The sequence below is a fragment of the Azospirillum ramasamyi genome (genome assembly GCF_003233655.1).
In the GTDB taxonomy this organism is placed as follows: Bacteria; Pseudomonadota; Alphaproteobacteria; order Azospirillales; family Azospirillaceae; genus Azospirillum; species Azospirillum ramasamyi.
On sequence record NZ_CP029832.1, the window covers coordinates 480001 to 537671 of the forward strand.

The following is a 57671-nucleotide window of genomic DNA, read 5'->3' on the forward strand; positions in this document are numbered from 1 at the left end:
ATTCCTTGTCGGGTAAGTTCCGACCTGCACGAATGGCGTAACGACTTCCCCGCTGTCTCCAACACCAACTCAGCGAAATTGAACTCTCCGTGAAGATGCGGAGTTCCCGCGGTCAGACGGAAAGACCCCGTGCACCTTTACTACAGCTTTGCAGTGGTGCTAGGGACTTCATGTGTAGGATAGGTGGGAGGCTTGGAAGCCCGGGCGCCAGCCCGGGTGGAGCCAACCTTGAAATACCACCCTTGAAGTCTCTGGCATCTAACCGTGGCCCGTGATCCGGGTCCGGGACCCTGCATGGCGGGTAGTTTGACTGGGGCGGTCGCCTCCCAAAGTGTAACGGAGGCGCGCGATGGTGGGCTCAGAGCGGTCGGAAATCGCTCGTCGAGTGCAATGGCATAAGCCCGCCTGACTGCAAGACTGACAAGTCGAGCAGAGACGAAAGTCGGCCATAGTGATCCGGTGGCTCCACGTGGACGGGCCATCGCTCAACGGATAAAAGGTACGCCGGGGATAACAGGCTGATGACTCCCAAGAGTCCATATCGACGGAGTCGTTTGGCACCTCGATGTCGGCTCATCACATCCTGGGGCTGGAGCAGGTCCCAAGGGTTCGGCTGTTCGCCGATTAAAGTGGTACGTGAGCTGGGTTTAGAACGTCGTGAGACAGTTCGGTCCCTATCTGCCGTGGGTGTCGGAGTTTTGCGAGGATCTGTCCCTAGTACGAGAGGACCGGGATGGACATACCTCTGGTGCACCGGTTGTCACGCCAGTGGCATGGCCGGGTAGCTAAGTATGGACGGGATAACCGCTGAAAGCATCTAAGCGGGAAACCCACCTCTAAACCAGAGCTCCCTTGAGAGCCGTGACAGACCATCACGTCGATAGGAGGCATGTGGACGGACAGCAATGTCTGAAGCTAAGCCTTACTAATCGCTCGATCGGCTTGATCTCACCCCACAAACCGCGCCATGCGCAGCAGCAAGCCTGCTTGACGCACGCACCGCAGTTCGATACATCCTCGCCCTCACTTGCACTGAACCCGCGATATGCTTTGGGAAAAGCGTCGGTCTTGAGCCTTGGTGACCTGGTGGTCATGGCGAGGTGTCAAACACCCGATCCCATCCCGAACTCGGCCGTGAAAAGCCTCCGCGCCAATGGTACTGCGTCTTAAGACGTGGGAGAGTAGGTCGCCGCCAGGTCACTCAGGCTCAAGAGACGCCATAACCAAAGCAAATCCGCAGGCATCGGCACGACATCCATCACCCCATATCGAGACATCCGCGGGGTGGAGCAGCCCGGTAGCTCGTCAGGCTCATAACCTGAAGGCCGCAGGTTCAAATCCTGCCCCCGCAACCAACGACAGTTGACAGCCCGCCTCCAACGAGGCGGGCTGTCGGCGTTCCGGGTCCGCCTCTGCGCACGCCTCCAGGATTGCCAGCAGGTCGCCATGAAGCTGCGCCTCCAGCCCGGCGCCCGAGGGGCAGGGGGACAGCACGACACGGTCGACCATGGACCGGATCATCTCCATCGCGGCCATCCCCTCGTCGCCGTCACCGAGCACGGACTCGAGCTCCGCGATCTTCCGCCGGTACAGCTCCGGCAGGGTACGCATCCGGTGAGTGCCGCAGTCAGATTGCCTTCCAGTTCCAGGGCAGCAGTTCGGGCAGGCGGTTCTGCGGCAGGTCGGCGATGCGGGCCAGCACGTCGGCCAGCCACGCCTGCGGGTCAACTTCGTTGAGCTTGGCGGTGGTGATCAGGCCGTACATGATCGCCGCCCGCTGCCCGCCGCGATCGGAGCCGCAGAACAGCCACGCCTTTCTGCCCAGGGCGATCCCGCGCAGGCCGCGTTCGGCGGCATTGTTGGTCAGGCACAGCCGGCCGTCGCCGAGGAAGCGCGTGAAGCCGTCCCAGCGCGTCAGCATGTAGTCCATCGCCTTGGCCACGGGGGCATGGCGGGAGAGCCGGGCGCGCTCCGTCCGCATCCAGTTCTCCAGCGTGGCCACCAGGGCGACGCCGTGCTCCTGGCGGGCCGCCAGCCGCTCGGCCGCGGGCTTGCCGTTCAGGGCGCGCTCGAGATCGAAGAGGGCGTCGATGTGGGTCACGGCCTCCAGCGCCAGCGGTGAGATCGGCGGGGCATCCTTGCCGCGTCTGGTGTTCGCGGCGATGTCGGCCAGCTTGAAGAAGCCGCGCCGGGCATGCGCCCAGCACAGTGCGGCGCTGATCGGCCCCGGTCGGCGCTCAGGTTCGTACAGCCGGTTATAGCCGGCGAACGCATCGGCCTGCAGCCAGCCCGTGAAGCCGGCCAGGTGCCGTTCGGGATGCTCGCCCTTGCGGTCTCGCGAATAGTGGAACAGCGCTGCCGGTGGGGCTTGGCCGGCAAACGGCCGGTCATCACGCACATACACCCACAGCCGCCCGGTGTCGGTCTTGCCTTTGGCCAGCACGGGCACGGGCGTGTCGTCTCCATGCAGCCGATCCGCCGCCATCACATGCGAAGCGATCAGGTCGTGCAGCGGCTTCAGCACCGCGGCGGCGGCGCCCACCTGGTCGGCCAGGGTGGACAGGCTGAGCGGCACGCCCTCGCGCGCAAAGCGTTCGGCCTGCCGGTTCAGCGGCTGATGCTGGCCGAACTTCTCGAACAGGAGGGTGGCCAGCAGGTTGGGGCCGGCCCAGCCCCGTGGGGTGGCGTGGAACGGCGCCGGCGGCTGGCTGATCGTCTCGCAGGCCCGGCAGGAGAACCGTTCCCGCACCGTCTGGATCACCTTCCACTGGCGCGGGATCACCTCCAGCGTCTCGGTGATCGTCTCGCCCAGCTTGCACAGCTTGTCCGAGCCGCAGCACGGGCAGCTCGCCGGTGCCGGCACAACGACGCGCTCGCGCGGCAGGTGGTCGGGGAAGGGTTGGCGTGATGGCCGTTTGCGGGTAAAGGCCGCCACCGCGGTGGTTTTGGCAGCGGCCTGCTCGGCCGCCAGTTCGTCCTCGCTGGCCGTCGCTTCCAACTCTTCGAGCTGGAACTCCAACTGGTCCAGCAGACGCGCCTTGCGCTCGGAGCGCGTGCCGTAGAGCTCGCGCCGGAGTTTCTCGATTTCCAGCTTCAGGCCGGCGATCAGCGCCTCGGTGTTGGAGGCCATTGCCCTGGCCTGGGCCGCGTCGGCTTCCGCGGCGTCCGCCCGCGCCTCGGCCTGCGCCAAGGCAGCGCGCAAGTTGGCGACGTCGTCGGCCGAGGTGGAGGGGAGCGGGGCGGCGGTCATGGCGCCAGTTTACCTGGGAACGCGCCGTCGAGCCGCCGCAATCGCCCCTGAACCGGTGCGTCGATTCACCGTGTCGCAGTCACCCCGCGGCCTCGGGACGCCAGGTCTTCTGCGGGTTGCGCCAGTCGATGCCTTCGAGCAGATAACCCATCTGCCCAACCGAGATCGACACCGCGCCGTCCGCCGGCGTGGGCCAGATGAAGCGGCCCCGCTCCAGCCTCTTCATGAACAGGCAACTGCCCTGGCCGTCATACCAGATGATCTTCACCAGATCGCCGCGGCGCCCGCGGAAGATGAAGAGATGGCCGCTGTGCGGGTCTTGGGCGAAGCGTTCCTGCACCAGAAGCGCCAAGCTTGCCCAGCCCTTGCGCATGTCGGTGTGTCCGCTGGCCAGCCACACCCGCACGCCACTCGGCACCGGGATCATGCCAGGGCACCGACGACGGCCGCCGCCAGAGCCGGATCGACCGGCCCTTCCAGACGCAGGCGTGCCCCGCTGGGCAGGATGACCTCGAGGATCGCTGGGCTCGTGGCCAGCGTCGCTGGAGGCGGCAATGGTTCAGGGGGCTCCAAGACCGGCGGTTCTGTTACGGTCGGCTCCGGCGTGATGGTCACTGCGACGAAGCTGGACGGTTCGGCCACCGCGCTCCCGCTCGCCTGCATCAGCCCTCGCCAGCGGTATAGCAGACTTTCGTGCACGCCCAGCCGGCGGGCCGCTTCCGTCACCACCACGCCGGGGCGGAACGCCTCCTCGACCATTCGGACCTTCTCCGCCGGCGTGTAATTCCGCCGCCGCTCCGTTCCCGTCAGAACCTCGACCCGCTGGTAAGCCATGACGTTTGCAACTCGTTTGCGTCCGCGCAATGACGCGCCACGCAAATCTCAGACGTCGCCCCCTGCTTTGCCAAGGCGGCGCTCACCGGAGGCGTACGCTCGGCGTCTGGTCAGGTCGCTGTTCTGAGGGTGCGGGTCCTGGCCATATGTGTGCTCGCTCAAGGTCGTGTCCCGCGAGGTGGTGTAGGAGCGGCTGTGGGGAACCGGCCCGCCGCAGCGCCCTCCGATGGCTGGCGTAGGCGGGCCGGTTATGCACAGCGGGGCGGTCATCGCGGTTCTTCGATAGAGTCTGGTCACCACACCTCAACCCGACCGAAGGGTGACCACGATGACCGACGAGATGATGGCGCTTCGCGCGATGCTTGAGAAGGGCGCGGATGCCGATGTTCTGCGTGAGATGATCGGCTTTGCCGCTGAACGGCTGATGGAGTTGGAGGTGCAGGGCCTGACCGGCGCCGTCCACGGCGAACGCTCGGCCGAGCGGCTCGTTCAGCGCAATGGCTACCGGGATCGCGACTGGGAGACCCGCGCCGGTACCGTCGAGCTGCGCATTCCCAAACTGCGCAAGGGCTCCTACTTCCCCGGCTTTCTGGAGCCGCGGCGGATGGCCGAGAAGGCGCTGACGGCGGTGATCCAGGAGGCCTACATCCAGGGTATCTCGACGCGCTCGGTGGACGATCTGGTCCAGGCCATGGGAATGTCCGGCATCTCCAAGAGCCAGGTCAGCCGGTTGTGCGCCGAGATCGATGACCGGGTGAAGACCTTTCTCGGCCGCCCTATCGAGGGCGATTGGCCCTACCTGTGGCTCGACGCCACCTACGTGAAGGTGCGCCAGAACGGGCGCATCGTTTCGGTCGCCGTCACCATCGCGGTGGCGGTCAACACCGACGGCCGCCGCGAGGTCCTGGGGATGGACATCGGCCCGTCCGAGGCCGAGACCTTCTGGATCGAGTTCCTGCGCAAGCTGAAACGCCGGGGGCTGAACGGCGTCAAGCTGGTGATCTCCGATGCCCATGGCGGCATCAAGGCGGCGGTCACCCGCGTCTTCCAGGCGACGTGGCAAAGGTGCCGGGTGCATTTTTCCAGGACGGCGCTTGCCCATGCCGGCAAGAGCGGGCGCCGCGTCGTCGCCGCCTTCATCGCCACAGCCTTCGCGCAGGACGATGCGGCATCTGCACGCACGCAGTGGCGGCAAGTAGCCGATCAAGAGTGCGTAACAAAACCGGCCAGGAACGGTTGGTAGGGGCATGGCAGCCCCTCTTGTTTCCGACGCCTTGTGGGCGATCATCGAACCGCTGATCCCGCCGGAGCCGCCCAAGCCAAAAGGCGGACGGCCCCGGTTGGACGATCGTGCGGCGCTGACCGGCATCCTATTCGTGCTGCGCACGGGTATTCCTTGGGAGCTTCTGCCGGTGGAGATGGGCTGCGGCTCGGGGATGACCTGCTGGCGGCGTCTGCACGAGTGGCATCGGGCTGGCGTGTGGGAACGGCTGCATCGTGTGCTGCTCGACCGGCTCGGCTATGCCAACGCCATCAACTGGGATCGTGCAGCGGTGGACAGCGCCAGCGTCCCGGCAAAAAGGGGGGTGAGGAGACCGGCCCGAACCCGACGGATCGCGGCAAGCCGGGCTCCAAGCGCCACATCCTCGTCGATGCTAACGGCATCCCGCTCGCCCTGAGGATCTCGCCAGCCAACCGGCACGACAGCAAGCTGCTGGAGGCGCTGGTCGATGCCGTGCCGGCGATCCGCCAGTGTGCGGGCCGGCCCCGGCGCCGCCCGGCCAAGCTGCACGCCGACAAGGGCTACGACTTTGCACACTGCCGGCAGGCGCTGCGCCAACGAGCGATCATTCCGCGGATCGCCCGGCGTGGCGTCGAGAGCAGCGAGCGTCTTGGCCGACACCGATGGGTGGTCGAGCGTACGCTCGCTTGGTTTGCCCGCTTCCGCCGCATCGCCGTCCGCTACGAACGGCGCGCCGACATCTTCACTGCCTTTCACCATATCGCGGCCAGCCTCATCTGCTGGCGCTTCGTCCAGAGATGGTTCTGTTAGGCGCTCCAAGTCCGTCCAAAGCTGCCGAAGCTTGCCGCCCTGATGGACGAGGCGGAGGAAGACGTCCTGGCCTACATGACCTTTCCCAAGGAGCATCGGGCCAAGCTCCACTCAACAAACCCGATTGAACGTCTCAACGGAGAGATCAAGCGACGCACCGAGGTCGTGGGTATATTTCCCAACGAGGAAGCGATTATGAGGCTCATCGGTGCGATATTGCTGGAGCAAAACGATGAATGGGCCGTTCAGCGGGCGCGATACATGACGCTTGTATGGGAAATTCGTCGTCAAGCACTTTGCATCAAGAACTCCATTCCTTTGTTCGGCTGGGATGGACCATTCCTTCGTCCCGACCTGACACCCCGTCAGCAGCGCGCGCAGGGACGGTCAAGGAGGCCCGCAGGGCACCGCGCAGCGGCGCGCAGCGTCCTTGACCGTTCTGAGCACGCTGCTGTGCTCGATGGTCAGGCTGGGCGAGGCGGTCGGAGGAGGAACCGGCTTGCAGAGCGCACGAGGTGCGCTGCGACCTTGTATTCGGTGGGCGAAACGCCCGTACCATGATGCAGGCATCCGCATCGTCAGCCAAGCTCCGGTGCGGCGGTCCCTATCTGGAAAGCGGTACGAAGACCACGTCATGTACCGGGCTGCCGCCACCTCGGACCCGCCAGAACAGCCAAGTGGCTACTGCCAACCCGCCGTCCCGTCGAGAGCTACGCCGCCGCAGGATCAGGTCGGACGAGAGCGCCCTGGGGCACTTCGCCGGTCTTCACCATCCGCCACAATGCGATCAACAGCTTACGGGCGAGTGCGACGATCAACGCCATGCGGGTTCGCCCCCGGCCATCGGCCGTGCGTTCCCGATACCATTTCACCAACGCGCTCTCCTTCTGAAAGACAAGGAAGCGCCACGCGAGTTGGACCATGGCTTTTCGGACCCGCGCATTACCGGCGCGCGATAATCCGCGCTCGCGGCGGCGCGCACCGCTCTCATCAGGAGACCCGGTCAATCCGGCATAGCGGGCAACCGCCCGGCGATCCCGCAGATCGCGCAGCAGGATCTCTTGCACCAACAGGTCGGCCGTCTCCACGCCGACACCGACCACGCGCGACAGCATGCGGAGCATACCGTCGGCGCGGCTGCGCTGCGGAGCGGCCTGGGCAATGCGGTCCATACGCTCGCGCTCAATCTCGGCGATCTGTTCCTCAACCATCCGAAGCCGGGCTGTATCGCGGCGAAGTTCTGCCAGCGTGTTTGCGGGGATCATCCCACCCTCAGGGGTCCGTAGCTTGTCCAGTCGTTCGGCCGTCTTGCGCAGTGCCGGATTGACGTTGCGAATGCCGAGACGGGCGAAGGTCGCCTTCATCCGGTTCACGATCCGGGTGCGCTCGGCCACCAGGTTCTCACGCTCGCGCGTCGGGCGCTTGGCGTCTTCTTCATCGATCCCTGGCACGGCCACCATAGAGCAATGCCCAGCTTCGCCACGCAACCAGCCCAGCAGGACGCGCATGAGCAGCGTTGTATCGAGCCGGTCGGTCTTGGCGCGGCGACGGTCACGCGATACCGCTACGCTGCTGGCGTGGATGACCTGGGCTTCTATGCCTCGGGTTCGCAGCCAGCGTGCCAGCCAGAACCCATCCCGCCCGGACTCGTACGCAACCACGACACGTGTGATCGTTCGGCCGGCGGCTATCGCCTCGCAGCGCCAACCATCCAGGAGGAGCAGAAGGTCGTTCTCGTCGGGGCTGAGCTTCTTCAAGGGACGGCGGTCGACGCCAGGGACAAGCCCGGCAACAAGCCACGTGGACAGGCTCATCTCAATGACCGCAACCAGGGTTTCTTCGGGAACGAAGGTGGCCGTCGAGCGGCCGATCTCGGGCTGCTGCATGGGAGCGTCTCCATCGGTTCCAAATGCCTCAGCGTGCCGCAACATCACGCTGTCCCATAGCATCTGGAAACCATCGCCCCGCTCGGCGATGATCCCATCGTCAGCCTGCCCGCCGTGGCCGCCTGACAATCCCGGCCAGACCAGCCGGAGAACCTGATGAGAGACCCAGTTCCTACACCACGCTCAGGGGCACGATCTCCTGGAGGCGGGGGCCGACCATGACGACGGTTGCCGAAGCGATGGGTTGGAGCGGTGATCTTGACGCGCTGATGGAGCGCCTTTCTCCGCGGTTCAGCCGGGTGGAAGCGCGCCGACGGGCTCGCTCCTACGTGGCGGGGTTGCTGGCGCCGCTGGAGCGCAAGAACGGGTGGCAATTGGCCGAGGCGGCGGGGGACGCCAGTCCGGACAGCGTGCAGGACTTTCTGGCGCGGATGCGCTGGGATGCCGACGCGGTGCGCGACGACCTCCGCACCTACGTGATCGAACACCTGGCGGATCCGCAGGCCGTGCTGGTCCTCGACGAGACCGGCTTTGTGAAGAAAGGCGACCGCTCGGTCGGTGTGCAGCGCCAATATTCCGGCACCGCCGGGCGCATCGAGAACTGCCAGATCGGCGTGTTCCTCGGCTATGCCGGTCGGCACGGCCACGCGCTGCTCGACCGCACGCTCTACTTGCCGCAGGCGTGGGCTGGCGACGCGGAGCGCCGGCGCACCGCCTGCGTCCCGGAGCACGTTGCCTTCGCCACCAAGCCCAAGCTGGGGATAGCGCTGTTGGAGCGCGCGCTCGACGCCGGCGTGCCGTGCGCGTGGGTCGCCGCCGACAGTGTCTATGGAGCTGACAGCGTTTTGCGCCAAGCCTTGGTCCGGCGCCGGGTCGGGTACGTGCTGGCGGTGACGAGCGGGCAGCGGCTGTTTCCGGGCACTGTGTGCGACTGGGTGGAAGAGGTGCCAGCCGACGGCTGGCACCGGCTCAGCGCCGGGACGGGCAGTAAAGGGCCACGGCTGCACGACTGGGCTCACCTGCCGTTTCGCGGCGCGCCAGAGGGCTGGCAGAAAGGGCTGCTGATCCGACGCCGCTTGGGGGATGGCGACCTGACCTTTTACTTCACCTTCGCCCCGGGTGGGACCACGCTGGAGGAGCTGGTCCGGGTGGCCGGCACCCGCTGGACCATCGAGAGCGCCTTTGAGTTGGCCAAGGGCGAGGTCGGGCTCGACCAGTACGAGGTGCGCTCCTGGACCGGCTGGCACCGGCACATCACCCTGGCGATGCTCGCCCTGGCTTTCCTCACCGTCGTGCGCAAGACGGCCATCGGGGGGAGAGGACCCGGCCGACTTGGCCGCCGACCTTCTGCCCATGACCGTCCCGGAAGTCCGCCGCCTCCTCCACCGGCTCATCGCCCCGCCGCCGCCCGAGCCCGCCGCCGTTATCGACTGGTCACGTTGGAGACGACGCCATCAGCAGCGCGCCCGCCGCTCCCACTGGAAGCGCAGAACCCAAACCACTGAAACCCGGCTGTAGTACTAGTTGTTTGGTTGCGGAACGTTGTTGGGACGTGAGCTGTTGGGCGATCTGGGAATACGGCGCTTGGTTCGAGCGACGCCTTATGACGTCGTGCGACGGCGCGCCGGAACTCGGCGCAGACCTGTCCGTCGAAGCCATGATGAGCAACGCCGACCCGGCGTCCGTCCCGCCGTCAACCCCATGAGCCGCCGTAAGGCGGTGGCCCGCCAGGGCCAGGGTTGATGGCGGGGCGGCAACGGGTAACCTCTGCCATGGCAACGACGGCGGGTTTCTTCCCGGCCATGGAGAGCCGTCATGTACCAGATCCATCCCAATGCCCGCACCACCCCGGCCGTGCGCGCCGCCATCGCCTTGTCCGCCGAGCCCTCGGGCGTGCTGGCCAAACGCTATGGCGTGAGCACCGAAACCATCCGGAAATGGCGGCGGCGGGGCGTTGAGGATTGCCAGGACCATTCCGCCCGCCCCAAGCATCTGCGGTGGCGGGCTTCGGAGGAGGAGCGCGCCATCGTCTGCGAGTTGCGCCGGATGACCGGCTTTGCGTTGGACGATCTCACCTTCACCCTGCGCCACTTCCTGCCGCATCTGAACCGCGACGCCGTTTACCGCATTCTCAAAGCCGAAGGGCTGGGCCGACTGCCACCGCCTCCGTCGACCAAACCGGTGAAAGAGGTGAAGGAGTTCAAGGAGTATGACCTCGGCTTCCTCCACATCGACATCAAGCATTTGCCCAAGTTGCAGGTTATCGGCGGCTTACCGCGCAAGCGCTACCTTTACGTCGCCATCGACCGCGCCTCACGGCGGGTTCACCTGGCGGTCAAGGACGAAGAGACCGAGGCCTGCGCCACTGCCTTTCTGAAGGAGGCCGTCGCCGCCTTTCCCTTCACGATCACCCACGTCCTGACCGATCGCGGCAGCTGCTTCACCGCCGACGCGTTTGAGGCGGCCTGTCGTGCACTTGCCATCGAGCACCGGAAGACCAAGCCCTACACCCCCAAGACCAACGGCATGGTCGAGCGCTTCAACGGCCGTATCGGGCGGGAGGTGCTGGTGATGTGTATCGGCACCCATCAGACCTTGGAGTGCCTGCTGAAAGGCTACAATCTCGCATACAACGCTCGCCGCCAATGGGTCTTGGATGGCCGATCCCCCGACGAGGTTGTGAGCGAGCGCCTGAAAGCAAAGCCGGAGCTGACCAATCCAACCTATCGACCTCCCGATCCCTGCTCTCTGACCAAAACCAAAATCGCGGCGCAGCTGAAGGTTTTTAGCGCTAAGGAGGTGTCGCAACCTGACAACTAGAGCCGGTTTCCAGAATCCTCATCCGATGATCTCCCCTGGGGAAACCCGCTGATCTGCGGTCGGTTTCCTGTGCCTTTGGCACAGAGAGGCGGGCATCTAACCGGGCCGAACCCGACCGACCGCGGCAAACCCGGCAGCAAGTATCACGTGGTCGTCTCGACTGACGGCCTGCCGCTGGCGGTCATGCCGTCTGCCGCCAATGTCCATGACACCATGCTCTTCCCGGACTTGCTGCGCTTGGCCCAGGTCGTCTGCGCCGCCATCGGCAGGCTCTACGCCGACGCAGGCTACGACAGTGCCGACAATCGCTGGCTCTGCCTGCGCGACGGGGTTCAACCGCACATCCGCAAGTTCGGCGAGCCCCACGGCTCAGGGCTCGGCAAAGTCCGATGCGTTGTCGAGCACGGCTGCGCTTGGATGCTCGCGAACAAACGACTGGATCGACGGCAGGATAGGCTCGGACGGATCATCCTTGCCCTGCTCACCGCCGCCGCCATCTTCATCATCGCAAACCGCATCACTGCATTCTGAAAACCGCCCCTTACTCGTCTCTGAAGCATGCAATGTGAAATGAACGGCGCGCAGGCTTGCCGGCCACGTCATAGGTATGCACCTGCATCTGACTTGGATCATTTGTGAGGCCGACTGTAATAAAGCCAGGCTGGACATCCTCTTCCAAAGCGCTGCCGATCGTGCCTGCAAAGTTTGTCTTGGCCTCACCCTGCAACGGAATTTTCCAGGTGATCAGATATTCATTTTCTCCCTTCATCTCGCATTTGTCGATCATATAGCCACGGGCGATCGTGCCATCCGATTTGATCACACACGCCAACCGGTTTTCGAATTTTGCCATGCTGCTTTCTCCTGAGTTATCTGCGGGTTTTGCAGTAAGGGAAATATCGAACGAAGCGCCATCGTCTCATCGGTCATCGGGACCACACTTCGTATGGGTTGAAGTGCGATGACCAGACTCTACCGAAGAGCCTTGATGACTAAGAACCTCGATGCCCGCTCCGCTGTGGACAACCGGCCCGCCTACGCCAGCTTTGCAAGTGCTGCGGCAGGCCGGTTTCCCACAACTCCTAAACCACGCAATTCCTGCACCACGCAATGGGGCGCGACCAACCAGATCGAGCGCATGCCGTGATGGAGACGCTGACGGACCTGTTTGTGCTGCGCGGCCTGCCAACACACATCCGTTCCGACAATGGGCTGGAGTTCATTTGCCGACGCGGTGAAGGATCTGCTCATCGAACTCGAGTTCGCCCGCACCGTCACCGTGGTCACTGGATGCCCGGAAACAGCACGCTTTCAACATGTCCAACGAACAGCGCCAGCCCGATGCCAGACACGACGGCGCCCGCCAGGCGCACCTTCATTGGACGGGCAGCATCACTGGCGATCACCCAGCGCGTGACGAGACCGGCGATCACTGCCACGGCCAACTGGACCAGCGTAAAGCCGGCGAGATAGGCGATGAGCGGCGTCTGCTCCGCACCGAAAATCGACTCGCCGTAAGCCCACCCATGAAAGAGCCCCGCACCAGCGAAGAGAACGGCGAGCATGAGCGCGGGAAGCTCGCGATTTGTGGCGATGATGGCTCCGAGCAGGAGCACTGTAGCGGCGATGACCAATTCGGCTACGGGCAGCGTGACGCCGGCGAGATGGACGAGACATCCGGCAAGGGTTCCGGCTATGAACGAGAGGGTCAGCGCCGAGAGGCGGCCCGCAAGTGCAGCTGTAATGCCGACGGCGATGACGAAGACGAAGTGGTCGATACCGATTACAGGATGCCCGAAGCCGGAAAGCAGGCCCTGTCCGAAAGTCTGCGGAAGTTGACCGCCCATCGCGTGATGGGCAAATGCCGGGCAGGTGCTAGCCAGAACGAGAGGCACTGCGCATGCGACGCGTATAGCGTGAGAGCGATGGATCGTCATGATCTGGTCTACCTTTGTTGGCGCTGTTCCTAAACAGCTTCGAGGTTCCTACACAGCTTCAAGCCGGGCTCGGACAGTTCGTATTCGACGGGCGAGCTCTTCCTCAGTCACGAGCCCGCGGCTGAGCATGGTATGAGCGAGTGCCAGAAGCTGGCGTTCCGGATTCGGAATTGCGCTGTACACTGTCTCACTAAGCTCATCCTCGGCGTGCCGCCGCTCCAGTGTATCAAGAGCTCCGCCCGCTGATAGACAGTCGCAGGTTGCCTCGAGGCATACCTTCCATGGCGGTTCTGGGTTGGTAACGCCCCAACGCAGCGCAAGCTTGGCCCAGGTTTGATCCTCGTTTTGTATGGACTCGAGCAACGCGATGCGACGAAGGTCGACGTACTGCCCTTCGGTCTGCTCCTGAATACCGCCACTCTCCCCGCTCATGGCGCGGCCCCCGTCGGCCTGCCCCCGCTTTGGACCGGCCGGCTGGCCTTGTGGACCGGCCGAGGATCGTCTGATGTCCTGCCGGGCCGCGGCAGGGCAATGCCGATCATGCAGTCGCGAGTGACGATTGCTGCGAGTTGTTCCTCCGTCCAGCCCTCGGTGCCCGCGGGCCTCACGGGAAGGACCATAAAGCGGCTTTTTGCGTTGGAGTCCTCGACCCGCACCTCGACCTCGGGTGGGATAATCAAACCGAACTCCGCCAACACCTGACGCGGCCAGCGGACGATCCTGCGTCGGTAGTTGGGCGCACGGTACCAATAAGGCGAGTGGCCGAGCAACGGCCTGGGGTAACATGAGCAGAGAGTGCACACGATCACATAATGCAGCGTCGGCGTGCTTTCGAGCACGGTCAGGTGCATGTAGTCGCTTGTGGTCCCGAAGCCGCTTGGCTCGCTCCAGTCGACGCCGACCTCCTTGCTGGCAGCAAGGGGATCGGCAAATATCCGCTCCTTGTATGCCGGGTCAGTCCAGGCCTTTGCGACCATGCGCGAGCCTGCGGCCGGCGATCTCGCGTCGTTCCATTCGGAAAACACGCGGTGATCTTCGGCGGTGAAGAGGCCTTTTTCGATCGACAACTCGCGAACGGCAAGTTCGAGAATTTCGAAGTCGGAAATCTCATCGACCATTGGCGCCGCCGAATGGTCGTGGCCGCCATGTTGATGGTCGTGCCCGTCATTTTTCTGTTTCTTTGCCATGTTCTGCTCCTATGGCTATGGCCGTGCTTCTCTCAGTCCGCGGCTTCGAGCCAAAAGTCCGGATATTCGCTCTGAAGGGTATCGTTTTCGAACGGATACTCCGCCCAAAGCTCTTTCTGTTGAAACCGGACGATGTAATACTGGTCCTGCGGGGCGTCGTATCGCTCCCAGGCTTCGTCGGCAGGAAGGAGGTCCGGGTATGTCAGGGCAGCGATCGTCCCGGTCATATTCCGGGCGTACTTCTGGGTGCGGGTGTAGAAGATCGCCGGCAGATCTTTCACGCGAACGCGGTCGCCGACCTTGAAGCGGGCAGGCCGGATTTGACCAGTGCCTTCCCATGGAGCCTTGGGACCATAGTCGGGCCGGTTCCCGGTTCCGGTTTTACCACTTCCGGTGTTGGTGGTGAACTTGGTCTGAGCGCCTGCGCTGATGTTTGACGTAGCATGTCCTCGGCGTTCAGAGTTCACGCCCAATCGTTCCCTGATCTCCCCGATTTTCTCCTGAAGCTCAAGCAGCGAGACGTATCTTTTGTCGACAAGCATCTTCGCAGCGCCCCAGATCCAGCGCGCGTTGTAGGGGAAGCCGTAATAGAGCGTCAGACCGATATCGTTGGCGTAGATCCGCCGCCTTTCTTCGGCGTTCCACATGCCCCTGAAACCGAGGACCTCGCAGGTGATGTAGGTGTTGTTCTCCCACTCCTCGTCCTCTTTTTCTTCAAATATTTGCGGCGCGGAGGGCTGCCCTCCGACATCGTGTGGGGGCCATATAAGGGCCTCGTATCGGATATGCGGGACCTCGTAAGGCCAATCTTGAGCTTGATGGATCTCCGGCATCAATTGGGAGCCGGTTTCATAAATCTTGCGGGTTTCGCTCGGTGATGGCATCGTGCTTTCTCCAGTGTTTCGCTAGTCGAGGCAGGCGGCTCTGCAAAGGTCGCAAAAGTCGGCTTGAATGGCTGCAAGATGTGGCGTAGTCAGCCTGATCTCGCATGGCGCGACCTCACTTGCACCTTGGCCGTCACTTAGGTGCCGGTTTGGAAAGTCTGCCCAGTAAAACTCAACGCTTTCCCACCGGAATTCCCGCGAACGTGGGAAACCAGCCTTTCCGCGGTGTTCCTCAAAGATAAGCCTGGATCCCCACCTACGCTGGTATGAGGGTGGGAAGGCGTTGGACCATGAGAGACGTCTTCAAACAGGTTCTAACCGCCACGCTCTAGATCAGCAGCGACCTGCCGAAGTCGCACACGACCGCAACCTTCATCTTCGCCTTGAGAGTGGGAAGTCTCCACAGATCGTTTCGAGACTAAACCACCTGACTTGAGCGTTGTATCTTATGCGCTGATATTTCTTTCAGGCGCCGATATTCATCCGTCTCTTCAATCTTAAACCGCTGGAGATGGCATTCAATAGACAATGGGCGATAGAATCAGCGTGAATGGTATGTATGCTCCCCATTTCTTTCGTAGTGGGGCAGGACACGTAGTGACATTGGTGCAAAAAGGCCGGGCTTCTGGCTGTCTAAACCGCGCCGGGTTTGCCGGAGGCCATTTGGCTTGAGCCACGCCGTCACAAGCTCCCGCGCGCCGGTAACCGCGTTGAGAACTGGGTGGCCTACTACACCGTGTATCCATTCAGCTTTGCGGTTGTCGGTATGGCCGCACTGTTCGGCAGGATCCTGCTGACCCTTGAAATGGCCGCGAACGTCACGTTTCTGTTGACCACGCTGACGGCCTGTTTCACTGTCATGCTGATACCGGTCCTGCTGGTTGCGCGCCGGTTTCCCCTTTCCTGCGTGAACGCCCGCTCAGGCAGTCGGCCTCAGACATCACCACGCATGTGCTTGCCTTTAGGAAAAAGCAGAGGAACACCACGCCATGGATGACCTCCTGCTACGCATCATCATTTTCGCAGTGGTTGGTCTGATATCCGGCTTTGTCGCGGGCCTGTTCGGTATCGGCGGAGGCACCGTCCGCATGCCGATCTTCATCTATTTGTTCCCCTGGCTCGGCGTCGCCCATCCGGTGATGATGCATGTAGCAGCCGCGACCTCACTGGCACTCATCATACCGAGCGCAATCACGTCGACCCGCAAGCACTACAAGCTCGGCGATCTCGATATGAAGCTATTCAAAACGTGGGCTATCGGCCTTCTTATCGGCGTTGCCATTGGGTCGATCCTGCTGCCATTCAGTTCAACCGAAATTCTGCAAGCCCTGTTCTCGATCTATATCATTCTGGTAGGTTTATACATCGCGTTCAGTCATGGGCGCTTTTGCTTCGGTCAGGAACCGCCGAAGGGGGCAAAGATGGTTGGTATCTCCTCGGTTGTCGGCTTCATCGCTGCGATGACCGGCACCGCCGGCGGCACGCTAACAACACCGATCCTCTCGGCCTTCAACATGCGTCTGGAACGTGCGATAGCGATCTCGGCCGCGACCGGTCTGATCACCGGCACGGTGGGCGCAATCGGATATATCATCGGCGGCTGGAACGCCAAGGATCTGCCGTCTTACTCGCTCGGTTATGTCGATATTATCATCTTCCTTGTGATGATGCCGACAGTCTCGATTGCCGCGCCGATCGGCGTGAGCGTCAGTCACAAGATGAACGAGAAGACATTGCAGATCACCTACGCGATCCTGCTCATTGTCATTGGCGCTGATCTTTTGCGTCGTCTTTACGTCTGAGAAGATGTCCGGAAAAATCTTGAAGGGATTGGTCTCAAATCCATGGAAACAACGCGGTGGGGTCGCCGGTGTTGATCCGGCATCCCGATTGCTGCTGGTGGAGCCCTGCCATGCCATCGCCGCCCACCCCTTAGAGCCGGTTTCCAGAACCCTTATCCGATGATCTCCCCTGGGGAAACCCGCTGATCTGCTGTCGGTTTTCTGTGCCTTTAGGGTCCGGACTCATAACCAGTATGCGACGGTCGCCACGATGTGGACGGCGGCCATGAAGTTGGTTGCGGAGCGGTCGTAACGGGTGGCGATGCGCCGGAAGTCCTTGAGGCGTCCGAACATGCGCTCGATGACGTTGCGGTTCCGGTAGAGGTAGGGAGAGAAGCAGTTTTTCCAGCGCTTGTTGGCGCGTGGCGGGATGTTGGGCGCGGCTCCCGCCTCTTCGATCTTCCGGCGAACAGCGGCACTGTCGTAGCCCTTGTCGCCGTGCAGGAGATCGGTAGCAGGCATCCGGTCGAGCAGACGGTCGGCGGCGGTGCAGTCGGCAACCTGACCGCCGGTCAACAGGAAGGCGAGCGGCCGACCGCGTGGATCGCTCAGGGCGTGGAGTTTGGTGGTTCGTCCGCCACGGGACCGTCCGATGGCCTGGGCGCGCTCCCCCCTTTCCCGCCGCTCGCCGAACGATGGGCGCGGACCGCCGTGGAGTCGATCATCACCCGGGCCGGTGGGCCACCTGCCGCTGCCAACGCATGGAAGATGTCTTCCCACACGCCCTTGGCCGCCCAGCGGACGAAGCGGTTGTAGAGCGTCTTGCGGGGGCCGTAGACCGGTGGAGCATCCGTCCAGCGCCCACCCGACTTCAGCACATGGACGATTCCGCTGATCACACGACGATCATCCACGCGCGGCTTGCCGCGGGTGTTGCGCGGAAGGTGCGGCTCAAGCCGTCCGAACTGCTCCACCGTCAACCAGAACTGACCGTCGCTCATCGCATAGCCCCTTTCCACGGCGTTGAATCACAACGGCTCCCTGCCGGAAAGGCTCTTTATGGGTCCAGACCCTAGTTGTTTGGTTGCGGAACGTTGTTGGGACGTGAGCTGTTGGGCGATCTGGGAATACGGCGCTTGGTTCGAGCGACGCCTTATGACGTCGTGCGACGGCGCGCCGGAACTCGGCGCAGACCTGTCCGTCGAAGCCATGATGAGCAACGCCGACCCGGCGTCCGTCCCGCCGTCAACCCCATGAGCCGCCGTAAGGCGGTGGCCCGCCAGGGCCAGGGTTGATGGCGGGGCGGCAACGGGTAACCTCTGCCATGGCAACGACGGCGGGTTTCTTCCCGGCCATGGAGAGCCGTCATGTACCAGATCCATCCCAATGCCCGCACCACCCCGGCCGTGCGCGCCGCCATCGCCTTGTCCGCCGAGCCCTCGGGCGTGCTGGCCAAACGCTATGGCGTGAGCACCGAAACCATCCGGAAATGGCGGCGGCGGGGCGTTGAGGATTGCCAGGACCATTCCGCCCGCCCCCAAGCATCTGCGGTGGCGGGCTTCGGAGGAGGAGCGCGCCATCGTCTGCGAGTTGCGCCGGATGACCGGCTTTGCGTTGGACGATCTCACCTTCACCCTGCGCCACTTCCTGCCGCATCTGAACCGCGACGCCGTTTACCGCATTCTCAAAGCCGAAGGGCTGGGCCGACTGCCACCGCCTCCGTCGACCAAACCGGTGAAAGAGGTGAAGGAGTTCAAGGAGTATGACCTCGGCTTCCTCCACATCGACATCAAGCATTTGCCCAAGTTGCAGGTTATCGGCGGCTTACCGCGCAAGCGCTACCTTTACGTCGCCATCGACCGCGCCTCACGGCGGGTTCACCTGGCGGTCAAGGACGAAGAGACCGAGGCCTGCGCCACTGCCTTTCTGAAGGAGGCCGTCGCCGCCTTTCCCTTCACGATCACCCACGTCCTGACCGATCGCGGCAGCTGCTTCACCGCCGACGCGTTTGAGGCGGCCTGTCGTGCACTTGCCATCGAGCACCGGAAGACCAAGCCCTACACCCCCAAGACCAACGGCATGGTCGAGCGCTTCAACGGCCGTATCGGGCGGGAGGTGCTGGTGATGTGTATCGGCACCCATCAGACCTTGGAGTGCCTGCTGAAAGGCTACAATCTCGCATACAACGCTCGCCGCCAATGGGTCTTGGATGGCCGATCCCCCGACGAGGTTGTGAGCGAGCGCCTGAAAGCAAAGCCGGAGCTGACCAATCCAACCTATCGACCTCCCGATCCCTGCTCTCTGACCAAAACCAAAATCGCGGCGCAGCTGAAGGTTTTTAGCGCTAAGGAGGTGTCGCAACCTGACAACTAGGGCACTGCCGCGGGCATACTCGGTGGAACGGTCGCGGGCGATCACCGTGACCGTGTCACGGTCGTTGAGCCACTCCGTCAGCGTCTGGGCGGTGCGGTCGGGCAGCGTTCGGTGCACGGTTGGCAATGGCACGATAGACGGGCTCGCCGTCGTAGGCGCCGTCCGCCAGGACCGCGCCGATCGAGCACGTGATTTGGTCGAGCAACGGACCGACCAGCGAGACTTCCCCCTCCTCGCTGCCCGTCAACGCCGAGGCGAGGATCTCATCCGTGTCCGGATCGACCCCGAGGTGCAGTTTGCGCCAACCCCGGCGCGCTTGGCCGCCGTGCTTTTCCAGGTGCCACTCGCCCGTGCCAAACACCTTCAGTCCGGTGGAGTCGATGATCACCGTGACCGGCCCATCCGTCCGGGCCAGCGCTGACGCGACCTCCCGATCGGCGCTGCGCCGGGAGAAGGTCGTGTGATCCGGAACCGCCAGGTTCAGGCCGAGCAGGCGCATGAGCGAGCCCAGCAAACCCTCGGTCTGCCGCCATGGCCGGCCGAATGCCAGACGCAGCATCTGCCCGGTCTCAATGGCGACGTCGGAGTAGGGTCCCGGTCGGCCGCGTCGGCCCGTGGCGGGCGGCGTCCAGGCAGCGATCGCTTCCGGCGTCACCCTGCACCGCCAAGTCACCGCGCCGGCAAAGCGCCGCATCGTAGGCCGCCCAATTCTCCATACGATAGCGTCCTTCGGAATCGTGTGGCGGCAGGGCTCATTGGCCTTGTACGGCATCGGAGGCTCAGCTTCAGCGGGCCGCCTCTATAACCGCTTGCCCTCCCGAACACCACCGGCCCGGCCTTTTTGCACCGACGTCGCCGGAACCCGTCAGCTCTTGCCGGAAGTTCCGGCCTCAAGGATCGAGACGATTGAAAATAGGGTGAAGCAGACGGCTCCCAACCCGACCAGGATTCGTGCTGGAACGAAGAACGCGGAATCGCCGGTCGCCGCTTCCGCAAGAAAAGCGGAGAAGAACAGGCAGGCGAGGCAGGTCATAACCGGGATGAGCGGTATCCGGTTGGCCAGGGCGCATTCCCGCCGCCAGACCAACGCGAGAAGCCAAACCTTTGAGATGATGCTGTAGCATATCATGCCCAACCCGAGCAGGACGCAGCCGGGCGCGATCCGCTCCGGCCGATCGGAGCCGAACAGCACGAACAATCCCCACACGAATGCTGCCGTTCCCATCAGAAGGACCCAGAAGGTCCAGGCCCAACGCTCAGCCTCGTCGAACAGGTTGCGCACCTGCCGCACCACCGTTGAAACCAGCGCAATCAGGCTCGCGCAGATCGCCGCGAGGCCCATCAGGACATGGCCGGCAACGAAGTCGGGCGTCTCCGCCTCGCCCATCAACAGGATGATTGCCCAGACGGCGCTGATAGCCGCGGCCGCAACGGGAATGCAGATCAGCCCGCGACCGAACGCGGCGCTGTAGGAGCCGGCCGGAGGGCCGTCTTCGCGGCGGCCATGTGCGTTCTTCGGAATCAGGGTGAAGGTGCTCGACGCGGTGGCGACAGTGCTGACACAGGCGGCGATCAGGCCGACCCCGAACACGACGTGGCCCGCCACGAAGCTTGGCGCACCATCCTGACGAAGAACCAGCAAGCCCCAGATCACGGTCACAAGCGCAGCCGTGTAGCCAAGGATCGGCAGGGCGATCATCCAGCTTCGGCTGAACGTATGCGTGATCTGCCGGATGATCATGGCGGCAGTCGTGAAAAGCGCGATGCAGATCGACGTCAGCGACATGAGCACATGTCCCGCCACGAAATGGTCGGCATCGGCCCCGCCTGATCGAACATAAAGTCCCAAGGAAAGGCATATGGCGCCCATTGCGAGGGGAATGACGCGAAAGAGTATGCTGATCCAATAGTTCATGAATGGCCCCTCCGCCATTGGGAGTAATTACCAGCATATTTCCAGGATCATCAGCGCCGGTTGATATTGCGCAGCTGGATTTCCTTTAAATGATCAAATTTACTATCCATCACCGCTGCTGCTCCCCAGGCCTTTTGCTCCAGACATTTTGCCAGGGTCTATTGGCTTCGATCATCGGGTTGCGCTGGCTCGATCTGGCGGAGCCGGGTCATTCGACGCTTAGCCGCCGGGCCAAGACCGCTACCGTCCCGGCCTTGCTCCGTCGGCAAAATCCATGGAGCCGGTTCGTATGCTGGTCGATCGTACCGGCGTGAACATGCACAAGCATCCGTGCACGAGCACCGTGGGGCGCTGTGCGGAAAGGCAAAAGGCCGCTTCGGGCGCCAAAGCGGCCTTTTGGGCGGGTCAACCCGGCTTCTACGTCCAGTAAGGCCGGACACCGAACTGGTCGTAGAGTTTCTTCAGGTCGCCGATGCGGAGTTGGGCCGGAAGATCCTGTTTCGGAAGCCCCGGCATCTGCTTGAGTTGCTGCTCGTTGGCGTTCAGGACAAACCCCTCGTCAGCCGGCGACCAGGACAGAGCCTGGAGCGGCACCGGCAGCCACTTCTCCCCGAATCCGAGGAAACCGCCGTGTTCGATCAGCACGTAGGCCACCTGGCCGCGCCGGACATCGATCATGATGCGGTCGAGGTCCCCAACGTCCTGACCGGTGGTGGTCTGGACCGTGGAGCCGCGGATCTCGGACGGCGAAATCAGGAGCGGCGGAGCGAGAATCGTGACGAACTCCTCTCCCACCAGAACCATGGGTGGGTTCGAGGCCGATCCCGAAGCCTGGTTGGAGGTTCGGTTTTGCCCCTGCGGCTGGTTCTGCGTCTGCTGGCCCTGGCTGGTATTGCTTTGGCCGGCACTGCTCTGACCGGCAGTGCTGTTCTGGTTCGTCGCGCCGCTGCTGCCCGCCCCCTTCTGAGCCTGCTGTGCGTTCGTACTGCCAGCGGACTGGGGCTGCGACGCGTAGAGTTCATTGACCTGAGTGACGAGCACCGGCTCGGTCAGGTTCTGGAGATCCTCGCGAGAAAAGCTCTGTCCCTGGCGCAGCGTTGCAAGATCGGCGTTCAACGTCACGGTGCTATCTTCATCGCCCGGCGTGACGGTGAGGCTCGTCCAGGGCACCGGGGTCATTTTTTCGCCGATGTCGAACAGCCCGCCCGATCCGATCAGTGCGTACTGGACCTTTCCGGTTCGCGGGTCGATCAGCAGGTATTCAACTTCGCCGACCTCATCGCCCTGGCGGTTGTATACCGTCTGACCGGTGATTTCATTCGCCGGCGTCACCTCCACCCGGGTGGGGGCTTTCGCGGCGGCCTGACCGGAGGATTGGCTCCCGGAGGATTGGCTCCCGGAAGTTTGGCCACTGGACGATTGGCTGGGCTTTGCGGACGGCGACTGCTGGGCAAGGGCGACGGGAGTCACGAGTGCGGTGGCCAGCAGTATGGACGTAAAGAGGCTTCGCATGCGTTTTCCTCCTTATTCATGAAATTCGGTCGGCGGTTTCCAGCCAACGAGTTGCTTGCCGGTGGATTCATCGTCGGGAATGACGATGGCCGATCCCGCGCTGAAAGTTAGGCCGCTTGATCGTGGGCCGCGCTTTCAGCGACGTGTTCGGGGAGACTTCATTCGATGCGCGTAAATTCCCGTGGGTGCCTGTACGGCAAGCAGCGCCGTCATCCCATTCGCCGCCCCCGGTGGAAACCGGATCCGCAAGACGGGCAACGTGTGGAATGCGCCTTGGAACAGGTTCTGGGCCGCAATCCAGGGCGGCGGAGCTCTTCGCTGCGAAGCCTTCGATGAATCGGCGGGGAACCGGTAGAGTGCCGCCAATCGAACTGTCGGCATCATCCAATCCCTTGCGAGCGCTTCGTACCGGCTGGTGGCCTGCGGTACCGCATCGGCGCAGGACAGTTCGATCGCCTCCCGGCAATCCGGGGCCGGGCATTCCCATACCTGCCGGTTGACGCAGCAGCGCAACGGCGATTTGCGCCCCGGAATGTGGGGATGGCGGCCGGAATGCAGGGACATGTCGAAGGGCAGCGCCGCCTCCTTGCCGATGGCGGACGCGCTGGCGGCCAGCGCGCTTGGCACGACGCCGGAGCCTTCCCTGCGCGATCGCTGGGATTGCGAGCGCGGCTCCGCCCAGCCCGAGGCCGAGGGGCCTCAGGAAGTTGCGCCGTTTCATCGAAGTGGTTCCATTCTTCGGCACGCCGCGGGGCAAGGCGGCCCCGTTCGTGGTATCCCGTCGGGCGACCTACGGTTTGTCCGGCGCTGGGTGTTTCCTAGTCGTTGATCAAGCTAGGCCCGGCCACCGGGACCGTCCATTTGACTTTGGTTTATCGGTGCAACCGCATGACCAGACGCATCCTCGTCGCCGATGACCATCCGATGTTCCGGGACGCCATATGCTTGGTCATTGTCAGGATCTTCCCCGAGGCGAACATCGTCGAGGCTGGAACGCTCGCCGCGGCGACCGCGGAGCTGGAGAGGGAGGCGCGGACGGATCTCGTGCTGCTCGACCTCAACATGCCCGGCATGCAGGGCTTCGCCGGGCTGATCTATTTGTGCGCGCAGTTTCCCGGCGTGCCGATCGCGATCATCTCCGCAAACGAGGAGCCGCCGGTGATCCGCTGCGCCATCCGCGCCGGAGCCTCGGGTTACATCCCTAAGTCGGTGCCGTTGGAGGTTATGTGCGCCGCTCTTCACACCTTGCTGGATGGGAAGGTCTGGGTGCCGGCCGGGGTGAACACGGGCGCCCACGCCGCCCCCGACGACGAGGACGCGACGGCGCGCATCGCCAGGCTCACGCCGCAGCAGACGCGCGTTCTGATGATGCTGAGCGACGGGATGATCAACAAACAGATCGCTTATGAGCTGGGCGTTTCCGAGGGGACGGTGAAGGCCCACGTCTCGGCGATCCTGCAGAAGCTCGGCGTCATCAGCCGGACCCAGGCGGTCATCCTGGCGCGGCAACTGGCCGAGCAGGCCGACGCGCCGCAGGAGATGATCCGCCGGGCGATCAACGGGCCCTAAATAGCGCCGCGCCTAAGCATTGACACAAGGGAGCCACGGATAGCCGATGAGGGTGGGGCGCGGCGGTATCAGTTCACCCGCCGGAGAATCAGCGCCAGTGGAATCGCCGCGAGGGAGAGCAGCATCAGCACGTAGAACACGTCGATGTAGGCCATGTATCCCGCCTGTGCCTGCAACTGCTCTCCGATGAAGGCGATGGCCCGCTCCTTTGCGGCCACCGCCCCGCCGCCGGCATCGGAAAAATAACGGCTCATCATGTCCAGCGTCTCCTGATAGGCCGGATTGGACGGGATGATGTTTTCGACCAGCCGGCTGTGGTGGAACTGCTCGCGGACAGCCAGAACATTCTGCGAGATCGACACCCCGATCGAGCCGCCAATGTTCCGCGCCACGTTGATCAGGGCGGACGCCTGGTCGGTCTTGTCCGGCGGGATGCCGTAATAGGACGCCGCGGTAATCGGGAGGAAGATCAGCGGCAGGCCGATGCCGATATAGATGCGCGACCAGGCGAAGTACCAGAAGGTGGAATCCGGATTCAGCCGCGTCAGATCCCACATCGAGAACGCCACGATTGCGGCTCCGGCGGCGATCAGGTACTTCGGCTGGACGCTGTTGGTCAGCCGTCCGACGACCAGCATCGACACAAAGGTCACCACACCGCCCGGCGACATGGTCAGACCGGCCAACAAGGCGGTGTAGCCGTAGAATTGCTGAACCAGTTCAGGCAGGAACTGGGTCGTCGCGATCAGGATGGCGCCGATCGCCAGCATCACCACGAAACAGGATCCGAACTGCCGCGTCACGACCATCCGCAAGTCGAGAATCGGGTTTTCGCGCGTCATCTCCCACGGGATCATCAGGAAGAAGGAGACGACGCAGATCACGGTAAAGATCACGATGAACTCGGAGGCGAACCAGTTGAGGGTTTGCCCACGGGCCAGCACCACCTGCAGCGAACCGAGAAAGGTCGCCACCAGAAGGAAGCCCACGACGTCCATCCGCACACCCTGCCGTTTCAGCCTTTCGTGCTCCTCGACGGCCGCCTGCGGTTCCTGCACCAGCAGGCCGACCAGGATGAAGGCCACGACACCGACCGGTCCGTTGATCAGGAAACACCAGTGCCAGGACAGATTGTCCGACAGCCAGCCGCCCACCACCGGCCCCACCACCGGTGCCACGACCACCGCGATGCCGAAGATGGCAAAAGCTTGACCGCGCTTGGATGGTGGAAAGCTGTCGGCGAGGATCGATTGGGAGATCGGCACCATGCCGCCGCCGGCGAAGCCCTGCAGCACCCGGAAGAACAGCAGCGAATCCATGTCCCACGCGAAGCCGCAGGCAATCGAGCTGAGGGTGAACACTCCCAGGCAAACCAGATAGAAGGGTTTGCGGCCATAGCGTTTGGAGATGAAGCTGCTGACCGTCAGCACGATGGCGTTGGCCACTAGATAGGAGGTGACCACCCAGGACGCATCGTCGTAGCTGGTCCCCATCGAGCCGGCGATATAGCGCAACGCCACATTGGCGATGGTGCTGTCCAGCACCTCCATGAAGGTGGCGATGGACACCACAACGGCGATCAGCCATGGGTTCCGCCCGCCCGCAGCACTCCGTGCCGGATCGAATCCCTCATCTCCCACCGGAACGGCGTCGGCGGTTGCCGCGCTCATCGCACCCTCACCGTCGGGACCACCGACAGGCCGGGGCCGATGATGATGTCTTCCGGCCATTTGTCGACGACGATCTTCACCGGCACCCGCTGGACCACCTTGACGTAATTGCCGGTGGCGTTCTGCGGCGGCAGCAGGGAGAACGCTGTGCCGGAACCGGGCTGCACGCTGTTCACATGACCTGTGATCTTATGGTTGGGGTAGGCGTCGACGAGGATGTCCACAGGCTGGCCCGGCCGCAGGTCGTTGATCGCCGTTTCCTTGAAATTCGCGGTTACCCAGATGTCGTCGGGCACGAACATCGCCAAGCTCTGGCCGGCCTGCGCGAATTCGCCGACGGCACCGCTGATCTGCACCACCCAGCCCGGCTGCGCCGCCGTGACATTGGTATAGCTCAGGTTCAACTGGGCCTGGATCATCTGCGCCTTCGCCCGCGCCAGATCGGCGACCGCACTGGTCCGCTGGGCCTGCAGCGCCGCAACCTGCCGTTCGGCGGCGATCACCGCGGCGTTGGCGCTGTTCAGCCTTGCCTGCTCCTCACGAAGGGTGGCGGCCGATTGCTGCGCCTGCTGAACCGTTCCGACGCCACGGGCCTCCAGATCGCCGTAGCGTTCCGCATTCTCCTTCGCGAAACCGACCGCGGCCTCGGCCTGCGCCACTTCCGCCTTGGCCTGTTCGGTCTGGGCGCGCTGGGCGGCAATCTGCGCATCATAGCTGCCGATGGCCGAAGTGGCGGAGTCGATCTCCGCCTGCGTCTGTTCCACCGCCGCCTGATAGTCGCGCGCATCGATGCGAAACAGCAGGTCGCCCGTGTTCACACGCTGGTTGCCGTCGACCGCCACCTCCACCACATAGCCGGTCACCCTTGCCGCCACGGGGAACGGGCGCGAAGCGACGAAAGCGTCGTTCGTGGATTCGAAGGGGTAGATGTTGGTTTGCCAGTAGAAATAGCCGCCTACCGTCAACAGGACCGCGGCCACCAGCCCGATACCGATCGCTCGCGCATGACGTCGGATGAAGCCGGGCTTTTCGGCGGCCCCCGACCGGGCGTCCGACGGTCCTTGCTCACGGTACCCGGCGGCGCTGTCGGAATCCTGTGCCGGATTTTTGACGGCACCCTTGCGATTCTGGTCGTCGGGCATGCTGTATCGCTCCTGACCGAAGTGCCGGGCGATCGGACAATGCCCGGCTATTGCCGCGTGGCAGCGCGGTGCTCCCCAACGCCAAACATCGCAAGTCGCATTGTGTTGCGCCAGCATGGCAGTAGATGGTCAAAAATCCTGCGGGTTACCTATGGCAAAGGTGAGGACTTTACGAAACGAAATCTGCGAATCAGAAATGAACACCTCATTTCTCTGTTGTGGAAATTGGAGCGCGGCCCCGTTCGATTAGACACTAAACTGAGAAAAATTGAACTTCACCTGATTAAACTGCAGCTGGAGGTCTTCGAGATGGCCAAGGAACGGGAACGTAAGCCCGAAGGAGGCAAGATCGAACCAAGCTTGGCCGACTGTCCGGGAAGCGGAGACCGCCTCACACCGGTTACCAAGCATCCCCGCGACAACGGTAAATTTTATCCTTATGCACGCTGAACAAAATTCAGAGAAGCGAAAAGGTTTATGCGGATTTATGATAGTCTATTTAGCAATGGTCGCAGGAAAATATTGGGTATGTTACACCAAAATCTCCGCGAATCTCGTGTTTCATTCACACGAATGAACTTGAATGGGAATGCCTCAAGTCTATAGTGGATTGCTGATCATCAAAAAATGATCTACCGCCGCTTTCCGCCGACCATGGAGCCTCTTGCGCTCGCCTAAACTGCTCGTCTGTATGATCCGACTGGGGGAACCATGAGTCAGTTCATCGACCGACTGCTGTTTTTTCGCAAATACAAAGAAAAATTCTCGGACGGCCTTGGCGTCGTCACTGACGAGAACAGAGCTTGGGAGGACAATTACCGTTCGCGGTGGCAGAGCGACAAGATCGTCCGGTCGACCCATGGCGTGAATTGCACCGGGAGCTGCTCCTGGAAGATCTACGTCAAGAGCGGGCTGGTCACCTGGGAAATTCAGCAGACGGATTATCCCCGCACCCGCCCCGATCTGCCGAACCACGAACCGCGCGGCTGTCCACGCGGGGCGAGTTACTCGTGGTATCTCTACAGCAGCAACCGCATCAAATACCCGCTGGTGCGCAGCCGTCTCATCGCCCTGTGGCGCGATGCGCGCAAGACGATGGATCCGGTCGAAGCATGGGCCTCGATCCAGGACGACCCGGCCAAACGGCAACATTATCAGCGGGTGCGCGGGCTCGGCGGTTTCGTGCGCGTCGAATGGGACGAGATCAACGAACTGATCGCCGCGGCCAACATCCACACCGTCAAGCGGTGGGGGCCCGACCGCGTCGTCGGCTTCTCCCCCATTCCGGCGATGTCGATGATCAGCTACGCCGCGGGGACGCGCTATCTCAGCCTGCTCGGCGGCGTGTGCATGTCCTTCTACGACTGGTACTGCGATCTGCCGCCGTCCTCGCCGCAGACCTTCGGCGAACAGACCGACGTGCCGGAATCGGCCGACTGGTACAACGCCGGATATCTGCTGCTCTGGGGCTCGAACGTCTCGTTGACGCGCACGCCGGATGCCCATTTCTATACCGAGGCGCGGTACCGCGGCGCGAAAAGCGTGGTCATCGCCCCGGACTTCATGGAGGTCGCCCGCTTCGCCGATCTCTGGCTCCATCCCATACAGGGAACCGACGCCGCCTTGGCCCTGGCGATGGGCCACGTGATCCTGCGGGAATTCTTCGTCGAGCGGCAGGTCCCGTATTTCCAGGACTATGTCCGCCGCTATTCGGACCTGCCGTTCCTGGTGATTCTGGAGGAGGGTCCGAAAGGGCTGACGCCGGGCCGGATGCTCCGGGCCGCCGATTTCCCGGACGGGCTCGGCCAGTCGAACAACCCGGACTGGAAACCGGTGGTGATCGACGAGGCGACGGGCGAGATCGCCGCGCCGCAGGGAACTGCGGGATTCCGCTGGAACGAACAGGGCAAGTGGAATCTCGACCCGAAGGACGGCAACGGACGCGGGATCGCGCCACGGCTGAGCTTGCTCGGCGAAGGGACCGTCTCCGTCGCCTTTCCCTATTTCGGCACCACCGGGCAGTTCGGCCTGAGCCGGCACGCGCCGGTGCAGAACCGCGACGTTCCGGCGCGCTCGGTGACCCTGAAGGACGGGCGCGCCGTGAAGGTCGCGACCGTCTTCGACCTGATGCTCGGCAACTACGGCGTCGCGCGCGGAGCGGATGGCAAGGGGATCGGAAGCTACGACGACGATGCGCCCTTCACGCCCGCCTGGCAGGAGGCGATCACCGGGGTGCCGCGCGACCGCTGCATCGCCGTCGCCCGCGGCTTCGCCGCCAACGCCGAGGCGACGAACGGACGCTCGATGGTGATCATCGGGGCGGGTCTCAACCACTGGTACAATATGGACATGTCGTACCGGGCGGTGATGACGATGCTGATCCTGTGCGGGTGCATCGGCCGCTCCGGGGGCGGCTGGGCACATTACGTCGGGCAGGAGAAGCTGCGCCCGCAGGCCGGCTGGCTCCCGGTCGCCTTCGCCTTGGACTGGGGGCGGCCGCCGCGGCAGATGAACTCGACCAGCTTCTTCTACGCCCACACCGACCAGTGGCGCTACGAGCGGATGGAGCTGTCCGAGCAGATCTCGCCGCTGGCCGATCCGGCGCGCTGGCCCGGCACCATCATCGACTGCAACGTGCGGGCGGAGCGCATGGGCTGGCTGCCGAGCGCGCCGCAGCTGATGGCGAATCCCCTGGCCGTCGCGCGGGAGGCCCGCAACAAGGGCGAGGACACGGCGGCCTATGTCGCACGCGCGCTCAACAGCGGGGGGCTGCGCATGGCCTGCGAGGACCCGGACGCGCCGGAGAACTGGCCACGCAACCTGTTCGTGTGGCGCTCCAACCTGCTCGGCGCGAGCGGCAAGGGGCACGAATATTTCCTGAAGCACCTGCTGGGTGCGCGCAACAACGTCCTCAACGAGGAAAGCGACCAGCGGCCGGTGGAGGTCGTTCGCCACGAAACCGCGCCGGAGGGCAAGCTCGACCTGCTGGTGACCATCGACTTCCGCATGAACACGACCACGCTGTTCAGCGACGTCGTGCTGCCGACGGCGAGCTGGTACGAGAAGGCCGACCTCAACACCTCCGACATGCACCCCTTCATCCATCCGCTCCAGGCCGCGGTGGATCCGGTCTGGGGCTCGCGCACGGACTGGGCGATCTTCCGCGACATCGCCAAGACGGTTCAGCGCTTCGCTCCGGGCCAGCTCGGCATCGAGGAGGATGTCGTGCTGACTCCCTGCCTGAAGGATACGCCGACGGAGCTTGCCCAGCCCTACGGCGGCACCGACTGGCGTCGCGGGGAGGCCGAGGGCGTACCGGGCCGCAGCATGCCGGCCATCACCAGGGTGATGCGCGACTACACCGCGATCTACGACCGATTCGTCAGTGTCGGCCCGCTTCTGGAGGAGCGCGGCAACGGCGCCAAGGGGCTGGTCTGGGACACCAAGGAGGAGGTCGAGCGCCTGCGCCGGGTCAACCCGCCGGAGCGCGAGGACAGCGAACGGCCGCGCATGGTCAGCGACCTCGACGCGATCGAAACCGTGCTGTCCCTGGCCCCGGAAACCAACGGCCATGTCGCGCTGAAGGCTTGGCAGGCCCTGTCGAAGGTGACCGGCCGCGACCACACCCATCTCATCGCCCGGCGCGCCGACGAGAAGATCGAGTTCCGCGACCTTGCCGCCCAGCCGCGCCCGATTTTGACCTCGCCGGTCTGGTCGGGAATCGAGAGCCACGAGATTTGCTACAACGCCGGCTGGACCAACGTGAACGAGTTGATCCCCTGGCGCACCCTGACCGGCCGCTTGGAGGTGTATCAGGATCACCCGTGGATGCGCGATTTCGGCGAGCAGTTCGCCACCTACCGCCCACCGATCGACACCCGGTCCGCCTCGCAGGATCTGGCGCGGACACATGACAACGGCAACCCGCCGCTTGTCCTCAACTTCCTGACGCCGCATCAGAAATGGGGCATCCACAGCACCTACACCGAAAACCTCATCATGCTGACGCTGGCGCGCGGCGGCCCGATCGTGTGGATCAGCGAAAAGGATGCGGCTGCTGCGGGGATCGAGGACAACGACTGGATCGAGGCATTCAACCGCAACGGCGCCCTGGTCGCCCGCGCGGTCGTTTCCCAGCGCATCCCGCGCGGCGCCGCCTTCATGTACCACGCGGCGGAGCGCACCGCGAACGTACCCGGCAGCGAAGTCACGCAGAACCGCGGCGGCATCCACAATTCGGTGACGCGCATCGTGATGAAGCCGACCCACATGATCGGCGGTTACGCGCAGCTATCCTGGGGCTTCAACTATTACGGCACGGTCGGCTCCAACCGCGATGAATTCATCATCCTGCGCAAGATGAAGACGGTGGACTGGCGCGACCGCCCCCTTGAGGAGAAGCGGCCGGTGATGGTCACCGAAGACGCCACGGCGGCGAAAGGGAGCGGACAATAATGAAAATACGCGCGCAGATCGGCAAGGTGCTGAACCTCGACAAATGTATCGGGTGCCACACCTGCTCGGTGACCTGCAAGCAGGTCTGGACCACGCGCCAGGGCATCGAATACGCATGGTGGAACAATGTCGAGAGCAAGCCCGGCATCGGATACCCCAAGGATTGGGAGAACCAGGAGCGATGGCGCGGCGGCTGGGTGCTGGGGCGCGGCGGCGCGCTTCGGCCGAAGACCGGCGGACGCTGGCGCATCCTCTCCAAAATCTTCGCCAATCCCGAGCTTCCGGAGATCGACGACTATTACGAACCCTTCGACTTCGAATATTCCTACATCCACGGCGTGGACGAAGCCGAGGCGGCGCCGACCGCCCGGCCGGTTTCGATCGTCACCGGCGAGCGCATCGAGACGGTTACCTGGGGGCCGAACTGGGAGGAATCCCTCGGCACCGAATTCGCCAAGCGCTCCCACGACTATAATTTCAAGGACGTCGAGAAGGCGATCTATGGGGAGTTCGAAAACAGCTTCCTGATGTTCCTGCCGCGCCTTTGCGAGCATTGCCTGAACCCGACCTGCCTCGCCGCCTGTCCGTCCGGCGCGATCTACAAGCGCGAGGAGGACGGCATCGTCCTGGTCGACCAGGAGAAATGCCGCGGCTGGCGCATGTGCGTCACCGGCTGCCCCTACAAGAAGGTCTATTACAACTGGCACACCGGCAAATCGGAGAAGTGCATCTTCTGCTATCCGCGCATCGAGGCCGGGTTGCCGACAGTGTGCTCGGAAACCTGCGTCGGCCGCATCCGCTACCTAGGCGTCATGCTCTACGATGCCGACCGCATTCTCGAAGTGGCCTCGCAGCCCGACGTCCAGGACTGCTATCAGGCCCAACTCGACATCTTCCTCGATCCCCATGACCCCGCCGTGATCGAGCAGGCGAAGGCGGACGGCGTGCCGCACAGCTGGATCGAGGCGGCGCAGCGGTCGCCGGTCTACAAGATGGCCTGCGACTGGAAGGTGGCGTTCCCCCTTCACCCGGAATACCGGACGGTGCCGATGGTCTGGTACATCCCGCCGCTGTCGCCGATCCAGGAGGCGGCGGACGCCGGGGCGCTGGCCACCGTGGAGGGCATCCCCGACGTCGCCAGCCTTCGCATCCCCGTGCGCTACCTCGCCAACCTGCTGACAGCCGGCCGGGAGGAGCCGGTCCGCACCGCCTTGCGCAAGCTGCTGGCGCTGCGGGCCTACATGCGCCGGCGTAACGTCGAGGAGGTCCGGGATACCGCGCCGCTCGATGAGGTCGGCCTCAGCGAGCGGCAGGCGGAGGACATGTATCGCATCATGGCCATCGCCAACTACGAAGACCGCTTCGTCATCCCGACCGCCCACAAGGAGATCGCCGAGAGCGCCTACGACCAGCGCGGCATCGCCGGCTTCCATTTCAGCCAGATGACATCGGAGGGCAACAGCCGGTTCATGCTGTGGGGCCAGGACACGCGCAAGACACGGGGCGAGCGGTTCCCGCTGAACAGGAAATGAGCCATGCTTGCTGCGAAAGCGTTGGCCGGGCTGCTGCTCTATCCGGGCCCGGCCCTGATCGAAGCGTTGCCGGAGATCGCCGCCGTCCTGCGGGCGTCGGGATTGCCGGACCGCGACCGCAACGGCGTCGCCGCCTTCTGCGACGGCCTGGCCTCGACCGATCTGCTTGAGGCGCAAAGCACCTACATCGCCCTGTTCGACCGCAACCCGTCGCTGTCCCTCTATCTTTTCGGGCATGTCCACGGCGATTCGCGCGAACGCGGGCAGGCGATGGCCGACCTCGTCGCGGATTACAACCGCATGGGGCTGGAACTGACGGGCGACGAACTGCCCGACTACATCCCGGTGTTCCTTGAATTCGCCTCGCTTCACGGGGAGGCGGAAGCCCGGGCTCTGATCGGCGAGATCGCCGAGGTCGTCGCCCTTCTGGCGGAGCGGCTGGAGAAGCGCGGCAGCCCCTACGCCGCCGTTTTCCGTGCGGTCGAAACGCTGGGAGGACGGCAGGCCGACCGCGAGACCATCGAGGCGCGCCTTTCCGAACCGGAACCGGCTGACACGCCGGAGGCGCTCGACGCGCAGTACGAAGAGGCGCCCGTCAACTTCATGGAGCCGGCGGCGGCCGACAGCCCCTGTTCCAAGGCCGCCGCCCTCGTCCGGGAATTCAACCGCGACCTGCCTCCCGCCCGCGCCACGGACAAGTGCTGAAGGACGGGGTCACAGACACGAATCGAGGAGGACATGCCGTGGATTGGCTGAACCAGTTCCTGTTCGGGTTTTTTCCCTATCTCTGCATGATCGCCTTCTTCCTGGGAAGCTGGGCGCGGTTCGACCGCAGCCAGTTCAGCTGGCGCAGCCAGTCGAGCCAGTTCCTGAACCGGCATCAGCTGGTGTGGGCGAGCAACCTATTCCACATCGGCATCCTCGGCCTCTTCGTCGGCCATTTCGTCGGCCTGCTGACGCCGCCGAGCTGGCAGCATGCGCTCGGGCTCTCGGTCAAGGAGCACCAATGGATGGCGATCGTCTTCGGCGGGATATTCGCCCTGCTCGGCGCCATCGGCGGGCTGGGGCTGATCGTCAGGCGGGTGTTCAACCTTCGGGTCCGGCGCACCAGCAAGCCGACCGACATGTTCATTCTCTTCTTCATCTATTTCCAGCTCTGGCTCGGCATCGTCGGCATCCCGGTCTCGGTCGCCAACAGCGACGGCACCTACATGCTCGTGCTGTCCGAATGGTGCCGGAACATCATGACGTTCCAGCCGGGCTCGGCGGCGCTGGTTCAGGACGTTCCCTGGATCTACAAGCTGCACCTCGTCGCCGGCATGACACTGTTCCTGCTCGTGCCGTTCACCCGCATGGTGCATGTCTGGTCGGCGCCCATCTGGTTCATCGCCCGCCCGGCCTGGCAGATCGTGCGCCGCAACGCGAACATCGCCAAGGAGGGCGTTTGATCGTGCAAGGAGGCGAGCCCCAAAGCGGACGGCCGGCAATCGCGGTCAACGGCGTGGTGATCCACGAGGATCTGATCTCCCTGGAGGTCCAGCTTCAGGATGCCCCGGCGCCGACGGCCGCGTGGGAGAATGCGGTGCGCGCGCTGATCATCCGCCAGCTTCTGCTGTCCGAGGCCGAGGCCCGGAGCATCGGCGGCGACGACCCGGAACCGGGGGAGGATGCCGACGAGGCGGCGATCCGGCGCCTCCTCGACGAGGCGTTGAACATTCCCGAACCGACCGAGGACGAGTTGCGGCGCTGGTATGGGCGCAACGGCGAGCGGCTGCGCGCACCGGATGTCTGGCGTGTCCAGCACCTCCTGCTCGCGGCCGATCCGCATGATGAGCGGCAGAGACAGGAGGCGAGGGGGAGGGCGCAGGCGCTGCTCGGCGACGTGCTGGCCGATCCCGACAGCCTGACCGGTCTGGCGCAGCGGTTTTCCGATTGCCCGTCGAAAACGCAGGGCGGCGATCTCGGCTGGATCAAGCGCGGCAGCACGGTGCCGGAATTCGAAGCCAGCCTTGCGGCACTGCGGCCGGGCGAGGTCTTCCCCGAGGTGGTCGAGAGCCGTTACGGCATGCACATCCTGCGGGTTCTCGCCGGCAAGACAGGCGAGGTGCCGCCCTTCGACGCCGTGAAGGCGCGCATCGCCGAATTCCTGCAGGAGGCGAGCTGGCGGCAGGGGGTGCAGGGATACATCGCATCGCTCGCCGCGAGCGCCCGCATCGATGGCTTCGATCTGTTCGAGGGCGAAAACGCTCCGCCGCGCCCCTCGGCCTGGCCGGCGGGATCATCCTGCACCGGCGGCCTTCCGTCCTCGGGACCGCAGCCCGGCCGCAAGCCGGCGGCGGGGGGCGGCTGCGGCGGAAAGGGCTGCGGCGGGTAGGCTGCCGCGCGCCGCCCGGCATCGGATCGGGGCCGCGCTCCGGTCCGGAGTTTCGGGTGTGGGCGACTGTCCATCGATGTGGAGGAACGAGAGTGGCGCATCAGAACCCAACCAACCGGGCGATCAAGCTGCGCGGCAGCCCCAACATGGCGCTGACCGGAGCGACGATCGGCTTTTTCATCGGTTTTGGCGCCGTTGCCCTGTTCGGACCGACGGCGCAGAACTTCGTCCAGGTCATGCAGCTCTCGCCGACCCAGGTGGGCTTCCTGGTCGCGATCCCGATGCTGACCGGATCGCTGCTGCGCATTCCGTTCGGCGCCTGGGTCGACACCACCGGCGGCAAGCTGCCGCTCCTGCTGCTGCTTCTGTTGTCGGTGGTGGGAATCGGCGGTCTCTATTGGATGCTGCTGACCCTCTATCCCGACAGGCTGGGCCAGTCCGCCTATCCGCTGCTGCTGCTGTTCGGCGCGCTCGGCGGCTGCGGCATCGCCACCTTCTCGGTGGGCATCAGCCAGGTGTCCTACTGGTTCCCCAAGCGCAGCCAGGGATGGGCGCTCGGCGTCTATGGCGGGCTCGGCAACACGTCGCCCGGTCTTGTTTCCATCGTCCTGCCGCTGATCATCGGCTTGTGGGGGCTGTGGGCCGCCTACCTGATCTCGCTGACGATCGTCATCTGCGGCATCGTCCTCTACTACATTCTCGGGCAGAACGCCTGGTCGTTCCAGCTGCAGAGCCAGGGCCTTCCACGGGCGGAGGCGAACCGCGAGGCGGCCAGGCTGGGCCAGGAGTTCTTTCCGCAGACGAGCGCCGTGGCGACGCTGATGGGCGCGGCCCGGCAATGGCGGACCTGGGCGCTCGTCATGCTCTATTTCACCAGCTTCGGAGGATTCCTGGCGCTGACCGCCTGGCTGCCGACCTATTGGCAGAGCTTCCATGCGGCCTCCTACTGGACCGCCATCGGCCTGACCGCCGGTTTCTCCCTGTTCTCCTCATTGATCCGGGTGCCGGGGGGAAGCTGGTCCGACAGGTTCGGCGGCGAAGCCGTCGCGATCATGGCCCTGGCCGTGCTTCTCATCGGGGCGGCGATCATGACGCTCTCCACCGGCTTTACCGCCGCCGTCATCGGCGAGTTCCTGATCGCGGCCGGCATGGGGGTCACCAATGCGGCCGTGTTCCGCATGGTGCCGCTCTATGTGCCCGACGCCGTCGGCGGCGCGTCGGGCTGGGTGGGCGGCCTGGGGGCGCTGGGCGGCTTCGTGGTTCCGCCGCTGCTCGGCGGTATGGTCGAATGGCTGGGGAGCATCGGCTATGCCCGCGGTTACGCCGTCTTCGTCGCATTGGCCGTGGTGAGTCTCGCGCTCACCGGCGTGCTCCGCGCCGCGCGGCGTCAGCCGTCATCCACCACCGTTCATCAGTCGATGTGAACCTGTCCCGAAGGCGGGGAGCGGCTCAGATCGCCGTCTGACGGTTCCACGGCTGCGGAACCGGTCGAACGGCCGGCTGGGCAGGACGGTGCCGCTCCGCCATTGGTCAAACCCACCGGTCCGCATACCTCGAACGGTTCCGGTGGTTGACAGGCCCGCCGCCCGCCTTTATTACCACAAGCATTGTCGGCGGTTCTTCCAGGCGCAAGCCGGGAGATTAAAAGGGAACGACGGAAGCGACAGGCGCCCACGCCTGATGCAAGCCGTGGCTGTCCCCGCAACTGTGAGCGGCGAGTCGGCGCCAACGAGCCACTGACCGGAGGTCCATGGACCCCGATCGGGAAGGCGGTGCCGGATGACGACCCGCAAGCCAGGAGACCTGCCTCCGACAGCGTCACTCTGCCTTCGATCGGGGTGTGTCGGAGGTGCGGAAACCCGTCGTGGTGACGCGTCCATTGGCGTTGCCGCGGCCGGATTCCGGGATGATTCATCCTCCGTGAAATTCGCCGCAGGTGAATGGTTCTCCAGGCGCGGGCCCCCGCGTCGCGGCGTCCATTCGGCAACGCCCGTTCAACGGCTCCGGTCTCCGGGGCCGGCATGGATGTGCGTCCCCGGACGGGCGGCTTTGCGGCCGCACCGCTTGTGCGAACGCGCCTCCATGCCTGTATCAGGACGTGGCAGAGCATGCAGACAAGCCGTTCCACCAGGCATTCTTGCTATCGGTTCGTTTTGGCCGGTCTCGGGGTTGCGGCCGGAGCCGCCGTCGTGTCGACCGCCGCACCGACCGTCGCGTCGGCGGAGGAACTCAAACTCGCTCCCCTGCAGGTGACCGCGCCGAAGGAGGTGTCGGTACCGCAGGAGCAGGCGACCACCGCCTCGAGCGTGATCGGCGCCGAAGAGATCGCGCGCCAGCAGATCCGCCGTCTCGACGACGCGCTGGGGCTGGTTCCCGGCGTCACCCTGTCGGGCCGGCAGGCGCCGGGCGGTGCCCAGACCTTGCGGCTGCGCGGGCTTGGGCCGCGCCACACCCGCATCTTCATCGACGGCGTCGAGATGAGCGACACCAGCCAGTCGCAGTCGCATTATGCGGCCGGCGAAATGGACATGGCCGACATCGAGCGCATCGAGGTTCTGCGCGGCCCGCAGCCGGGCCGCTTCGGGCCGGATGCCGGCGGCGGCGTGGTCAACATCGTCACCCGCCGGCCGGCCGGCCCGCTCGGCGGACAGGTCGGCGCCGAATACGGCAGCTTCGACACCAAGCGGGCGAACGCGTCGCTGTCCGGGGCACGGGAGAGGGTGGATTTCCGCGCCTCGCTTTCCGGAACCTGGTCCGACGGCTATTCGGATTTCAGCCGGTGGCGCGGCGGACAGGAGAACGACCCGTTCCGGCAATGGGCGGCGGCCGGCCGGATCGGTGTCCAGGCGACCGACGAACTGCGCCTGGATGCGACGGCGCGATACCAGCGCAAGACCCTGACCTACGATCCCGCCGACGGCGACAACGACTGGTCGCGCGACGAGACCGAACGGTTCCTGCGCCTGGGCGGATCGCTCGACAGCCTGGGCGGCAGGCTGGTTCACAGCTTCGGCGTCGCCAACACCGCCATCACCCGGCAGTATTGGGGCGAGGGAACCAGGGGCGACACCTATGACGGCCACAAGACCCGCCTCGACTACGCGGCGATCGCCAAGCTGTCCGACCGGGTAACGCTGGGCTACGGGGCCGACGCCACCCGCGAAAGCATGGAACAGCACACGCCGGGCTTCGCGCCGCTCGCGCCGGATATGCGGTCGCACACCTGGCGCAGCGGCGGCTTCGCCACCATCGGCGTGACGCCGGTGGCGCCGCTCGACCTGTCGGCGACGATCCGCGGCGACCGCCACAGCGAATATGGCGGGAAGGGAACCTGGAGGCTCGGCGCCGCCTACCGGATCGTGCAAACCGGAACCACCCTGCGCTCCAGCTACGGCACGGCATGGCAGCCGCCGTCGCTCTACGAACGCTTTGATCCCTGCTATGGGCGGGCCGGCCTGCGGCCCGAACGCAGCCGCGGCTGGGATGCCGGCATCGAGCAGTCGCTGCTGGGCGGCCAACTGACCGCGGGGGCGACCTATTTCCAGGCCAGCACCCTCGACCAGATCAACTGGCTGTACGGCCCGGCAACCAGCCCGGCCTGTTCGGGCGGCGGCTATGTCAACGTGGATCGCACGAAGGCGCAGGGGCTGGAGCTTGAGCTGGCCGCCCGCCCGACCGCGACGACCGATTTTCGTGTCGCCTATTCCTGGCAGAGCGTGCTCAACGCCAACACCGGGCAGCGGCTGCGCAACCTGCCGCTTCACCAGGGCAGCGCGTCGGTCGGCTGGCGCTTCCTGCCCGAGGCCTACGCCAATCTCGGCCTGCGCTATCGCGACATGATCGAGAATTACGGCACCGGCAGCGCCTTCCTCACCGCCGATCTCCGGCTGTCCTACGACCTGACCGAGGCGGTGACGCTGCACGGCCGCGTCGAAAACCTGTTCAACCGCCGCTACGAGGAAGTCTACGGCCATGCCGCACCGGGCCGCTCGGCCTATGCCGGCCTGTCCGCGCGCTTCTGACCCGCCATTCCCAGGAGATTCCTTTCCATGAGCACCGCGTCTTCCGTGGCCGCGCACGTCGTCGAGGAGCCCGGCATGGGCCGGGTCGAGATTTTCCCGCTGCCCACCGATCAGGATCTGCTGTTGGCCATGCTGAAGGATGCCTTCGAGGTATGGTGGCGCGACATCGTGTTCGGCACGCTGGTCCAGGGGGCCGTCTTCGAGATCCGCGCGCCGAACGCCCCGCGCAAGGTGTCGCTGTTCGACGGCTACCTGACCGTCGATTTCGGGACGTGGCATTTCCACGTCTGCATCGGCCCCCACCGGGGCACGCCGCGCAACCCGGCCGATCCTGAGCTTGCCCGCATCCGCCGGACCGCGCGGGCCGAGATGTACCGCGTCCTGGGGGACGACGGCGCTCCGCGGAGCTGGGGGCTGCGGCTGTTCAACGGCAAGGGCGAACAGCAGATGACACTGTTCTTCCCCAACCCCTTCCTCGGCGAGAACGACCGCATCCTGAAGGAGCCGGATTGGAGCCGACTGTCGATGTGGGACGGGTTCCGCCAGCGCTATCTCGGGCTGGAGAGCGATCCTATCGACCGTAGCGGGAAGGGGTTCCGGTGCGGCGGCTGATCCTCCGCCTGGCGGCGGCCGGCCTTCTGACCGCGGCCATCCCGATGGGGATGGCCGATGCCGCCGGTCCGCGGGCGGCATCGGCCACCGTGTGCGGCGACCAGTATCTTCTGGCGTTGGCCGATCCCGACCAGATCGCCGCTCTGTCGCCGGAAGCCGCCGACCCCTGGCTGTCGTTCAAGGCCGGGGAGGCGGCCTCCTACCCGCAGTTCCGGCCGAGTGCCGAGACCTACCTGTCGCTCGGCGTCGAGGTGGTTCTCGCCAACGCCTGGAGCGACCACAAGACCCTGGAATTGCTGGAACGTTTCGGCGTGCGGGTGGTGCGCATCCCGCTGGCCGAGCGTTTCGAGGACATCGAGACGGTGACGGCGACGGTTGCCGAGGCTCTGGGTCATCCCGACCGAGGCGCACGCCTCAACGACGAGGTCCGCCGGCGGCTGGCCGCGGTGCGGACGGAGAACGCCGGTGCCGGCCGGACGGCGCTCTACCTGCGTCCGGGCGGCGGCAGCGCCGCGGCCGGAACCTTCGTCGACGAGGTGATGACGGTGGCCGGCCTGACCAACCAGGCGACCGTCGAAGGGCGGTCGGGCTGGACCGGCTACGATCTGGAGAGCTTCGTCCTCAACCCGCCCGGTCTTCTGGTGACAAGTTTCTTCGAGAGTCCCGACCGGTCGTTGCGGCGCGCCTTCGGGGAGCATCCCGCCTTCGCCCGCCGGGCTTCGGCCACGCCGACGGTGGCGGTGCCCGGCAACAATTGGGTATGCAGTGGCTGGTTCCTGGTCGAGGCGGCCGAAGCCCTGACCCGCGGGTTGCGGCAGCTTCCGCCGCCGCCCCCATCAAATGGAATGCCCTGATCCATGCGCACTCTTCCTCTGCTGGCCGGCCTCGCCGTCGCCCTGCTGGCCGCATCCGCCGCCGGCCTCGCCATCGGCTACGCTCCGCTTCCGCTGGCCGGCGTGATCGCCGGTGTCTTCGGTGCCGGCGATCCCCTGACGGTCGCCGTCATCCGGGAAATCCGCCTGCCCCGGCTGCTGCTCGGGATCGAGGTCGGAGCGGCGCTCGGCATCGCCGGCGCGGCGCTCCAGGGATTGCTGCGCAACCCGCTGGCCGAACCGGGGCTGATCGGTGTCTCGGCGAGCGCAGGGCTGGGCGCGGTCATCGCCTTCTATTTCGGCTTCGCGGCGCTGTCGCCCTATGCGCTTCCCGCCATGGCGATGGCCGGCGCTCTCGTCGCGACCTGCCTCGTGCTGGCGGTCGCCGCCCGCGACGGCGGCAGCCTGACCCTGATTCTGGCGGGGGTCGCGCTGTCCAGCCTCGCCGTCGCCCTCACCTCCCTGGCGATGAACCTCGCGCCCAACCCCTATGCCGTCACCGAGATGCTGATGTGGCTGATGGGGTCGCTGAAGGACCGGACGCCGGCCGATGCGCTGACCGCACTTCCCTTCATCCTGGCCGGCTTCGGCCTGCTGCTCGCCACCGGCCGCGGGCTGGATGCCCTGGCCCTGGGCGAGGATGCGGCCCGCAGCCTGGGGGTCGATCTGGCCCGGCTGCGGTTGGCCGTCGTCGGCGGCAGCGCCGCGACGGTCGGGGCGTCGGTGGCGGCGTCCGGCTCGATCGGCTTCGTCGGGCTGGTGGTGCCGCATCTGCTGCGCCCGCTGGTCGGGCATGAACCAAGCCGCCTGCTGCTGCCGAGTGCGCTCGGCGGAGCGGTGCTGGTGACGCTGGCCGATCTGGTGTCCCGCCTGATCCCCACCGAGCAGGAGGTGATGCTGGGCGTCCTCACCTCGCTGGTCGGCGCGCCATTCTTCCTCATTCTCATCCTGCGCGCCCGGCGGGAGGCATGGTGACGATGCTGTCGGCTTCCGGAATCACCCTGACTCTGGGCGGACGTCCCGTCCTGGACGATGCCGGTTTCACCGCCCGCTGCGGCGCCGTCACCGGCCTGATCGGGCCGAACGGCATCGGCAAATCGACCCTGCTCCGGGCGGTCGCCGGCCTGCTGCCCCATCGGGGCGATGTCCGCTTCGCAGGAAAGCCCCTGCCATCGGATGCGCGGTCGCGGGCACGGCTGCTCGGCTATCTGCCGCAGGGTCACCATGTCCATTGGCCGCTGACGGTCCGCCGCACGGTGGCGCTCGGGCGGCTGCCGCATCTCGGTCCGCTCGGCCGGCCGGGACGGGCCGATGAGGAGGTGGTCGAGCGGGTCATGGCAGCGACCGGGGTCGCGGAACTCGCTGCACGCGCGGTGCCGACCCTGTCGGGCGGCGAGCGCGCCCGCGTGATGCTGGCGAGGGTTCTGGCGACGGATGCCCCGGTGCTGCTGGCCGACGAGCCGACGGCGGCGCTCGATCCCGGCCACCAGCTCCGCATCATGGCGCTGCTGCGAGCCGAGGCGGTCGAGCGCCGCCGAGCCGTCGTCGTCGTGCTCCACGACCTGTCGCTGGCCGCCCGCTGCTGCGACGAACTCGTGCTGCTGATGCCGGACCGGCGCGTGGTTGCGGGAGACGTCCCGACGGTTTTGACGTCTTCCCTGCTGCAAGAGGCCTATGGCGTGTCCTTCGCCGTGACGCGGGCCGCCGACATTCCGGTGGTGCTTCCCCAATGCCCGACCCTGATCCAAGCCGGAGACTGACCTGCCATGCCCATCGACGTGATCGTCTGCGAAACCTGCCGCCAGCCCGGCACCGGATCGGCGGCGGACCCGCAGGACGGGTGGACCGGCGCGATGTTCGCGGCCCTGCTCGAGGGTGTCCTCGCTTCCGCCGGCGCCGGTGAATTCCGCGTCGGCACCATGCGGTGCCTGATGAGCTGCCGCCGTCCCTGCGTCGTCCATATCCGCTCGCCGGGGCGCATGGGCTACGTTCTCGGAGACCTTGTTCCCGAGCGGCCGGCCGTCGAGGCGCTGGTCGGCTACCTGCTGGCCTATGGTACGACCGACACCGGGATCGTCCCCTACAAGGATTGGCCTGACGGCGTCAAAGGACGCTTCGTCGCCCGTGTTCCTGCGCCCCCCGGCCAGGATCAGGGAGTAAAGTAGACGATCTTTTGCTCGCCGGAGGCCAAGGATACCGCGTTGCGCCGCAGGATTTTCTCCTCTCCCGACCACAGCGAAACCTCGTAGGTTCCGGGCGGCAGAGCGATGGGATCGGTGGGAATCGGGAGCGGGGTCGCGAAGATGCTTTTGCCTTCGCCGGCACGCTGGATTTCCACGCGCAGCTTGCCGTCCCGCAGCACGGCGCCTGAACGCAGGTCCAGCCCCAGCACCTGGAGCGTCGGTTGGATAAAGGACGCCTGCCGGTGCTTGTCCGCCACCCGTTTGGCCAGTTCGGCCATCGTTCTTTGAGCTTCCTCCGGTCGGGTCAGATCAATCCGTATCGCGCCCGAGCAGGCCGCCAGCCGATCGACGGCCTCCGTCCGCATGTCCCCTGCGCGGGGAACGACGATCGTATCGATTTCCACCCGGTTCTTGTCGCGCCCGAGATTGATCGTCCGAAGCGCCTCGCAGGGCGCATCCAAGGTCTGATCGCAAGTATCCTCGAAATCGCTGATGAGAACAATGATGCCGCCGTCGGCGCCCAGAATGTCGGCGGTCTTTAAAAGGGTCTCGGTAATGGGCGAATAGCCTTTCGCCTGAAGGCCCGACACTATGCGCTCCATTCGGTCAAGCTGCTCGGTGTCCAGACGCACCGGCGGCGCCACGATGTCGATGTCCTTGCAACCCGCGACCCGCGCCGCGCCGCTGGACGGCACGAAACTGACCGAATGGCCGAAGGAAACCACGCTCACAATGCTGCCGGGCGATTGCTTGGTCAGGCCTTCGGCGAAAAAGCGGAACGCGGCTTGCGCCACCTCCCTCTTGCCGTGCCGGTCGGAGGTTTGAGCCCGCATGCTTCCCGAACTGTCGTAAACGACGACGATTCCGCGATCCCCGGCCGAGGCGGGCGTAACGGTCGCGGAGAGGGTAACAGTTAGAAGGCCGGCGATGGGCAACAGCGCGAACGGGTTCATCGCAGGATCATCCTTCCGAATGGCAACGCCGAATCGACATAGCCGCAGATGTCGTGAAGCCTGATATCGTACGTGCCGCGACTGTCGCTCTCGACGGCGATTCCCGTCACCACAAGGCGCAGCCTCGCATCGCTGTCGAGGCGGCACTGCAGCCGGTCCCGTGGTTCGATCGCCAGCGTGTAGCCTCCTGGAACTCGCCTGTCCGTCGCCGTCGATGCCTCGATCCGGAACATGCTTGCCGCTCTCGCTCCACCCGGCGCGGGCCCGTCGGGCAATGCCGAAAATGAGATCGACCGTTCAATCCCCGGAGGATCGGCCTCGAGAACCGTGATCTCGACCTTGTTCCGGAAGGGCGGGGCGTCGATGCCGCGCCGGAATACGGAGTCGATGCGGGGAGTCGGCCGGCGCGGGGGAGTGGCAGTCGATTCTGCGGCCTGGCGGGGTTGGAGGGTGGGGGAGGGCAATGCCGCAGGCTGCAGTCTGGAAAAAGGCGGCGGTGCGGCCGGCGATCGGGCGGGCTGTCCGGGCTCGGTGGTGGAGGGGAGCGGTGCCGGCGGCTCCGGTTTGGGGGATGGCGTCGGTGCCGGCGGTTCCGGCTTGGGAGGCTCCGATTTGGGTGGTTCCGGCTTAGGTGGCTCAAGGGAATGCGGCGGTGTAGCGCCGGGGCCGTTCGACCGGATCGCGGAAGCGGACGGAATCTGGGATGGGAGTTGCGATTGGGGTTGGTTGCCGGCGGCGAGTCCGGCAACGCCAGGCCCCCGCGGCGCTGCTCCCGAAACCGCGGCCGCGATGGCGGCACGTCGGCGGGCCTCCAGCCGCTTGCCTTCCTCGGAGTCCGACCGGAAGCAGTTCATCCTTTCCGTCTTCTGCTCGCGTTCCCGATTGGGGCCTTGTCCGCAAGTGCCTGTGATATCATCGAGCGTAAATTCTGACACATCAGACTTTACGCTCGCCCTCAGACGGCGGGCGCGGCCGTCCGGCCGCTTGCCTTCGCAGGCATGGGCCTGCGGGGCCGCAGTCGCGGCCTTTACCTCCGAGCATAAGTCAGGACTTACGCTCGGCGGTATGACGGGTTGTCTTGATGCCTGCGGCTCGGAATCGCAGGGCATGTCGCCCTTGTCTTGGAAGGACAGCGGCTGCCCCAGCAGCGTGGAATGACCGGTGGTCGCCGACACCACGTCGTCCAGCATGCCGGCGGGCAACCCCTCGGTCCGGAAGGGCCGCGCGAACACCTGGATCGAGAGGTGGACAAGGTGACTTTGCTTGAACCCATGGGTCCACTCCATCACCACCTCGGCCAATCCAGCGCCGGTGAAACACGCTTTCTGCAATTCGTAGTCCCGCAGGGAGATCGCATTGACGCTGCCCATCGGCTGGAAGCGCAGGTCGTCACCCAGGAAATGGACCACGAAGGACAGGCGTTGCGGGGTGTTGGTGTCGCGCACCCGCTGCGCCAATTGGCCCAGCACGAGACTGACATCGTCATGGGCGGCCTTCAGCGCGCCCCCGATGTCGATGTAGCCGTTCCACGAGCCGGCCGGCAAATGGCGCTTCAACGTATCGATGTGGTCGTCGATGGCCTTGCCGGAGGTGTCCGCATTGCCATCGATGGGCTCCACCATGGAGGCCGAACGCATTCCCGGTGTTTTGGCGACGAGAAGCCCGCGATGACGCGCGGGCTCCTTCCAGGTTCGATCGACTTGGTCGAGCAGCGTCCGCCACTGCCGCTTCAGGTACAGTCGTACGTCGCTGTCGTGATCGTTCAGCAGGCGCGTGTCCAAGATATAGATGTGGAACAGGTGCTCCGGAGCGATCGCCGCTGCACCGGCCGTCGGCGCCCAACAGAAGAGGAGGAGCGACACCAATAGGATGAAACGTGGCAAATCCAGCCTCACGACCCACATTGCTGCGCACGGAATTCGTCGGATTTCCGCATGATCTCGCGAACTGAAGGACGTGGTCCCGGCTGTTGGCCGAGCCAGTCCTCGAACGCGGTGTTGAACATCGCCTTGTCGTCGCACAACGCCGGACGGACTTTGCGGCAATCGATGCGCAACGACCGGCCCGGGTTGGCGCGTATCCAATCCTGCGCTGCGATCATCCGCTCCCAACCGCCGACCTCGCGGCCCAGATCGACGCCGCACCAGTTTGTGGCGAATCCATTTCCTTCCTTCGACATGGCTTCCGGCGCCCGTTCAAAGAAGCTGCGGACGAAGGCGGCGGTCGGCTCGAACCGCGGGGTACCGCCGGCCCAGGCATAGGCGGCCAGGATGGACGGCACGCCGATCGTCGGCAGGCTTCGCCCCGCGGGCACGAGTTCGGCATAGTCGTCCGCGCTGAACGCGCCCGGTTCATAAGGCGTTCTGTCGAGCCCGCCGGCGGGCGCCCGGCCGTCGCAGCCCTGCGTGAACAGCTCCGGTCCGATTGCCAGCAGTTCGAGCCTTTTCTCCATGATCTCCTTTGCCGAGAGCTTGGCGAACAGCGGCGCCGGCTTGCCCACCACGAAGGCCAGGGCGTCCACCTTGCCGGCCTTCAGCTGCTCGATCCCTTCATCGGTCGAAGCGCTTTCGTCGAAAGTGGGGTCGAGTCCGAGCAGCCCCTGGAGGACCGAGCGTACGGTCAGCCACGTTCCGGAAAGCCGTCCCCCAACGTTGATCCGCTTCCCGGCAAGAACGCAGACGTCGGCCGGCCGATCGCCGATCACGTCCTGGCGCGTCAGGACATGCAGGTACTCTGTATGCAGTCGGCTGACGTAGCGCAGCCGCCTGCCCAGCTCATCGCCCGTCGGCGTGGCCCTGTAGGCCTGGAGCACGTCGCTTTGCAGGATCGCGAAGTCGATCCCGCCGAGGTGGAGCAGGTCGTCGATGTTGCTGATCGAACCGTGTCCGGTGACCGCTGCGACCCGCAGCGTGCTGCCTTTCCGGTCGTTCAGCAGCCTGACCATATCCGCTCCCAGCCGCGCGTAGAGGCCGGTGGGCTGCCCGGTGACGATGCCCACTTGGCCGCGCAGGATCATCGTCTTTTCCCGGTCGGAACGGAGCACCGTCGGCAATGCGCCCGTATCGGCGCCGGCAGCGGTCCGATCCTGTGCCCGCGACGCACCCGCCGAAACCGACAACACTCCGCCGATCAAAATCGCCGCAGCAAGGCGTTGCAGTGCAACGAAACTCAACGGTTTCATAGACATACTCAACCTCTCGGCAATGATTTTTCCGCCGTCCGTAAACATTTACAGGAAAAATATCAGCATACATATGAAATCACCGGACATAAGTCTGGTGAAACTGTGAGTGAGGCATTGTGTACAAGATAAAAATACGAATCAACTCTTGTTATGTTCCAAAGCGCATGTCAATTTGCCAATGGATCCTCTGTAGGAACGCGGATGATTGGCGGACATATGAAACGGAGCGCTCTACGTAAGGCACAGCCCTATGCGATAGGGCTGTTCGGTCTTCTCATGTCTACAGGCGCGGGGCTGATTTGGTACGTTAACGGACAGAAGTATCCGGTAGAAAAAGAGTTCGTTCCAATAGATGATAATATCATCGCAGCAACCGAGCAGATTGCGAACGAATACCTCGATAAATATTCTTTAAATGATTTGGAAGGTTTTCAGTACAGCTCAATATACAGCACAATTATTAGGAATGCGGATTTTGATACAGGCTCTCTCGTAATAGCCACCTTAAAGTCTCAAAGCATTTCGGACGAAGAAAAGAAGTACGTAGTTTCAACGAAATTGATAGCGAAGTTGCGCCAGTGCTTGAGCCCTTTGGTCGAGACTGCAAAGAACGGCAACCTGTTCGCCGTCAGCGCATTTGCCCTTCTCGCTGCAAAAAATCACGGAACAATACTGCCTGAAAAAATAGACTCACAGGGTTCAGAGGAAAAAATCGCAAAATTCGAGAGCATCGCGAAGGCCAATGGGTGTCTGCCTTATATAATCGGCCTTAGAGGATACGCAAGGTATGTAACAAGTATTGAAGAAATGGATCACCTGAACGAAGCGAGCTACAGAGCGGGGTCTCAGCTCGGGGTTATTTCTCGAGAACTTGCCAAATTCAAAGACACCATGGAGAGGATCGAGCATAAATTTCTCGTAGCCAGAGTGCGGGATGCCGAAGCTACGATTGAGAACATCGAGAACTTCAAGTCAGAGATCGAAAATTGGGAGAAATGCTTTGTAGTCGAGAATTCTGCCGAGCGATCAGACAGACCAAGTTCCTGCAGTAATGAAGATCACAGCTTACGAATCAACAGGCTGTATTCTTTTGCTGACAATATATCTACAAAAATAAAATCGCACTCCCCAGGATATGCATCGGCATATTCTATTATATTTGGATATTTTTTGAGTTCTGGTTTGGGAATTGCATTCACGATGCTGGCGGTAGGGGTCAAAAATAGAAGAAGGTCAGATGACGGGAAAGTAAACAGGGTATTGCAAGAAAACCTGCTGGACCCACCGAACATCATCGGCGAATGACCGGATCGCTCACTCTCAGGCGTTTCGTTGCGCTTCTGGACAGGAAATCGACAAGCCCGGCGCTCGACGCCGTTCACGGGGCCGTTCATGGGGATGACGAGCATGGTAGAGCAGGCGCGCTTTCGGCCGACGTTGCTGGTGGGGGTCGGCGGAACCGGGTGCGAGATCGCCGAAGGAGTCTACGCACGAGCCAAAGCCATGAGCGCGGTGTCGGCGGGACGCTTGGCCGTGATCGGCTTCGACACGGACGCCAATGACATGTCGCGCCTGCAGGCCATCGGCAACCGTAACCGCATCCAGACCAGTTCCACCGATACGATCTACCAGATCCTGTCCAAGTATCCCGAGGTCGAACAGTCGTTCTGTCTGCCCCGGGAAGGGCTGCCGGATACCCTGCTCAACATGCGGCTGCTGGACGGGGCGGCGCAGATCCGAATGCTGTCGCATCTGGCGCTGTTCACATCGCTGAAGACGGGCGCCGTACAGAACCGGGTCGGGGACATCCTGTCGCAATTGGGCCGGCACGACGGCCGGATGGAGTTCGATGGAGCGATCAACATCCTGGTCACCGGCTCTCTGGCCGGCGCCACCGGCTCCGGTTCGTTCCTGCAGGTCGCCCTTCTGCTGCGCCGCCTGGCAGAGGACCGGGCGATCAAGGCCTCGGTGCGCGGCATCTTCCTGATGCCCGACGTTTTCGTGCGCGGCGCCAATCTGCCGACCGGCCAGATCGGGAACGTCTTGGCCAACGGCTATGCCAGCCTGAAGGAACTGAACGGCGCGATCGCCCGCGCCGAGCGCCAGCGGCCGGCACGCAACCTCATGTACGAGTTCGGCCCCGACATGGTGCTGCGCGACGGCGAGGTCCCGTTCCAGAGCGTCACCCTCGTCGATTTCGAGAATTCCGCCGGCGGCAACCTCGGTTCCAGCATCACCAACTACAAGGAGATGGTGGCCCGCGCCGTTTATCAGCAGATTTTCACGCCCATCGGGCTGCGCATCGCCAGCGTCACCATCAACGACGCCCTGGCGAAGCTCGGCGCGGCGGCCGCAAGCACCAGCAACATGTTCAGCGGCGTCGGGATCTCGGCCGTAGCCTACCCGGCGCAGGAGGTCGCCGATTACCTGGGCCTGCGGTTCGCATTGGAGGTGCTTTCGGGCGATTGGCTGCGCCTGGACCGGATGTACATCGACCGGGTGCGGCGCCACGAGGAGCAGCGCGCTGCGGGCAACCTCACCCTGCAGCTCGCCGACCAGGGCGACGCCTATCTGGAGGATCTCGACCAGCTCGCCCTGCGGGAGCGCATCGCGTTCTTCGCCGAAATCCGCCGCGGTCTCCATCCCGTGGTCGCCAACCCGGAAGGGGGGGAGGACGAAGCGCCGCTCCATGTCACCTACCTTGACGCGCTGCTGTCCCATCTGATGGAGACGTTCTGGAGCACCGAGCGCTTGCGGCAACTCCGCGACAGGCCGCCGATCGACTCCTCGGTCTTCCGCGCCCGCGACCGACTGGAATCCCTGGTCCGGACCAACGAGAACATACTGGACGACGATCTCCGCTCGGCCGAATCCAGTCTCTTCCAACGGCCCGAAGACCTTTTCGTCAACATCATCGCCACCGAGGACGACCTCGCGGAGGGCGACCTGCGCCCCTATCATCTGCAGAGCTACATCGTGAAGGGCGGCCCCCACCCCGTGCAGGTGCGGGCCTTTCTCTACGCCTTGCGCAACGAGGCGATCCGCCGGCGCAACCAGATCGACGTCACGGTCTTTCGCCAGCGAATCATGGCGGCGGCAACCGTTTTCGACGAGGGCGTGGCGGAGAAGCACGACGGTTCGACGCGTGGACACGCACGCATTCTCGACCAGTCGCGCCGGTACGCCAATCCCGGCCTCCTGGACCGGTTCACCAACAAGTCGGCGGCGTTCGTCGGCAGGTACACATCCTTCTACAACACCAGCGTCATGCACATCCGCCGCTATGTCGAAGCCTCGGTGACGGCGAAGGTTCTCGACCTGCTGGTTGCGGAGATCGCCGCGCTTTCCGATGCCTACGCCGGGCTGTTCACCGAAGTCGGACGGGTTCTGGAACGGTTGGGGGCCGATGTCGACCGCGAGGAGCAACGGCATGCGCCGGGCGCCGGCTCCTTCTCCGGCAATCTGTTCATCAACGCCGATGCCGAAGGCAAGCGCGCCGTTTGGGACGACCTGCGCCTGCGGACCGCCGGCCTGCGGCAGAACGAAACGGCGAACCGGGGGTTGAACCAGGCGATCTATCGCCAGCACCGCGACGCACGCAAACAGCGCCGCTCTCCGGGCTTCCGCGAGTTGCGGTCGCTGTTCGAATCCTCGGTCATCGACGGCTTCGCGGCGAAGACCGTGCGCACCGACTACGCTTCGGTTTGGAACCTGTCGATCATCGAGGCGGCCAAGCGTGAAGCGGGACGGCGCGGAACCGATTGGCGCGCGCGGATCAAGGAGGCCGTCGACATCGTGGCGTCCCAGGCCGAACCGTTCCTGACCTTCGACGACCAGGGCCGCGGCCAGCGCATCATCTTCTGGGCCGTGTCGCCGACGGTGAAGGAGGAATACAACGACGACGCCGAGTTCGATGCGTTGTTCACGCTCAAGCAGGGGGAGCAACCGCTTGTCCTGCCGGAGTGCTCCAAGCACGAACTGCTGTGCGTCAATCACCGCGTCAATCTGGAGCTCCGCCATCTGGCGAAGCTGAATCCCGGCGGACTACCGTCCGCCAACGTCAACGAGACGCCGCGCGGCCGCTATTTCGGCGCCTATGCCGACAGGGTCGGCCGGCTCATCGACGAGGAGATCACCTCCCGCGCGCTGGGCTCGGACCGGCGCTACACCTCCACCGTCACTCCGCACATCCATCGCGACTGGCACCGCGGCGGCCGGCTTCCCGAGATATTCCCCGAGATCCAGCAGAAGGAGCAGCTGGATTCGGCGCGCGCCTTTATCGTCGCGCTCGGGCTCGGGCTCATCCAGCGCGAGAGCGATTACGGCCGCGCCGTTGCAAATTTCTCCACCATCGGACGGGTTCCGCATGGCGGGCTGCGCGGCCGGCTTGCCGAAACCAGCCGGCTGTGGGACATCCTCAATGCCTTCGAGCAGCGCGCCGACATTGTCCGGGCCTCGCTGGACGCCTGGAGCGCGGAAAAGGGCGCGCTTCTGCCGGGCTCAGACATGAATGCGCTGACCCCCGTGGACGAGGTCTGCGGTGTGGGCACGGTGCTGCACATCCTCGAGATCGGGCGGGAGCGCCAGGAAATCGAGCAGCGGGAGTTCGCCTGCGCCAACCTTTTCGCCGCCAGGCGCATTCTGCTTTCCGAGATCGCCGACGCGGTTCTCGGCCATCTCGAACCGCTGGGCCGCGACGCGGTCGTGGCCGACCTCGAAACGCGGAGCTGGGAGCAAGGCTTCGCCGCCTTCCTGGCGCAAGGGACGCGCGAGGAGACGGCCCGCAGCCTGCGGCAGGTACATGACGGCGCCGTCGCCGGCCTTCAGAAAGCCTGGGCGCCGGCATGATGAAATCATCTCGGACGGCGCCCTCCGCGACCGAAGCGGACGGGCGCCTCGTCGTCGTCAACCTCGACCGGGGCTGGCCCTTTGCCGATCTGGTGCGGCGCTTCGCGCTCGATCTCTACGGGCGCGGAATCACCGGCGCGGTGGAGTTTCGGACCATCGGCGGCGAACGTGGGCGCCGGGATCAGGACAGTCTGGTCTGGGGAACCCGCTGGCCGCGGATATACGGCAATGACACGGAAGCCTTGCTCGCCGACCTGTTCGAGGATCTTGCGCTTCTCCACGAAGTACGCCTGAGCGATCTCACCATCGTCATGGTGCTTCCCCATCCCGCCGAAGCGCCGCAGGTGACGGAAGAGGCGCTGGCGCTGGGCCGGCGCTTCGCGGAGCGTCTGGCCACCGTGCCGCAGGTATTGCAGAAGCTCGGCCGCTGTGTAGCCGTCCGCGACGCGGCCCGCTCCTCGGAGGACGATGTCCGGGCGGCGTTGGGATTGATGGGCGAGCGCTTCCTCAACGATCCGGAACGCCAAGGCGGTCAGCCGTTCGACGGCATTGCCCTCCTGCGTCAGTCGCGCGTGCGGAACGATGCCGAAGAGGCGCATGCCCGGCAGTTCATTCTGCTGCGCTGCCTGCTGGAGATCATGGGGCGCAGCCACGAACGCTCCTCCGGGGAGGGGACCGGCACAGCGAAGGATGCGGTCGCGGCGGCCCGCCGCGCCATGAGAGGCCGCATCGTCGCCCTGGATTTGGAGGGCAATCATCCGATCCTCTCCTCCGAAAGGATCGGCGGGCTGCTCAACGCCTTCTACGGACAGGCGGCCGCCCAGCCGGCCACGGGCGGCGATCCGGTCGGAGATGACGGCGTCGACGCGCCGAACGACGAGGAGACGCGGGTCGATGCGATCCTCCAGCAGATCGAAGAGGAGGTTCAGGCGCGCGACCAGGAGATCGCCCCGCCGCGTCCCGCCCCCCAGAGCTGGAACCGCTATCTGGATGACGCCACCTACTGGTCGGCCGAATTGGAGAAGCGGTTCGTCGACGAACTGCAGGAGGACCTCGACTCGCTCGACGAGTGGAGCAAAGTCAGCCTGAAGACGCTCGAACAGCGGAAGATGAGCCTGCATCAGACCGTTACCGTGACGCGGGAACGGAATGTTCGCGAGAAGATCGGCGGCCTGACATTCGTCAATGCCGGCCTGTCGGGCGAAGCGGCCCAGGCGCTGAAACGCATGAAGGACAAGGTGTGGAGCAAGCGCGCCGAACTCCTGGCCATGGCCAGCGACAGCCGGGCGAAGCTCCTGTTCGTCCGCGTCGTAGCCTCGGAAACGACCATGCCCGCGATCCCGCAGACCGAGGTGACCGCGGACCGGCTGGCACTGCGCAACATTCAGGAATACGCAGACTACAGGAATGCCGCGAAGCAGGCCCAGACAAGTCTGCGCCGGCTGGTGCCGCGGGGCTATATCTGGCTGGCGTGGCTGGTCTCCGCGGCGGCGCTGGGTACCATCCTCGCCCATGCCGCAGCACGGCGGTCGATGCAGGCCGGCTTCCTCGATGCGCTCCTTTTCAATGGCTGGCCCATCCTGCCGATCGCCTGGGCGCTGGCGACGGGGGCGGGTTTCCTCATGGTCCGGCGCGTGATCCAGATACGGCGGAACGCTCTGCGCCAGGCCGTCGACGATCTTCAGAAGGCGAGGGGGCGACTGACCGAGAGCGTCCATCTGGCCATGAGGGCGGCCCTCAACTATGTGATTCTCACCAGCCGAATTCCTTGGCTCGATCTGCTTCACCAGGAACTCGACCGGCGCGGCGCCGAGAACGACCTGGGCGCCTACACCCGGGCGCTGGTTCTGGTCCGACCGCGGGCGCACCGCAAGGTCCAGCTCGCCTCCGACGAGGAGAGGCAGTTCCATAACCGTCACCACCGCGACGTCGCGGGCCTGCGCGTGACGCGCTGGCTGCCGGGCATCCTCGTCAAGATCGATCCGTCTGCCGATCTGCGGCCCGCGCCCCTCGAATTCGCGCTGGGCGTCGACGGCAGCCGCTTCACCCTGGATACGACGGTGTTCCTGGACGAGACGAAGGTACTGCTCACCGACGTGACCAGTGATGAGGTGCCCCATGTCACTTGACCATGCCGGCCTTCGCCCGCCGCCGCCGGCCGCAAGCATGCGCCAACGCTGGTGGACGAGCCGCGCCCTGATTCCCGCTGCCGTGGCCGCCGCCGCCGTCGCCGGCTGGCTCAGCTACGAGGTGACGAGACGGGGCGTCGCACCCGTCAACGCGCTGGATGCAATCCGGCGCACAGGGCAGAGCGCGCTTGCCGTCATCGGCTTCGTGGCCGGGGTGGCGCTGCATGCCGCCCGATGGCTCATCGCCCGGACCGGCTTGAACCCGGCCGGCGCCTATTTCTGGCTGGACATCGTGTTGAACATGGCCGTCGTCGCCGCAGCGGCCGGCCCGGCGTTCCTCGTCCTCCTTCTCTTCTGGTGGGTTCCGGGGATCCGCCCCCGGAACGAGTTCGAGGCGATGCGCCCCCGCTCCGGCGCGCGTGCCGTGACCAGAAAGATCCTGGTCGCCGCCATCCTCTTCGTCCTCCTCATCCATGCGGTTCAGGGACTTGCCATTTGGTTCGGAGACGACGCGGCGCTTGATCGGACGGTCGGCTTCTTTTGGGGCGGCATCCTGCTCATGGCGCTGGTCTTCTGGGCCCGTACGCCGGGGAACGTGGCGGCCAAGCGGCTCCCGGTTTCGGCCGGCGCAGGGAATTTCCGTCCCGCCACGGCGCTGCCGAAGCTGTTCCAGGCCTATGTGAGGGCAGGGGAGGGGCAGGGGCTGCTGTTTTCGGATGAGCGACAGTTCGGCGACCTTTCATCCGTTCGGCGGACCGCAGGGCGCTTCGTACCGAGCGAGCGTGTGGGTGCCGCGCTCGGCCGTTTCGTACAGCGGACTTCGGAAGAATTGCGCCTCAGTGTGGACGAGGCGCGCAGGCTGGAACAGTTTCTGGTGGCGATCGGGCGCAACGACATCGCGAGGATGGCGGGGCAGGAGCGGCCCAACGTGAACGTCTACTTCGAAGAGCCGCTCGGTGAACTGCATGTCCGCGCCCTGGCCGAGACGGTGTCGCTGGCCCAGGACGAGGGCGGCGCGACCCTCGTCCTGTGCCCGGACATCGCTTACGGATGGGTGAAGAAAAGCCTGTGGCGCGTTTTCAGGGAGCATTGCACCGACGTCACCCAAACCTGGTGGGGCCAGGACGACGGCACGTTCGATCCGACCACCATCCCCTCCCTTCTGCTGGTCACGCATGAAGGGCTTCAACAGCATATCCTGGGCCGGAGCGCGGCCGATTTCGACCGCGTTCTGGAGCGTCTCCGGCTGATCGTTCTGATCGACGCGCATCGATTTGACCCGTCGCTCCTCCACCAGCATCTGGCGCTGCTGTGGATGCGCGTCCCGGCCGAGCGTGTGCGGGTGATCGCACAGGGCGCGCCGCGGGCCGAAGCACGCAACCTGCACGTGGATCTCTTCCGAGCCACCGGCCGCACCTGGCAGGAGGCCTCGTTGCGCTCGGAAGCCGCCACGAAGCTGTACACCCTTGTCTGGGACCGGACCCACGCGGCCCGCGACGCCCTTCTGAACGGTGTCATCGCAAGCGGCGACCGCCACGGCATCGATCTCGTTCCACTTCTGCTGCTGCCGGCCCTACGGCTTGGCAGCGAAAGCGTTTACCTGGACGCCTGGGAATGGAAGGAGGAAGCCCGCTGGGCCGAATTGGAGGATCGGTTGCAAGGCGACGTCTCGATCTCCAAGGTGCGGACCGAACAGCAGCCGGCATTCGGACGCGAGCCGACGGTCGCGCTGATCGAGGATCGGGGCAACCTGCACGACTCGCTCCTGAACCTCTACCAAGCCCAGCTTCCGGCGGAATTCCTGGTGCTGGTCGCCTCGCACGCCTATCCCTTGCGGGACTTCCTGCTCGACCCGGAGCGGATGAACCGGGCGATTCAGGGTTCCAGCAACTCGCCCTTCCACCCGATCGCCCCGCGGCCGCGCGGCGGCCTGCGCGAATTGGCGCTGGTGGTTCTGCTGCGCCTGCTGTCGCCGCCCGCCGCGGGGCGGAACTCGCGCGCCGCGGCGCTGACCCGCATGGAAGCGGCGCGCCATTTCGACGCGCTGGGCAACCCGGCACTTCTTCGCGCATTCAAGGTGTCTCCGACACGTCATGGCATTGAAACCCTGCTGAACATCCAGTTTCCCGGAGAGCCGCTGACCGTCGAGATGGACCGGCGCCATGCCGACCGGGCGGCCGGCATCCCGTCTCTGGCAAGCGGAGGAGATCTGGACGACGACGTCCGCTATTTCTGTGCCGGACATTCCCAGCTTCCCGAAGCGATGAAGCCTTTCGTTCCGCTGACCGACGGCGGCATCAGCCAGAAGGAGATCGGTTGGGTGGCGCGCGACGATCACGGCCTGGCTTTCGTCGCAGGCACTGCAATCCTGGTCCGTGGGCGCCATTACCTCGTCATGCGCGTTTCCAACGCCGAGGTCGAGGTCCAGGCGTTCAACGATCCCCGGGGCCGCTTCCATGTCGGGGGCAGCGTCGGATTCCGCTTCTGGCGCCTCTACCGCCTGCTGTTCGACGAGCGTACGATCCTGGCCGAAGCCCCGCGCCAGGAATCTACCGGCATCGGGCGCACGGCGATGCTGTTCCATGCGCCGATGGAACGCGCGACCGTCGGCTACGAGGTCACCGATACCCTTGGCGGCACCCGACGCCCCGACGCCATGACGGTCCGCCTCGAAGGCAACAGCATGGTTCGCCGCGATCACCAGAGCGTGAATGTGGCCGCGTTCCGCTATCACGTTCCGCAGGCTGACGGCGCCGACCCGTCGCGTATCGCCTTCACACTGGCAGCGCTTCTCGGCGACCTCCTGGAAACCTTGTTCCCGGCTCTCGGCCACCGGATCGCCGTCCTGTCGCCCCAGGCCGAAACGATCGTCGGGCAGCTGCAGGCCCGGTCGCGCGACGACAAACTGGCCGAAGTCCTGCTGCAGCGCTACCCGCGCATGATAGGCTGGACCCAGTTCGGCTACGATGCGCCACCCGCGCCGGCGGCCGAGGTGCAGGAGGCGGTCGGCCGCCTGATCGCCGGTGCCGACAACACCGGGACGGACATGCGGTCCGGAGGATCGCCCGCCCCGGGAGAGGGCGATGAGGGATGCCGCATCGACCTGCTGGTGGTCGAGGATTGGCCGGCCGACCTGGGCGTCGCGCGGGCCGTGCATGCCTATTCGGCACGGATTGAACGCGCGCTCGCTCTGTTCGCTATCTGGCTGGCCGAGAAGGCGGAGGAGGAGACGCTCTATTACCGCTTCGGCACCGACCGCCTGCCGGACGCCTTCGACTTCCAGGGCGCCGCCCGCATCGCCCAGGCCGCCGCAAACATGCGTTCGGGAGGGGAGGAGGCGCCATGACGGCCCTCACCGGGCACCGACTGGCGGCTTGCTTCCGGTTCGCCGTCGTCGGGCTGCTGCTGGCGCTCGCTTCGGCGCCCCCGGCCTCCGCCAAGATCGTCGGGATCCTGTACGACGATTCCGGCAGCATGGCCGGCCGCACGCATCTGCCGGCGTTCGGCGCCCAGGTTCTGGCCTCGACGCTCGACGGTCGGCCCGGCCATGACCAGGTGCTGAGTGCAAGGCTGTCGGACTTCAATGCCGAGCTCAAGCGTTCCGGCAGTATGCTTGCGCGGGTGCAGGACCGGCATGGGGAGGCGACCTCCGCGACGATCGAGGCAATCGAAAATCTCGGCCTCGGCTTTGTGC

The 57671-nt window shown here is 64.8% G+C and carries 42 protein-coding genes, 1 tRNA gene, 2 rRNA genes, 5 pseudogenes and 1 riboswitch (2 of these 51 only partly in view); of the genes and pseudogenes, 32 read left to right on the plus strand and 18 right to left on the minus strand.

All coding sequences use genetic code 11. The features are described from left to right. From DM194_RS21535 to DM194_RS21545, 3 genes are all read left to right on the plus strand, one after another. Positions 1-950 (plus strand): 23S ribosomal RNA (locus tag DM194_RS21535); it begins 1797 nt to the left of the window's first position. A 132-nt stretch (positions 951-1082) separates the two neighbouring features. Beyond that, a 5S ribosomal RNA gene (rrf, locus tag DM194_RS21540) occupies positions 1083-1198 on the plus strand. Between the two features lie 80 nt (positions 1199-1278). Beyond that, positions 1279-1355, plus strand: a tRNA-Met gene (locus tag DM194_RS21545). 272 nt (positions 1356-1627) lie between these two features. On the opposite strand, the gene tnpC is transcribed toward DM194_RS21545, so the two are convergent. From tnpC to tnpA, 3 genes are all read right to left on the minus strand, one after another. Continuing rightward, entirely contained in the window at positions 1628-3250 is a 1623-nt protein-coding gene (tnpC, locus tag DM194_RS21555) for an IS66 family transposase (protein ID WP_111065523.1), read from the minus strand. 79 nt (positions 3251-3329) lie between these two features. Then, entirely contained in the window at positions 3330-3677 is a 348-nt protein-coding gene (tnpB, locus tag DM194_RS21560; protein ID WP_111065522.1) for an IS66 family insertion sequence element accessory protein TnpB, read from the minus strand. Then, positions 3674-4084: an IS66-like element accessory protein TnpA gene (tnpA, locus tag DM194_RS21565; RefSeq protein WP_111069600.1), complete on the minus strand. Its 411-nt coding sequence runs from the start codon at positions 4082-4084 to the stop codon at positions 3674-3676. The genes tnpB and tnpA overlap by 4 nt, the downstream gene beginning before the upstream one ends. Positions 4085-4412: 328 nt before the next feature. Here tnpA and DM194_RS21570 point away from each other — a divergent pair. From DM194_RS21570 to DM194_RS21580, 3 genes and pseudogenes are all read left to right on the plus strand, one after another. Continuing rightward, a pseudogene (locus tag DM194_RS21570) lies at positions 4413-5291 on the plus strand (IS256-like element ISAli6 family transposase); the annotation flags it as partial. A gap of 40 nt (positions 5292-5331) precedes the next feature. Continuing rightward, positions 5332-6137 (plus strand): IS5-like element ISAzba7 family transposase gene (locus tag DM194_RS21575; protein ID WP_111065387.1). Its coding sequence is split into 2 segments (ribosomal slippage): positions 5332-5659 and positions 5659-6137, totalling 807 coding nucleotides; the frame shifts between segments, so codons are not numbered across the junction. Positions 6138-6143: 6 nt separating this feature from the next. Continuing rightward, positions 6144-6407 (plus strand): annotated as a pseudogene (locus DM194_RS21580) (transposase); the annotation flags it as partial. 440 nt (positions 6408-6847) lie between these two features. Here the strand turns inward: DM194_RS21580 and DM194_RS21585 are convergent. Further along, positions 6848-8023, minus strand: a complete 1176-nt coding sequence (locus DM194_RS21585) for an IS110 family RNA-guided transposase (RefSeq protein ID WP_111068683.1) — start codon at positions 8021-8023, stop codon at positions 6848-6850. Positions 8024-8241: 218 nt separating this feature from the next. On the opposite strand from DM194_RS21585, the gene DM194_RS21590 reads away from it, so the two are divergent. From DM194_RS21590 to DM194_RS21600, 3 genes and pseudogenes are all read left to right on the plus strand, one after another. Beyond that, positions 8242-9528, plus strand: a complete 1287-nt coding sequence (locus DM194_RS21590) for an IS701 family transposase (RefSeq protein ID WP_111069601.1) — start codon at positions 8242-8244, stop codon at positions 9526-9528. A 310-nt stretch (positions 9529-9838) separates the two neighbouring features. Further along, on the plus strand, positions 9839-10843 hold the full coding sequence (locus DM194_RS21595) for a DDE-type integrase/transposase/recombinase (protein WP_111069602.1): 1005 nt from the start codon (positions 9839-9841) through the stop codon (positions 10841-10843). A 78-nt stretch (positions 10844-10921) separates the two neighbouring features. After that, positions 10922-11374, plus strand: a pseudogene (locus DM194_RS21600) (transposase); the annotation flags it as partial. A gap of 10 nt (positions 11375-11384) precedes the next feature. Here the strand turns inward: DM194_RS21600 and DM194_RS21605 are convergent. Continuing rightward, on the minus strand, positions 11385-11696 hold the full coding sequence (locus DM194_RS21605; protein WP_111069604.1) for a hypothetical protein: 312 nt from the start codon (positions 11694-11696) through the stop codon (positions 11385-11387). Between the two features lie 135 nt (positions 11697-11831). On the opposite strand from DM194_RS21605, the gene DM194_RS28280 reads away from it, so the two are divergent. Further along, complete coding sequence (locus tag DM194_RS28280; RefSeq protein WP_162630148.1) at positions 11832-11990, plus strand: hypothetical protein; 159 nt, start codon at positions 11832-11834, stop codon at positions 11988-11990. A gap of 136 nt (positions 11991-12126) precedes the next feature. Here the strand turns inward: DM194_RS28280 and DM194_RS21610 are convergent, their stop codons facing one another. The 3 genes from DM194_RS21610 to DM194_RS21625 all read right to left on the minus strand — a co-directional run bounded on the left by DM194_RS21610 (position 12127) and on the right by DM194_RS21625 (position 14851). Further along, complete coding sequence (locus DM194_RS21610; protein WP_111069605.1) at positions 12127-12780, minus strand: HupE/UreJ family protein; 654 nt, start codon at positions 12778-12780, stop codon at positions 12127-12129. 428 nt (positions 12781-13208) lie between these two features. Then, on the minus strand, positions 13209-13967 hold the full coding sequence (gene scnC, locus DM194_RS21620) for a thiocyanate hydrolase subunit gamma (protein WP_111069606.1): 759 nt from the start codon (positions 13965-13967) through the stop codon (positions 13209-13211). 32 nt (positions 13968-13999) lie between these two features. Continuing rightward, positions 14000-14851, minus strand: a complete 852-nt coding sequence (locus tag DM194_RS21625) for an SH3-like domain-containing protein (protein WP_111069607.1) — start codon at positions 14849-14851, stop codon at positions 14000-14002. Between the two features lie 721 nt (positions 14852-15572). On the opposite strand from DM194_RS21625, the gene DM194_RS28285 reads away from it, so the two are divergent. Next, positions 15573-15848: a hypothetical protein gene (locus DM194_RS28285; RefSeq protein WP_162630149.1), complete on the plus strand. Its 276-nt coding sequence runs from the start codon at positions 15573-15575 to the stop codon at positions 15846-15848. Next, positions 15841-16653: a sulfite exporter TauE/SafE family protein gene (locus tag DM194_RS21630; RefSeq protein WP_111069608.1), complete on the plus strand. Its 813-nt coding sequence runs from the start codon at positions 15841-15843 to the stop codon at positions 16651-16653. Before DM194_RS28285 ends, DM194_RS21630 begins: the two co-directional genes overlap by 8 nt. 222 nt (positions 16654-16875) lie before the next feature. Here DM194_RS21630 and DM194_RS21635 read toward each other — a convergent pair. Next, positions 16876-17633, minus strand: a protein-coding gene (locus DM194_RS21635; RefSeq protein WP_111069609.1) for an IS5 family transposase whose coding sequence is annotated in 2 segments (ribosomal slippage) — positions 16876-17300 and positions 17300-17633 — 759 coding nt in all. Because the reading frame shifts where the segments join, the coding sequence is not laid out codon by codon here. A 366-nt stretch (positions 17634-17999) separates the two neighbouring features. Here DM194_RS21635 and DM194_RS21640 point away from each other — a divergent pair. Further along, positions 18000-19005: pseudogene (locus tag DM194_RS21640) on the plus strand (DDE-type integrase/transposase/recombinase). A gap of 103 nt (positions 19006-19108) precedes the next feature. Here DM194_RS21640 and DM194_RS21645 read toward each other — a convergent pair. The 4 genes and pseudogenes from DM194_RS21645 to DM194_RS28290 all read right to left on the minus strand — a co-directional run. Beyond that, positions 19109-19777: pseudogene (locus DM194_RS21645) on the minus strand (IS5 family transposase); the annotation flags it as partial. Between the two features lie 93 nt (positions 19778-19870). Further along, positions 19871-20920: a DUF2776 family protein gene (locus DM194_RS21650; RefSeq protein WP_111069755.1), complete on the minus strand. Its 1050-nt coding sequence runs from the start codon at positions 20918-20920 to the stop codon at positions 19871-19873. 417 nt (positions 20921-21337) lie between these two features. After that, the gene (locus tag DM194_RS21655; protein WP_111069610.1) at positions 21338-22432 is read right to left on the minus strand and encodes a PRC-barrel domain-containing protein; all 1095 of its coding nucleotides are present in this window, start codon (positions 22430-22432) and stop codon (positions 21338-21340) included. Between the two features lie 135 nt (positions 22433-22567). Then, on the minus strand, positions 22568-23059 hold the full coding sequence (locus DM194_RS28290; RefSeq protein WP_162630150.1) for a hypothetical protein: 492 nt from the start codon (positions 23057-23059) through the stop codon (positions 22568-22570). Between the two features lie 261 nt (positions 23060-23320). Here DM194_RS28290 and DM194_RS21660 point away from each other — a divergent pair, with 261 nt between their 5' ends. After that, positions 23321-24001 (plus strand): response regulator, encoded by a 681-nt coding sequence (locus tag DM194_RS21660; RefSeq protein WP_111069611.1) that lies wholly within the window; start codon positions 23321-23323, stop codon positions 23999-24001. Positions 24002-24069: 68 nt separating this feature from the next. Here DM194_RS21660 and DM194_RS21665 read toward each other — a convergent pair whose 3' ends face one another. Together DM194_RS21665 and DM194_RS21670 are read right to left on the minus strand one after the other, a co-directional pair. Next, positions 24070-25671, minus strand: coding sequence for a DHA2 family efflux MFS transporter permease subunit (locus tag DM194_RS21665; RefSeq protein ID WP_111069612.1), 1602 nt, complete (start codon positions 25669-25671; stop codon positions 24070-24072). Further along, the gene (locus DM194_RS21670) at positions 25668-26651 is read right to left on the minus strand and encodes an HlyD family secretion protein (RefSeq protein WP_246024503.1); all 984 of its coding nucleotides are present in this window, start codon (positions 26649-26651) and stop codon (positions 25668-25670) included. The genes DM194_RS21665 and DM194_RS21670 overlap by 4 nt, the downstream gene beginning before the upstream one ends. A gap of 24 nt (positions 26652-26675) precedes the next feature. On the opposite strand from DM194_RS21670, the gene DM194_RS28790 reads away from it, so the two are divergent. The 13 genes from DM194_RS28790 to DM194_RS21730 all read left to right on the plus strand — a co-directional run bounded on the left by DM194_RS28790 (position 26676) and on the right by DM194_RS21730 (position 42845). Further along, positions 26676-27263, plus strand: a complete 588-nt coding sequence (locus tag DM194_RS28790; RefSeq protein ID WP_246024504.1) for a hypothetical protein — start codon at positions 26676-26678, stop codon at positions 27261-27263. 261 nt (positions 27264-27524) lie between these two features. Next, complete coding sequence (locus tag DM194_RS21675) at positions 27525-31268, plus strand: nitrate reductase subunit alpha (RefSeq protein ID WP_111069614.1); 3744 nt, start codon at positions 27525-27527, stop codon at positions 31266-31268. Then, on the plus strand, positions 31268-32800 hold the full coding sequence (gene narH, locus DM194_RS21680; RefSeq protein ID WP_111069615.1) for a nitrate reductase subunit beta: 1533 nt from the start codon (positions 31268-31270) through the stop codon (positions 32798-32800). The genes DM194_RS21675 and narH overlap by 1 nt, the downstream gene beginning before the upstream one ends. A 3-nt stretch (positions 32801-32803) precedes the next feature. Continuing rightward, the gene (gene narJ / locus DM194_RS21685; protein WP_111069616.1) at positions 32804-33505 is read left to right on the plus strand and encodes a nitrate reductase molybdenum cofactor assembly chaperone; all 702 of its coding nucleotides are present in this window, start codon (positions 32804-32806) and stop codon (positions 33503-33505) included. A gap of 38 nt (positions 33506-33543) precedes the next feature. Next, the gene (gene narI, locus DM194_RS21690) at positions 33544-34248 is read left to right on the plus strand and encodes a respiratory nitrate reductase subunit gamma (RefSeq protein WP_111069617.1); all 705 of its coding nucleotides are present in this window, start codon (positions 33544-33546) and stop codon (positions 34246-34248) included. Between the two features lie 2 nt (positions 34249-34250). Then, positions 34251-35174 carry a peptidylprolyl isomerase gene (locus DM194_RS21695; protein WP_246024544.1) on the plus strand — a complete coding sequence of 308 codons (924 nt, stop codon included), beginning with the start codon at positions 34251-34253 and terminating at the stop codon, positions 35172-35174. 146 nt (positions 35175-35320) lie between these two features. Then, positions 35321-36598 carry an MFS transporter gene (locus tag DM194_RS21700; RefSeq protein ID WP_111069756.1) on the plus strand — a complete coding sequence of 426 codons (1278 nt, stop codon included), beginning with the start codon at positions 35321-35323 and terminating at the stop codon, positions 36596-36598. A 173-nt stretch (positions 36599-36771) separates the two neighbouring features. Then, a riboswitch (cobalamin riboswitch) is annotated at positions 36772-36999 on the plus strand. A 364-nt stretch (positions 37000-37363) separates the two neighbouring features. Further along, positions 37364-39196 (plus strand): TonB-dependent receptor plug domain-containing protein, encoded by a 1833-nt coding sequence (locus DM194_RS21705; RefSeq protein ID WP_246024505.1) that lies wholly within the window; start codon positions 37364-37366, stop codon positions 39194-39196. Between the two features lie 27 nt (positions 39197-39223). Continuing rightward, entirely contained in the window at positions 39224-39808 is a 585-nt protein-coding gene (locus DM194_RS21710; RefSeq protein ID WP_111069620.1) for a DUF7676 family protein, read from the plus strand. Continuing rightward, positions 39796-40662, plus strand: coding sequence for an ABC transporter substrate-binding protein (locus DM194_RS21715; RefSeq protein WP_111069621.1), 867 nt, complete (start codon positions 39796-39798; stop codon positions 40660-40662). The genes DM194_RS21710 and DM194_RS21715 overlap by 13 nt, the downstream gene beginning before the upstream one ends. 3 nt (positions 40663-40665) lie before the next feature. Further along, positions 40666-41655 carry a FecCD family ABC transporter permease gene (locus DM194_RS21720; RefSeq protein WP_111069622.1) on the plus strand — a complete coding sequence of 330 codons (990 nt, stop codon included), beginning with the start codon at positions 40666-40668 and terminating at the stop codon, positions 41653-41655. Positions 41656-41657: 2 nt separating this feature from the next. After that, positions 41658-42440 (plus strand): ABC transporter ATP-binding protein, encoded by a 783-nt coding sequence (locus DM194_RS21725; protein WP_246024506.1) that lies wholly within the window; start codon positions 41658-41660, stop codon positions 42438-42440. Between the two features lie 6 nt (positions 42441-42446). Beyond that, a complete protein-coding gene (locus DM194_RS21730) occupies positions 42447-42845 on the plus strand; it encodes a DUF1636 domain-containing protein (protein WP_111069624.1) in 399 nt (132 codons plus the stop codon). Here DM194_RS21730 and DM194_RS21735 read toward each other — a convergent pair. Genes DM194_RS21735 through DM194_RS21745 form a run of 3 tightly spaced genes read right to left on the minus strand, consistent with a single transcriptional unit; the run spans position 42830 to position 46997 of the window. Further along, the gene (locus tag DM194_RS21735) at positions 42830-43816 is read right to left on the minus strand and encodes a vWA domain-containing protein (RefSeq protein ID WP_111069625.1); all 987 of its coding nucleotides are present in this window, start codon (positions 43814-43816) and stop codon (positions 42830-42832) included. The two genes, DM194_RS21730 and DM194_RS21735, sit on opposite strands and share 16 nt — an antisense overlap. Beyond that, entirely contained in the window at positions 43813-45699 is a 1887-nt protein-coding gene (locus DM194_RS21740) for a hypothetical protein (protein ID WP_162630128.1), read from the minus strand. Before DM194_RS21740 ends, DM194_RS21735 begins: the two co-directional genes overlap by 4 nt. An 8-nt stretch (positions 45700-45707) precedes the next feature. Continuing rightward, the gene (locus DM194_RS21745) at positions 45708-46997 is read right to left on the minus strand and encodes a TAXI family TRAP transporter solute-binding subunit (protein ID WP_162630152.1); all 1290 of its coding nucleotides are present in this window, start codon (positions 46995-46997) and stop codon (positions 45708-45710) included. Between the two features lie 204 nt (positions 46998-47201). Between DM194_RS21745 and DM194_RS28295 the strand changes: the two genes are divergently transcribed. From DM194_RS28295 to DM194_RS21765, 5 genes are all read left to right on the plus strand, one after another. Continuing rightward, complete coding sequence (locus DM194_RS28295; protein WP_162630153.1) at positions 47202-48305, plus strand: hypothetical protein; 1104 nt, start codon at positions 47202-47204, stop codon at positions 48303-48305. A gap of 102 nt (positions 48306-48407) precedes the next feature. After that, entirely contained in the window at positions 48408-51848 is a 3441-nt protein-coding gene (locus DM194_RS21750; protein WP_246024545.1) for a tubulin-like doman-containing protein, read from the plus strand. After that, on the plus strand, positions 51845-53977 hold the full coding sequence (locus DM194_RS21755; RefSeq protein WP_111069629.1) for a hypothetical protein: 2133 nt from the start codon (positions 51845-51847) through the stop codon (positions 53975-53977). Before DM194_RS21750 ends, DM194_RS21755 begins: the two co-directional genes overlap by 4 nt. Further along, on the plus strand, positions 53967-57323 hold the full coding sequence (locus DM194_RS21760; RefSeq protein WP_162630155.1) for a hypothetical protein: 3357 nt from the start codon (positions 53967-53969) through the stop codon (positions 57321-57323). The genes DM194_RS21755 and DM194_RS21760 overlap by 11 nt, the downstream gene beginning before the upstream one ends. Then, positions 57320-57671, plus strand: partial view of a hypothetical protein gene (locus tag DM194_RS21765; RefSeq protein WP_111069631.1) — the beginning only. Its footprint extends 2342 nt past the window's final position; only the first 352 of its 2694 coding nucleotides appear in the window; its start codon is at positions 57320-57322; its stop codon lies beyond the right edge, outside the window. Before DM194_RS21760 ends, DM194_RS21765 begins: the two co-directional genes overlap by 4 nt.

Excerpts from the sequence above, each read along its gene's own strand:
- tnpC (WP_111065523.1), bottom strand. The coding sequence starts at position 3,250 with ATGACCGCCGCCCCGCTCCCCTCCACCTCGGCCGACGACGTCGCCAAC.
- tnpB (WP_111065522.1), bottom strand. The coding sequence starts at position 3,677 with ATGATCCCGGTGCCGAGTGGCGTGCGGGTGTGGCTGGCCAGCGGACAC.
- tnpA (WP_111069600.1), bottom strand. The coding sequence starts at position 4,084 with ATGGCTTACCAGCGGGTCGAGGTTCTGACGGGAACGGAGCGGCGGCGG.
- DM194_RS21585 (WP_111068683.1), bottom strand. The coding sequence starts at position 8,023 with ATGCAGCAGCCCGAGATCGGCCGCTCGACGGCCACCTTCGTTCCCGAA.
- DM194_RS21590 (WP_111069601.1), top strand. The coding sequence starts at position 8,242 with ATGACGACGGTTGCCGAAGCGATGGGTTGGAGCGGTGATCTTGACGCG.
- DM194_RS21595 (WP_111069602.1), top strand. The coding sequence starts at position 9,839 with ATGTACCAGATCCATCCCAATGCCCGCACCACCCCGGCCGTGCGCGCC.
- DM194_RS21605 (WP_111069604.1), bottom strand. The coding sequence starts at position 11,696 with ATGGCAAAATTCGAAAACCGGTTGGCGTGTGTGATCAAATCGGATGGC.
- DM194_RS28280 (WP_162630148.1), top strand. The coding sequence starts at position 11,832 with ATGACTAAGAACCTCGATGCCCGCTCCGCTGTGGACAACCGGCCCGCC.
- DM194_RS21610 (WP_111069605.1), bottom strand. The coding sequence starts at position 12,780 with ATGACGATCCATCGCTCTCACGCTATACGCGTCGCATGCGCAGTGCCT.
- scnC (WP_111069606.1), bottom strand. The coding sequence starts at position 13,967 with ATGGCAAAGAAACAGAAAAATGACGGGCACGACCATCAACATGGCGGC.
- DM194_RS21625 (WP_111069607.1), bottom strand. The coding sequence starts at position 14,851 with ATGCCATCACCGAGCGAAACCCGCAAGATTTATGAAACCGGCTCCCAA.
- DM194_RS21630 (WP_111069608.1), top strand. The coding sequence starts at position 15,841 with ATGGATGACCTCCTGCTACGCATCATCATTTTCGCAGTGGTTGGTCTG.
- DM194_RS21650 (WP_111069755.1), bottom strand. The coding sequence starts at position 20,920 with ATGAACTATTGGATCAGCATACTCTTTCGCGTCATTCCCCTCGCAATG.
- DM194_RS21655 (WP_111069610.1), bottom strand. The coding sequence starts at position 22,432 with ATGCGAAGCCTCTTTACGTCCATACTGCTGGCCACCGCACTCGTGACT.
- DM194_RS21660 (WP_111069611.1), top strand. The coding sequence starts at position 23,321 with ATGACCAGACGCATCCTCGTCGCCGATGACCATCCGATGTTCCGGGAC.
- DM194_RS21665 (WP_111069612.1), bottom strand. The coding sequence starts at position 25,671 with ATGAGCGCGGCAACCGCCGACGCCGTTCCGGTGGGAGATGAGGGATTC.
- DM194_RS28790 (WP_246024504.1), top strand. The coding sequence starts at position 26,676 with ATGACGTCGGATGAAGCCGGGCTTTTCGGCGGCCCCCGACCGGGCGTC.
- DM194_RS21675 (WP_111069614.1), top strand. The coding sequence starts at position 27,525 with ATGAGTCAGTTCATCGACCGACTGCTGTTTTTTCGCAAATACAAAGAA.
- narH (WP_111069615.1), top strand. The coding sequence starts at position 31,268 with ATGAAAATACGCGCGCAGATCGGCAAGGTGCTGAACCTCGACAAATGT.
- narJ (WP_111069616.1), top strand. The coding sequence starts at position 32,804 with ATGCTTGCTGCGAAAGCGTTGGCCGGGCTGCTGCTCTATCCGGGCCCG.
- DM194_RS21700 (WP_111069756.1), top strand. The coding sequence starts at position 35,321 with ATGGCGCTGACCGGAGCGACGATCGGCTTTTTCATCGGTTTTGGCGCC.
- DM194_RS21710 (WP_111069620.1), top strand. The coding sequence starts at position 39,224 with ATGAGCACCGCGTCTTCCGTGGCCGCGCACGTCGTCGAGGAGCCCGGC.
- DM194_RS21720 (WP_111069622.1), top strand. The coding sequence starts at position 40,666 with ATGCGCACTCTTCCTCTGCTGGCCGGCCTCGCCGTCGCCCTGCTGGCC.
- DM194_RS21725 (WP_246024506.1), top strand. The coding sequence starts at position 41,658 with ATGCTGTCGGCTTCCGGAATCACCCTGACTCTGGGCGGACGTCCCGTC.
- DM194_RS21730 (WP_111069624.1), top strand. The coding sequence starts at position 42,447 with ATGCCCATCGACGTGATCGTCTGCGAAACCTGCCGCCAGCCCGGCACC.
- DM194_RS21735 (WP_111069625.1), bottom strand. The coding sequence starts at position 43,816 with ATGAACCCGTTCGCGCTGTTGCCCATCGCCGGCCTTCTAACTGTTACC.
- DM194_RS21745 (WP_162630152.1), bottom strand. The coding sequence starts at position 46,997 with ATGAAACCGTTGAGTTTCGTTGCACTGCAACGCCTTGCTGCGGCGATT.
- DM194_RS28295 (WP_162630153.1), top strand. The coding sequence starts at position 47,202 with ATGATTGGCGGACATATGAAACGGAGCGCTCTACGTAAGGCACAGCCC.
- DM194_RS21750 (WP_246024545.1), top strand. The coding sequence starts at position 48,408 with ATGGTAGAGCAGGCGCGCTTTCGGCCGACGTTGCTGGTGGGGGTCGGC.
- DM194_RS21755 (WP_111069629.1), top strand. The coding sequence starts at position 51,845 with ATGATGAAATCATCTCGGACGGCGCCCTCCGCGACCGAAGCGGACGGG.
- DM194_RS21760 (WP_162630155.1), top strand. The coding sequence starts at position 53,967 with ATGTCACTTGACCATGCCGGCCTTCGCCCGCCGCCGCCGGCCGCAAGC.